The following is a 57,188-nucleotide window of genomic DNA, read 5'->3' as shown; positions in this document are numbered from 1 at the left end:
GCCGACGTCCAGATCGACTTCTCCGGGACGTCGAGGCCGGTGCGCAGCAGCCGGGCCCGCAGATCCCGCGGAGTGCGGATCGAGTTGTTGGTGAGCACCATGAACGGCGTGCCGTTCTCGCGCAGCTCGGTCAGGAACGCGTCGGCGCCGGGAATCAGGTGTTCCTCGTGGACCAGGACGCCGTCCATGTCCATGAGGTAGTTCCAGACCGGCGCGGGTGTGGGTTCGTCGCTCACCGTTCGAGTGTGTCACCGACCGCTCAGGCCAGCAGCCGGTACAAGCCGATCAACCCGACCACGACGATGACGGCACGCAGCGCCGTGGGCGAGAGCCGGCGGCCGTACCGGGAGCCGAGGGCGCCGCCGATCAGCGAGCCCACGGCGATCAGCGCCGCCACCGTCCAGTCGATCCGGTCGAACGCGACCAGCGTGTAGGCGGTCGCGGCCACGACGTTCACCAACAGCGAGAGCAGATTCTTCGCGGCGTTCTGCCGCTGGATGTGGTCGTGCAGCAGCGCGCCGAACAGGCCCATCAGCAGGATGCCCTGCGCGGCTGTGAAGTAGCCGCCGTACACGCCCACTGCGAAGGTGCCGACGATCAGCGCCGTCATCCGGGCGGGGCCGATCTGCTCCTCCGGGCCGCCGGAGCGGCGCAGCACCCACTGCTGCAGCTTCGGCTGGAGCACGACGAGGAGCAACGCCAGCACGAGCAGGACGGGCACGATCGTCTCGAAGGCCGACTCGGGCAGGTTCAGCAGCAGCCACGATCCGAGGACCGCGCCGGAGACCGACGCGGGGATCTGCCACCGTAGCCGGGGCCACTGTCCGCGCAGCTCCCGCCGGTACCCCCACGTGCTCGACACCCCACCCGCGACGAGTCCGACCGCGTTGGACATCGTGGCGGTCACCGGCGGCAGGCCGAAGGCGACGAGGGTCGGGAAGGTGATGAGGGTCCCGGAGCCGACCAGCGCGTTGATCGCGCCGGCGCCCAGCCCGGCCAGGGCGACGAGGAACAGTTCGAGCGGTGTCACCGAGCCGACCTTACGGTAGGCGCCGCCGTGGCCTGTCGTCGCCACCCCGGAGCGTCGGGGGCCACCGAATACGCTGTCTCAACAAGGCTTTCGCGTGGATCGCCGGCGGACGGCACCGGCCGCCGCGGGTGCCGGTGTCCCGCCGTCGTGGCCCGCCGGCGGACGGCACCGGCCGCCGCGGGTGCCGGTGTCCCGCCGTCGTGGCCCGCCGGTGCACCGTCCCAATTCCGGACACTCCCCGTCCGCGGGAGCCGCCCACCCCTCCCGCCGGTTCGGGGGCCGAACGGTCCCGTTCCGGCGACGCGCGCTCGAATCCGCAGGTCGAGGGGCGTCCGAGGGCGGGAGATGAGCCACCTCATAGCGGGTGTCCGAAAGTGGCACACTTCACATCCTCGGGTCCGGACGCATGCTCTTCCTCATTCGAACCGCATCACCGCAACCCGAAACGGGGGACACCCGATGGACAGACTCATCAACATCGACAACGGTGGCACGCTCACCGACATCTGCGCCTGGGACGGCCACGAATTCAGCTTCACCAAGACCCTCACCACACCGTTCGATCTGTCGCAGTGCCTGTTCGACGGATTGACGAAGGTGTCGAAGGAGATCTACGGAGCCGAGGACCTGCCTGCACTGCTGCACTCGACGGCGCACATCCGTTACTCGACCACGCAGGGGACGAACGCGCTCGTCGAGCGCAAGGGCCCCCGCATCGGCATCATCACCGACTCGGCCGCCCTCGTCGACGAGCTGCGCCGCACCCCCGAGCAGCAGGCGCTGTTCGACGACCTCGTCGGGGCCCGGGTGGCCGTCGTCGACGCCGAGGCCGCGGACCTCGAGGGGGAGCTGGTCGCCCGGGTCAACCGTCTCACCACCGACGGTGCCGCCCGCATCGTCGTCGCCGTCGGGGACACCGACGACGGACGCGAGCGGAAGCTGCGCGGCATCCTGCTGCGCAAGTTCCCGCGCCACCTGCTCGGCTCGGTTCCGTTCCTGTACTCGTGGGACTTCACCACCGACCGCACGCCGGCCCGGCGGGTCTGGTCGGCCGTGATCAACACGTTCCTGCACCCGACGATGGAACGGTTCCTCTACAACGCCGAGCACCGGCTGCGCGACCACCGCGTCAAGAACCCGCTGCTGATCTACCGCAACGACGGCGCCTCCTCGCGCGTCGCGAAGTCCGTGGCCCTCAAGACGTACTCGTCCGGCCCGCGCGGCGGCCTCGAAGGCACCCGGGCGCTCGCCGAGATCTACGGCCTCAAGCACGTTCTCATGATCGACGTCGGCGGCACCACGACCGACATCGGCACGGTGGCCGGGCGGGAGATCCTCACCGACCGCCGCGGCTCGATCGCCGGCATCCCGACCTCCTTCCCGATGTCGAACGTCGAGTCGGCCGGCATCGGCGGCAGCTCCATCATCACCGTCACCGACGGGGCGATCACCGTCGGACCGGAAAGCGTCGGTGCGGCACCCGGACCGGCCTGCTTCGGCTTCGGCGGCACGTCCGCCACCATCACCGACGTCAACCTCCTCCTCGGCGTCCTCGACCCCACCACCTACCTCGACGGCGACTTCACCCTCGACGCGGACCGGGCCCGCGCCGTCGTCACCGCCACGGTGGCCGAACCTCTCGGCCTCACCCTCGACGAGGCGCTGCTCGCGATGGAGCAGGCGTACTTCACCGCGATGGGCAACGCCGTCGCGCCCGCGGTGTCGGAGGCCGACGAGACCACCATCGCCGCGTTCGGCGGCGCCGGCCCGATGAGTGCGTGCGGCGCGGCGCGGGTCGCGGGCGTGCGCAGCGTACTCGTCCCCAAGCTCGCGGCGGTGTTCTCCGCCTTCGGGATCGGGTTCTCCGACATCGGGCAGAGCTACGAGGCCGACGTCGCGGACACGGCGGAGGCGACGCTCGCCGCGGCCGTGGCCGACCTGCTGGCCAAGGCAGAACGGGACATGTTCCAGGAGGGGCACGCCCTCACCGACTGCGAACTGTCCTGGACCCTGACCACCGAGGATGCGCACGGGGCCACGGTCGACGAGGCGTCGTACGAACCCGGCGAGTGCGTCGAGCTCCTGCCCGGCGCGTCCACCGCGCTGACCCTGGTGGCCACCCGCCGGATGAACCGGATCGAGCTCCCGCACGGCTCCTTCGCCGAGGCCCGCGATCCCCGGGCGGCCGGGGATCGCACCGTGCTCGGAGCCGGCGGCCGACGGGCGGTGCCGGTGTTCGCGCTGGCCGACCAGGAGCCTGGCGCTACCGCCGAGGGCCCGGCCATCGTCGAAGGCCCCTTCTTCACCGCCCGTGTGCAGGAGGGCTGGAAGTTCGACGTCACCGCCGGCGGCGACCTGCTGCTCACCGACACCCACTGACCGACAGAGCCCGAAGCCTGTTCGACCGCAGGCTCGTTCGAAGGATGCACGACATGCAGATCCCCATGACCGAATACCTGGTCATCGACCTCGACAGCGAACTGTGGGTGTGCCGGGTGTGCCGGCACGAACTCGGCAGCGCCCGCGGCAATTACAAGGAAGGCACCCTGGTCTACGACCGCGACCCGCGCGAGATCCACCAGCCGATCATCGATCCCGACCGCTACGAGTTCACCTTCTCGCCGGACCCGGCCTACTGCCGCATCCTCGAGTACTACTGCCCCGGCTGCGGCACCCAGATCGAGACCGAGTACATCCCGCCGGGACACCCCCCGACCGTCGACATGGAATGGGACGTCGACGCCTTGCGCGCCCAGTGGCTCGAACGCGGTACCGATCCCGGACAGGTCGTCACGTACGGCCCCGGCCAGGACGCCGAGGGCGAGTTCGAAGGCCGGCGCCACAACCACCACTAGTCACCGCGACCCGCAAGGAACCTCGTCACCATGAAACGAATCTCCGTCGACATCGGCGGCACCTTCACCGACTGCTTCTTCGCCTGGGACGACAAGTACGTCGAGGCCAAGGCCCTCACCACCCACCACAACCTGGCGCAGGGATTCAACGAGGCACTCGACCTCGCCTGCCGCCGAGCCGAACTGGACCGGGACGACGTCCTGTCCCAGGTGGATTCGGTCCGCTACGCGACCACGCTCGGCACCAACGCCCTCATCGAACGCAAGGGCCCGCGCGTCGGTGCCATCGTCACCCACGGCTTCGAGGACACCATCCCGCTCTCCCGCGGCCGCGGATACGGCGAGGGACTCGATCCGTCGATGCAGCAGAACCTGCCGGCCGCGGAGCGGCCCGAACCGCTGGTCCACCGGAGCCTGATCCGGTCGGTCCAGGAGCGGGTCAACTCCGCCGGCGAGATCGTCGTCCCGCTCGTCGAGCAGAACGTGCGCACGATGGTGCGCGAACTCGTCGACGCCGGCGCGCAGGCGCTCGTGGTGTCGCTGGTGAACGCCACCGAGAATCCCACCCACGAGCTGCGGATCATGGAGATCATCCAGGAGGAGTACCCGGAGCATCAGCTCGGCGCGATCCCGGTGCTGCTCGGCCACCAGGTCTCCGGGCGCAAGGGCGAGTACGTCCGCGCGACGTCCACCATCGTCGACGGCTTCCTGCACGGCATCATGTTCCACGCCATGAGCCAGCTCGCGAACAACCTGCGCGACTCGGGCTACGACAAGCCGATGCTCATCATCCACAACTCCGGCGGCATGGCCCAGATGAATTCGACCGATGCCCTGCAGACCATCCACTCGGGTCCCGTCGCGGGTGTCAGTGCCGCCGAGCATCTGTCGGAGTCCTCGGGGATCGGCAACATCATCACCACCGACATGGGCGGCACGTCCTTCGACATCGGGCTGGTACCCGCGGGCGGCGTGAAGCACTACGACTTCCAGCCCACGATCGACCGCTGGCTGGTCTCGGTCCCGATGATCCACCTCGAAACCCTCGGCGCCGGTGGTGGTTCCATCGCAAGCTACGATCGGATCCACCACTCGGTCCGGCTCGGGCCCGAGTCCGCCGGCTCGGACCCCGGTCCGGCCTGCTACGACCGCGGCGGGCTGCGCCCCACGGTGACCGACGCCGACCTGCTGCTCGGCTACCTCGATCCGGACAACTACGCCAACGGCTTCATCAAGCTCAACCGCAAGCGGGCGGTGTTCGCCGTCGAGGAACAGCTGTGCGACGAGCTCGACCTCGACGTCATCGACGTCGCCAAGGTCATCAAGCGGTCCGTCGACGAGCAGATGGCGATCGGCATCGCCAAGGAGCTGCGGGTGCGCGGCTACTTGCCGGAGGACTTCACCATGCTCGCGTACGGCGGCAACGGCCCGCTGCACGCGTGCGGGATCGCCGACCAGGCCGGCATCCGCAAGATCCTCGCCCCGCCGTTCTCCTCGGTGTTCTCCGCCTGCGGCGCCGGCAACATGAAGCAGCTGCACATCCACGAGCGCGGCGTCCACGTGGTGCTCTACAACGCCACCACCCGCGGGCTCTACGACAGCTACGACGAATTCAACGACATCGTCGCCGCGCTCGAGGCCCGGGGCGCGGAGGATCTGCGACGCCAGGGTGTCGGCGACGGGGCGATCGAGCACCGCCTCGAGATGGACCTGCGCTACGGCAACCAGCTCGTGACGACGGCAGTGGCCTTCGACATCAACCGGATCCACGGCGTCGGTGACGTGCTCCACCTGATCCGTACGTTCTCCGACATCTACTCCAAGCGCTACGGCGAGGGGTCGGCCGCACCCGAGGCCGGCATCCGCGTCCAGACCATCAGGGTCGCGTCCTACGTCAACGGTGAGACCGTCGAGTTCGATTCCCTGCACCACGACGGGGAGCGGACGCTGCCGACGCCGGTCGGGCACCGCGACGTCCATTTCGTCGCGCATCCCCGGGCGATCACCACCGCGATCTACGACGCCGACGCGCTGAGTCACCACCACGTGATTCCCGGTCCGGCGATCGTCACCACCGAGAACACGACCTACCTCGTCGAGCCGGGCTGGCGCCTCGAACCCTCACCGCAGGGCGCCGTCTGGTTCCTCAAGGACTAGCGCAGAAACACAGGAGACACAGCCATGACCGCACTTCACGACGACCTCACAGCCGCTGCGGAGCAGCGCCTCGCCACCGCTTCGCTGAACGAGCAGGAGCAGCAGTGGGTCGACGACTTCATGGACGAGACGACGCTGTTCCTCGGGCCGGACCGGGAGATCATGCGTTCGCACCACATCACCTCCCGCAGCGAGTTCGAGCAGGAATGCCTCGCCGACGGGGTCGACCCCCTCCAGGTGGACCGCATCCGCAAGCGCCTCGCGGGCGCCCTCGACGAGGGCTTCGAGATGTGCGAGGCGATGGGTGCGGCGCCGGGCGCCAAGTGGGGCGACCTCACCACGGCCATCTACACGGCGGCCGGGGACGTCACCTACCTGTCCTGCCACGGCGTGATCGCCTTCTCCGCGATCCTGCACCACCCCATCCGGTACATCATGAAGTACTGGAAGGACGAGCCGACCGTCGGAATCCACCCCGGCGACGGGTTCATCCACAACGACGCCCGCTTCGGCAATGTCCACAACACCGACCAGTCGATGATCATGCCGATCATCCGGGACGACCGCATCATCGCCTGGGTGGCCGCCACGATCCACGAGGGCGAGAACGGCGCCTGCGAACCGGGCGGCATGCCCTCCGGCTCGGAGACCCCGTTCGACGACGGCCTGCGGATGAGCCCGTTCAAGATCGTCGAGCGCGGCGAGCTGCGCCGCGACCTGCTCACCTTCCTGCAGCACTCGGTCCGCGACCCGAAGCTCCAGCTGGCCGACCTGAAGGTGAAGATCGGTGCGGTCCAGCGCATCCAGGAACGCGTCGACAAGATCATCGACGAGGTCGGCGTGGAGACGTTCGTCGCGGCGCTGCGGATCACCGTCGAGGACGTCGAGGCCGAGGTGCGCCGGCGCATCCGGGAACTGCCCGACGGCACGGTCCGGTTCAACCAGTTCATGGACTCCACCCTCAAGGAGAACATCCTCATCAAGCTCGCCTGCTCCATCACGGTCCGGGGCGACAAGATGACCATCGACCTGCGGGGCAGCGGACCGGAGATCCTGAACCGGGCCATCAACTCGCCGCTGTGCTCGGTCAAGTCGATGATGATGCAGGCCATCCTCGCGTTCTGGTGGCCGGATCTGCCGCGCTGCACCTCCGCGATGAGCCCGATCGAGATCATCTCCGACGAGCACACGTGGTCCGACGCCGGCTACGACGCCCCCATGGGCCAGTCGCTGCAGGCCTCCTTCCGCGGCTTCTCGGCGCTCCAGAATCCCTGGGCCAAGCTGCAATTCTCCAACCCGGAGAAGTTCTCCAACGTCATCGCGCCCTGGTTCAACCAGATCAACACCTTCCTGTGGGGCGGGGTCACCCAGCACGGCGACCAGGTCGGCAACCTGTGCGCCGACCTGAACGGCATGGGCGGCGGCGCCAAGGCGTTCCGGGACGGCGAGGACGCGGTCTCCCCGCTCTTCTGCGCGATGGCCGACACGGCCGAGCAGGAGGTCATGGAGGAGGAGGTGCCCTTCATGCAGTTGGTGAGCAAGCGGATCGTCCGCGACAACCAGGGCTTCGGCAAGTACCGCGGCGGCATGGGCTACGAGATGATCGTGGCGGCCGAGGGCACCCCGCTGTGGGGCTTCATGACGGTGACCTCCGGTGCCAAGTTCTCCTCCATCAGCGGACAGTTCGGCGGGTACGGCTGCAACACCTACCCGCTCGCGACGGTCAAGGGCGTCAACGTCTACGACGAACTGCGCCGCAACCCGGAACGGTTCGACCTGTCCATCGAGAAGGTGATGAACGAACAGCCCTTCGAGGGCGCCGAGTACAGCACCAGCCATATGGGTCTGCAGTTCGACGTCGCCAAGGACGGTGAGCTGTACATGATTTCGCAGGGCACGGGCGGAGGGTACGGAGATCCGCTCGAACGCGCCCCGGAGGACGTGGTCGCGGATCTCGAGATCGACCGGATCTCCGCGAAGGTGGCGCACGACATCTACGGCGTCGTGTACGCGCCGGACACGTTCGTCGTGGACGTCGACGCCACGGAGGCGCTACGCGCGTCGATGCGGCGCGACCGGCTCTCCCGCGGTGTGCCCTACGGCGAGTTCGTCGAGAAGTTCGTGACGCCCGAACCGCCGCAGGATCTGCTGTACTACGGATCCTGGGGCGACACCGAGGAACTGACCGCCACGCACTTCACCGTGCACGGCGCCGAGCGGGTCACCACGACGATCGACGAGATGCCGATCATCATGATGCCCGACCGGCGGGAGCTGAAGATCGCCGAGCTCACGGCCCGGGTGAAGGAACTCGAGTCCAAGCACGGCGAGATCGTCCACCGCAAGTCCTGAAACCGGTCCGGCCGGAGCCGGTTGCGGCCGGCTCCGGCCACCGGATCCACCCAAGCCGGGTGCCCGTACGTGTGCTCCCCTCACCGTGCGGGCACCCACTCCCTGGAGTCAGAAACATGACCATCTCGTTTCCCGCCGTACTCGACGCGCCGGTCTCCGGGCGCCGGGTCCCGCTCGTCGTCGACCATCTCGACTACAGCCGCCGGGTCCTGCTCCGTGGCAACCCGGTGCCCTGGGAGGATCCCACCGCGCTGTCGAACTTCCTCAACCAGGCCCATGGGCTGCTGCGACCGGACGTCACGCTGCTCGATCTCGGCGAGTACTACCGCCTCGCGGCGGACGACCCGCGCCTGCGCGAGGCGATGGCCGCACGGTCCCGGACCGGGTACGCGTTGCGGGCACTGCTGGCGGACGCCGCGACCGCCCGCGCCGTGGCGACGCTCGCCGCCACCGTGGCCGGCACGACCCGGCTGCCGCTGGTGCTGCAGATCCCCTCGCCGCGGGCCTGGCTGGCGGCGACCCACCCCGGAGACGTCGCGGACCTGGACGCGGACCGCGTCGAGGCCGCGGCGATGTACGTCGCCGACTGGCTGCGCGGCTTCGCCGAGGTGCCGGTCTCGGCGGTCCTGCTCGACGAGCGGATCGCGCCCGGCGCCGATGCCGCCGCGCTACCGCCGGTCGATCCGCAGTCGTACGTGCCGGTGACGAACGTGGCCGCGCACTACCGGTGGGAGATCGGACTGCGCGGCGAGGACACCGTCTCGGTCGGCGCGCACGAGGGTGACGTCCTCGGCTCCGGCTACTGGCTCGCCGACGACGCTGCCGTACCGGACGCCCGCGGCGCGTTCCGGCTCGCGCACCTGCCGGCGGATGCGGTCCCGGAGACGGTGCTCGCCCGGCTGGCCCGGCTCGACGGCCACGGTGCCTGAACGTGGACTACCTGCACGCCGGTGCCGCGGGGAGCGGCACCGGCCCGGGGGCGGACGCTACCCTGGAGGCGTGACGTGCATCACGAGAGTGCCGGGGCGAGGCGCCCGATGAAGAGCGCGGACCGACGGCTGCGGGTGGCGGTCGCCCGGGCCGGATTCCTCGACTCCGGCGAACCGGACGATTCGCTGGTCTCCTCCGTCGTGTCCGCGTCGTGGCGGCGCTCCGCCGCGGCGGGCGTGCGACCGTCCGGTGGGGAGGTCCGGTTCGCGGGGGAGGTGGACCGGACCTCTCGGCTGGTCCAGTGCTCGCTGCCGGTCCTGGACCGCCTCGCGGAGGAGACCGTCGACGTCCCGGTGAGCATCGCCCTGACCGACGCCAAGGCACAGGTGCTGATGCGCCTCGACGGGGCCCGCGCCATCGGACGGTTGCTCGACCATGTCTCCCTCGCGCCGGGATTCGACTACTGCGAGGGGCAGATCGGCACCAACGGCGTCGGCACCGTGCTGGAATCCGGGCGCCCGGTGCAGATCGAGGGCGCCGAGCACTTCCACGAACGGTTCCAGCCGTTCGCCTGCTCCGGGGCGCCGATCCGGGACCCGTTCAGCGGACGCGTCGCCGGCGTCATCGACATCAGCTGCCTCACCGAGCATTCCTCGCCGCTGCTCACGACCGTCGTGCGGACCGCGGCGGCGGAGATCGAACAGAATCTGTTCCGGGACCGGAGCGCCCGCCAGCACGCGCTGTTCGACGCGTTCGTGCGGGCCGACGCTCGCGGCGGCACGGCCCTCATGGCGATCGGGAGCGCGATGTCGCTCGCGAATCCGCTCGCCCACACCCTCCTCGCGCCGGAGGACCAACGCCGTGTCGGTGAACACGTCGACTACGTCATCGGGCACCGCGCGCGCATCGACGAACTGGTCGAGCTGGGCACCGGCCTGTCCGTCCGGGTTCGCGCGACCCGGATCCTGGCGGGCGAGGACACCGCCGGATACCTCGTCGAGGTCTCCGAGGCGGCCGCGGCCGCGGCACCGCTTCCGTCCGTTCCGAACCGCGTCCGCGAGCACCGGCTGCACTCCGGGCGGGTCGGTCTGGCCGCTGCCGGCACCGATCGTCTCCGCTCGAGCGGTTCCTCCGCGCTGTGGATGCGCGCCTGCAACGAGATCGAGGAGGCCCTGTCCGCCGGGGCGAATTTGCTCCTCACCGGCGAACCGGGCACGGGGAAGGCGTCTCTCGCGTCGGAGATCTTCCACTCCCTGTACGCCGGGGGCCGGAGCATCCTCGTGGACGGGAGCGAGACCGACCTGTCCGGGCTCACGGTTTCCTCCACCAACCCCACCCTGTACGTGCTGCGCAACATCCAGGCCATGCCCGCCCCGCTCACGACGACCTTGGCCGAGACCCTGGCGGAATCCGTCCCCGAGCACATCTTCGTCGTGGCCACCATGGAGGAGTCCGAGGAGCCGCCGTCCGAGACCCTGGCACCGCTGCTGGCGGCGCTCGACCGGACCGTGCACGTTCCTGCGCTGCGGCACCGCACCGACGACATCGCCGGGGTCGTGGCGCAGGTGCTCCGCAAGATCAGCGGATCGCAGAGCCGAGCGGTCGCTCCCGACGCCATGCGGGTGCTGGCGCGCTATCCGTGGCCGCGCAACATCCACGAGGTCGAGGCGGCCCTGCGGAGCGCCGTCGCACAACGGCCTGCGGGCGCCATCACCGTCGAGGACCTGCCCGAATGGTGCCGGCACGGTCCGCGCAGGCAACTCAACGCGGTCGAGTCCGCCGAACGGGATCTCATCGCCAAGATCCTGCGGGAAACCGGAGGCAACCGTGTGCACGCTGCGCGCGCGCTGGGAATCTCGCGGTCGTCGCTGTACCGGAAGCTGACTCTGTTCGGATTCACCGGCGAGTAGTCACCTACGGGCGATCGTCGCGCCGCGCCGGGTTGCCGCGACGAGGATCCCTGTCCGGATCTGGGACAGTTCGCGACCGCTCCTCCCGCCGAAGATGGAGATAGCACATCTCGTCGACTGCGTGAAGGAGGAACGAGAGTCGTGAACACCACAGACGAGCCGTTCTTCAGCTGGAACACGAGGCGAATGGTCCTGCGCACCAATGGATGTCCGTTCCACGATCAGTCGGGGGTCGACTCGGGCGGTCCCGAGCTCGTATCGGACGTGCCGCTGACGGTCGGAACCCGGAGAGGGCGTCTGCTCACCGTCGTGGACGACGACGAAGAGCACGTGGCGCTGGTGGTGGGCGACGTGCAGCAGCGGCATGATGTGCCGGTTCGCTGGGTGGTCGCGGAGGGCCTGCTGATCGAGGGGAGCCGCAGCCGGCTCGACGCGGAGATCCTGTTGCCCGTGTCGGAGGCCCCCGCGGTTCCGGTACCGAATGTGCGGCGCCTCGCGGACCATCGGAGCCGGTACAGCGGGGCAGTGCATGCCCTCCTCGTGCATTCCGGTGCCGTGTCCGTCACCGTCGAATTCGGCCCGGCGTCGCTCCGGGTTGCGCCGCAGCTGGACCGCTCCGCGTGAACCGTCCGATCGACCCTCGGACGGGCCGATCGCGAACCACGTGCATTTCGGGCGCCGGAGGGCTTTGATGTCGGTATGAACGGCAGGACCGGCCCCGACCCGGTACGCGTGGCGGTCGGTGCCGCCGCGACCGTGGGCGACGGGATTCGTCGCATGCTCCTGTTCGGTGTCGACGCGGCACGTCGTCTACCGGGTGTGGACCCCGCCCTCGTCGCGCTCGAGGCGCGCGGCGCCGAGACCCTGCGCGCCGGGGACGAGATCGCGGACCGGTTGCTGCGCGCTGTGGTGCGCCGGGTGGTGAGCGCCGCGCTGGACGAGGTCGACATCACCGCCGTCGTGCGGGACCACGTCGACCTCGATGCCGTCGCCGAGGGCGTCGACGTCGAGCGGATCGTCGGTCGGGTGGACCTGGACGCGATCGCGGCGCGCGTCGACATCGCACCGATCCTGGACCGCGTGGACATCGACGCGGTCGCGGAACGGGTGGACGTGGGCGCGATCATCGATCGGGTGGACCTGGACGCCGTCGCGGCGACGATCGACGTGGGCGCGATCATCGATCGGGTCGACCTGGACGCCGTCGCCGCGACGATCGACGTGGATGCGATCATCGGGCGAGTCGACCTCATCGGCCTGGCGAACGCGGTGATCGAAGGCGTCGACCTGCCGACCATCATCCGCGAATCGACCGGGTCCATGTCCACCGAGGCGATGCGCGGCGTGCGCAGCCAGGGTATGCACGCCGACGACGCGGTATCCGGGTTCGTCGGCCGGTTGTTCGGGCGCGCCGAGATCCCGGAAGAACCGGCATGAGCAACCGGGAACCATCCCACCGACCCGCCGGAATCGTCACGAGGGGCATCGCCGCAGCCATCGACCTCGGCGTGGTCCTGACCGTGATGGGCGGGATCTATCTCGCCGTGGTACTCGTGCGGTTGCTGTTCTCGCCGCAGGAGTTCTCCTTCCCCGACGCACACGTTCTGCTGTCCGTCGGTGTGTTCGTCGGTGTCGCGTCGCTGTACCTGACGGTGTGCTGGGCCACCACCGGTCGCACGGTCGGCGCGGTGGTGATGGGGCTGCGGATGGTGAGCCGCAACGGCGACCTCGTCGGATGGGTCCGGGCGGGGCTGCGCGCCGGGCTGTGCGTGATGTTCGGGTTCGGGCTGCTGTGGGTGGCGGTGGATCGCCGCCGCCGGTCCCTGCAGGACATCCTGCTGCGCACCAGCGTCGTCTACGACTGGAAACCCGACCTGCATCTGGCCGAGGCCGAGAGGTGACGTCGCGTCCGTCACAGGTGTCTGGGCATACTCGAACCGGCCGGATTCGTAGACGGGTAGGAGTTCGTGGTGTCGCAGGGTCTGAAGTTGGGGTACAAGGCGTCGGCGGAGCAGTTCGGGCCGCGGGAGCTGGTGGAGCTGGCGGTGCTGGCGGAGGAACACGGGATGGATTCGGCGACGGTGTCGGATCATTTCCAGCCGTGGCGGCACAACGGGGGGCATGCGCCGTTCTCGTTGGCGTGGATGACCGCGGTCGGTGAGCGCACCTCGCGGCTGCAGTTGGGGACCTCGGTGCTGACCCCGACGTTCCGGTACAACCCGGCGGTGATCGCGCAGGCGTTCGCGACGATGGGGTGCCTGTATCCGGGACGGGTCATGCTCGGGGTCGGCACCGGGGAGGCGCTCAACGAGATCGCCACCGGGTATGCGGGGGTGTGGCCGGAGTTCAAGGAGCGGTTCGCGCGGTTGCGGGAATCGGTGGCGTTGATGCGCGAGTTGTGGACCGGGGAGCGGGTCGACTTCGACGGGGAGTACTACACCACGAAGGGGGCGTCGATCTACGACGTGCCCGCCGGCGGGATCCCGGTGTACATCGCGGCGGGGGGTCCGGTGGTGGCGCGGTATGCGGGCCGGGCGGGGGACGGGTTCATCTGCACCTCGGGTAAGGGGATGGAGCTCTACACCGGGAAGTTGTTGCCGGCGGTGGCCGAGGGCGCGGGCAAGGCCGGGCGGGACGCCGGGGCGATCGACAAGATGATCGAGATCAAGATCTCCTACGACACCGATCCGGAGCGGGCGCTGGAGAACACCCGGTTCTGGGCGCCGTTGTCGCTGACGGCGGAGCAGAAGCACAGCATCGACGATCCGATGCAGATGGAGGCGGCGGCCGATGCGCTGCCGATCGAACAGGTGGCCAGGCGGTGGATCGTGGCGTCGGATCCGGACGAGGCGGTGGAGAAGGTCGCGGCGTATGTCGACGCGGGGCTGAACCATCTGGTGTTCCACGCGCCGGGGCACGATCAGCGGCGCTTCCTCGACCTGTTCGAGCGCGACCTCGCGCCGCGCCTGCGCGCGCTGGCCTGACGCGGCTGCGCCGCCGGTGCGTCCTTTGGGCTGTTCCAGCCGCCCGAAGGACACACCGGCGACGACGTCGCCTGTAGGTCAGGCGGTCCCGCCGCGCAGCGTCTCGGACGGGCTGGCGCCGAACTTGCGCCGGTACGCGGCGGCGAACCGCCCGGTGTGCATGATGCCCCAGCGGAGGGCGACATCGGATACCGTTGCACTGGAATCGCTTCGGGACAGATCGGTGTGCACCCGCTCGAGCCGGACGTCGGCGAGATACTCCATCGGCGTCATGCCGACGCACTCGCGGAAGCCCTGCTGAATGCGGCGGACGCTGACGCCGACGAGCTCGGCCATCTCCGCGGCGGTCCACGGGCGCGCCGGATCCTGCTGGACCGCGTCCATCACCCGTTTGACGATCCGTGGCCGCACCCCGGTCGGGCCGTCACCGTCGTCCGGTGCGACGGCGAGCACGAGCGCGGTCGTGACGGCGCGGCAAAGTTGTTCGGCCACCTGGCCGCTGCGCAGCAGGACGTTGTCCCGCAGCGACTCGTCGGCGACCGCTCGGACGAGGCGCAGCCAGTCGGCCCCCGCTCCCGCCCGCAGATCCAGCTGCGCGGGCAGCTGCCTACCCGGACGGGGGAGCAGGCGGTCCATCTCGCGCTGCATGTAGTCGCGGTCGACCTTGAACCCGATGATCTCGCACGAACTGCTCCACCGGGTGATGACGGTGGGGGTGTCGGGAGGGCAGACCGTCGCCAGCCCGGGAGCCGACACGACCTCGTCGCGGCCGACGGCGGTGACCAGATGCCCGGTCAGGGGAATATTGATGCCGTACGCGCCGGGATGCTCGGAACGGATCGACACGTCCACGCCGAAGCCGATCCGCGCCAGCCGCGCGGCGCCGAGCTGGGTCGATTCCAGCGACGTGCGGGCGGCGGGCCCGCGGCTGAGGAGCGTCAGCTGGTGCGGGAAGTACGCCTGGGACACCACGTCGTGCACTTCGTCCCAGTCCGTGAAGCCGCGGCTTTCCGGTGCTCGCATTCGCCCTTCCAACCCTCCCAACTGGTGCCGTGCCGGTATGTGGGCAGCTCCCCACGCTAGCACCGTACTGTGACGACGGTCACGTGCCGCCCGGATGATCCGGTGCGTTCCGAGCCCGCTTCGCAATGCGGATCGCACCTTCGCAATGCGGATCGACGGAGTGTGATCCGGGTCATACGTTGGTTCTCGTTCCGGATCGACCTGCGATCGCACATCGTGCAGAAAGGCGGTCTCCTCATGGACCAGCGAGCACTTCGCAACATCTTCGGTCAGTTCGCCAGCGGGGTCACTGTGGTCACGTGCGCCAACGCCGAGGGCGCCCGGCACGGGGCCACGGTCACGGCCTTCACCGCCATCTCGCTGGAGCCGAGGTTGTGCCAGGTGACGCTGACGCGGACGTCGAAGGCGTGCGGCTACCTCGACGACGCGCCGTTCGCCGTGAACATCCTGGCGGCCGACCAGCTCTCCACCGCACTGCATTTCGCCGGCAGACCGCAGGCCGTCGCGCCGACATGGGACGACACCGGAATCGCACCCGCCCTCCTCGGCAACGCGGCCACCCTGATCTGCCGCCCGTGGGCCGAATACGACGGCGGTGACCACGTCATCTTCGTCGGCGAGATCGTCGACGCCTCCGTCGACGCCGAGAAGGACCCGCTCCTGTTCTTCCGCAGCACCTTCCACGACCTCGGGGACCGGTCCGGCTCGACCGCGTGGAACGGGTGCCTCGACGATCCGCACAGCGGATGGTTCGACGCCACCACCACATTCACCCCACTGCCCTCGCAGCTCGCCCGCACTGCCTCCTGACCCCGCTCCCACCTCTTTCGAAGGGAAGACCATGACCACCACCGAAGCAGCCCCCGCTACCGGCACCGTCGACCGGTCGACGGTGAACGTCGCCGCGGACCACCCGGCCAATCAGCAGCAGACCTTCGCCTCGCGGCCGATGACCGGCGACGAGTACATCGCGTCGATCGACGACGGTCGCGAAATCTACCTGCACGGCGAGCGCGTCAAGGACTTCACCAACCATCCGGCGTTCCGCAACTCCATCCGCATGACCGCCCGCCTCTACGACGCGCTGCACACCGGCGAGCACGTCGGCACCCTCACCGCCCCGACCGACACCGGCAACGGCGGGGTGACCATGCCGTTCTTCCGCACCCCGAAGTCCGCCGACGACCTGCGAGCCGACCGCGACGCCATCGCCACCTGGGCGCGGATGACCTACGGCTGGATGGGCCGGTCCCCCGACTACAAGGCCTCCTTCCTCGGCACCCTCGGCGCCAACGACGAGTTCTACTCGCCGTTCCAGGACAACGCCAAGCGCTGGTACCGCGAGTCGCAGGAGAAGGTCCTGTACTGGAACCACGCGATCATCAACCCGCCGGTGGACCGGTCGCTGCCGCCGGACGAGGTGGGCGACGTGTTCATGAAGGTGGAGAAGGAGACCGACGCGGGCCTGATCGTCTCCGGCGCCAAGGTCGTCGCCACCGGCTCGGCGATCACCAACTACAACTTCATCGCCCACTACGGCCTGCCGATCAAGAAGAAGGAATTCGCCCTGATCTGCACGGTGCCGATGGATGCGCCCGGCATCAAGCTGATCTCGCGGGCCTCCTACTCGCAGAACGCCAACGTCGTCGGATCCCCGTTCGACTACCCGCTGTCCTCGCGCATGGACGAGAACGACGCGATCTTCATCTTCGACAAGGTGCTCGTGCCGTGGGAGAACGTGTTCATGTACGGGGACGTGGAGAAGATCAACAACTTCCTCGGCGGCTCGGGCTTCCTCCAGCGCTTCACGCTGCAGGGTTGCACGCGCCTTGCGGTCAAGCTCGACTTCATCGCGGGCCTGCTGATGAAGGCCCTCGACGCGACCGGCGCCGGCGGTTTCCGCGGGGTGCAGACCCGCGTCGGTGAGGTCATCGGCTGGCGCAACCTGTTCTGGTCGCTCACCGACGCGATGGTCAACAACCCGGAGCCGTGGATCGGCGACACCGTCATCCCGAAGCTCGAGTACGGCCTGACCTACCGGATGTTCGCGATGCAGGGCTACCCGCGCATCAAGGAGATCATCGAGCAGGACGTCGCGTCCGGCCTGATCTACCTGCCCTCGTCGGCGGCGGACTTCAAGAATCCCGAGGTGCGCCCCTACCTGGACAAGTACGTCCGCGGCTCCGACGGCATCACCGCCGTGGACCGGGTCAAGGTCATGAAGGCCCTGTGGGACTCGATCGGCTCCGAGTTCGGCGGCCGCCACGAACTGTACGAGCGGAACTACGCCGGCAACCACGAGAACGTCAAGGCCGAGCTGCTGTTCGCCGCAGAAGGCCGTGGGGACGTGTCCGCCATGAAGGGCCTGGCCGAGCAGTTCATGAGCGAGTACGACCTCGACGGCTGGACCGTGCCCGACCTCGTCGGCAACGACGACGTGTCCCATTTCCGCCGTGCCTGACCACTTCCCGGGAGACACCATGACCATCACCGAAAACCCCACCGCTGCCGCATCCGGCAATGCCGCCACCGACAAGTTCAAGGGCGAACGCTTCACCGCCGACACCTCACCGGAGCGTCTGTCCGCCATCGCGACCGACGCCCTCGCGGGATTCGGTGCGCTGATCCGGAAACATGCCGTCACCTACGACGAGTACCGCGTGCTCAAGCAGTGGCTCATCGACGTGGGCGAGGGCGGCGAGTGGCCGCTGCTGCTGGACGTGTTCGTCGAGCACGAGATCGAGGACGTCAACTCCCGGAGGTTCCGCGGCACCAAGGGCAGCATCGAGGGGCCGTACTACGTTCCAGGCGCACCGGAACTACCGGCGCAGTGCACACTCCCGATGCGCGACGAGGATCGCGTCCACCCCCCGCTGGTCCTGCGCGGACAGGTCACCGACCTCGACGGCCGGGGCCTCGGCGGGGCCCGGATCGAGATCTGGCACGCCGACGACGAAGGCTACTACTCCCAGTTCGCCCCGCACCTTCCGCACTGGAATCTGCGCGGCACCGTCGTCGCCGACGCCGAGGGCCGCTACGACATCACCACCATCGAGCCGGCTCCGTATCAGATCCCCACCGACGGGCCCACCGGACAGTTCATCGAGGCAGCCGGATGGCACCCGTGGCGCCCGGCGCACCTGCACCTGCGGGTGACCGCACCCGGCAGGCAGCCGATCATCACCCAGCTGTACTTCGCCGGTGGTGAGTGGCTCGACGACGACGTCGCGACCGCGACGAAACCGGAACTCGTCCTCGAACCACAGGTCGACGACGCCGGCCGCAAGGTGGCCACGTACGACTTCGCGCTCGACCCGCTCGCGGACTGACGCCGCTGCGCCCCCGGTGCGTCTTTTGGGTTGCTCCCACCGCCCAAAGGACGCACCGGCGCAGCGTTAGGGTGTGAGCCATGAGCGCCGCCGCCGAGTCCGTGTCGAGTATCTACATCGCTGCGCCGGAGGGTGACACCGGCAAGTCCACCGTCGCGCTCGGCCTGCTCCAGGCGCTGTGTGCCTCCGCCGCCCGGGTCGGCGTCTTCCGCCCCATCGCCCGCTCCGACGGCGACACCGACTACATCCTCGAACTGCTCCTCGAACGCATCACCGTCGACCTCGACTACGACGAGTGCGTCGGCGCCACCTACGACGACGTGCATGCCGATCCCGAGGCCGCCCTCAGCGAGATCGTCGTCAAGTACCACGCCGTCGCGGACCGGTGCGACGCCGTCGTCATCGTCGGCAGCGACTACACCGAGATCGCCAACCCCAGCGAGCTCGGCTACAACGCGCGCATCGCCGCGAATCTCGACGCGCCCGTTCTGCTCGTGTTGCGCGGCTCCCGGCGCACCCCCGACGAGGTGGCGCAACTGACCAGCGTGTGCACGGCCGAACTCGCCGCCCAGCACGCCCACCTGACCGGAATCGTCGTCAACCGCTGTCCCTCCGACCGGCTCGACGAGATCGCCGCGGCCGTCGGGGACCGGGGTGTGCCGCTGTGGACCCTGCCGGAGGTGCCGATCCTCGTCGCGCCGACCATGGGCGAACTGCTGACCGCGATCGACGGCGAACTCTACAGCGGCGATCCCGAGCTGCTGCACCGCGAGGCGCTGCGCGTCATGGTCGGCGGCATGACCGCCGAACACATCCTCGAACGCATCACCGAGGGGGTCGTGGTGATCGCCCCCGCCGACCGCTCCGACGTGCTCCTCGCCCTCGTGAATGCCAATGCCGCCGAAGGGTTTCCGTCGCTGGCCGGCATCATCATGAACGGTGGGCTCCTGCCGCACCCAGCGATGGCGCAACTCGTCGCCGGACTCAGGCCCAGCCTGCCGATCCTGACGACCACCCTGGGGACGTTCGACACCGCGTCGGCCGCCGACCGGACGCGCGGCCGCATGGCGCTCGGCGCGCACCGCAAGATCGACACCGCCGTCGCGCTGATGGAACAGCACGTGGACACGGATCGGCTGCTGAGCCGCCTCGACGTGCCCCGGCCGTCCGTCACGACCCCGCAGATGTTCGAGTACCAGCTCATCGACTGGGCCCGCCGTCAGCGCCGGCACATCGTGCTGCCCGAAGGCGACGACGACCGGATCCTGCGCGCGGCGGGCCGCGTCCTGCAACGCAAGATCGCCGACCTGACGATCCTCGGCGACGAGACGCAGGTGCGGCGCCGGGCGGCCGAACTCGGGGTGGACCTGAGTGCGGCGACCGTGCTCGATCCCAGGTCGTCCGAACACGCCGAGCCGTTCGCCGAGGAGTACGCCCGGCTGCGTGCCCACAAGGGGATGACGATCGAACGCGCCCGCGAGATCATGAGCGACATTTCGTACTTCGGCACGATGATGGTGCACCTCGGCGTCGCCGACGGCATGGTCTCCGGTGCCGCGCACACCACCGCGCACACCATCCGGCCGTCCTTCGAGATCATCAAGACCGAACCCGGCGTGTCCACGGTGTCGAGCATCTTCCTCATGTGCCTGTCGGACCGGGTGCTCGCCTACGGTGACTGCGCGGTGGTGCCCGATCCCACCAGCGATCAGCTCGCCGACATCGCGATCTCCTCCGCCGCCACCGCCGCCCGCTTCGGCATCGAACCGCGCGTCGCGATGCTGTCCTACTCGACCGGCGAGTCCGGTTCGGGCGTCGACGTCGACAAGGTCCGCGCCGCCACCGCCCTGGTGCGCGAGCGTCGGCCGGACCTGCCGGTGGAGGGACCGATCCAGTACGACGCCGCGATCGAACCGTCGGTGGCCAGCGCCAAGCTTCCCGACTCGGAGGTCGCCGGCCGGGCGACCGTGTTCATCTTCCCGGACCTCAACACCGGCAACAACACCTACAAGGCCGTGCAGCGCAGCGCCGGAGCCGTGGCCGTCGGTCCGGTCCTGCAGGGCCTGCGCAAGCCCGTCAACGACCTGTCGCGTGGGGCGCTGATCCAGGACATCGTGAACACGGTGGCGATCACCGCCATCCAGGCGCAGGAGGCCGGCGAATGAGCTCCCAGACGGACGGCACCGTGCTGGTGCTCAACTCCGGCTCGTCGTCGATCAAGTTCCAGCTCGTCCACCCCGAGACCGGAGACTCGGTGGCGCACGGGCTCATCGAGCGGATCGGTGAGCCCGAGGGCAGGGTCGTGTTCCACCACACCACCGGCACCGAGGAACACGTCGGTCCCATCGAGAACCACCGCGCCGGACTGCGGATCGTCCTCGACTGGGTGGAGGCGCTGGGCCGCCCCCTGCGCGAGGCCGGCATCATCGCCGTCGGCCATCGCCTCGTACACGGCGGCGAGGTGTTCCACGAGCCGACCGTCGTCGACGACGACGTGGTGCGCACCGTGAAGGAACTGGCCGTTCTTGCGCCCCTGCACAATCCGGCGAACGTCATCGGCATGGAGGTCGCGCGGGAGGAACTGCCCGGCATTCCGCACGTCGGGGTGTTCGACACCGCGTTCTTCCACGCACTGCCCGCCGCGGCCGCCACCTACGCGATCGACCGGGACGTCGCCCGGGCGCACGGCATCCGGCGGTACGGCTTCCACGGGACGTCGCACCAGTACGTGTCCGAGCGCGCCGCCCGGTTCCTCGGACGTGAACTGTCGGAACTGAACCAGATCGTGCTGCACCTCGGCAACGGTGCGTCGGCCTCCGCGATCGCCGGCGGCCGGCCCGTCGACACGTCCATGGGGTTGACCCCGCTCGAAGGACTCGTCATGGGAACCCGGTGCGGCGACATCGATCCCGGCGTGCTGCTGCACCTGAACCGCAGCGCCGGGATGGACGTCGATTCCATCGACGATCTGCTCAACCGGCGCTCCGGGCTCAAGGGCCTCTCAGGGGTCAACGACTTCCGCGCCCTGCTGCGGCTCGTCGCCGAGGGCTCCGAGGACGCGAAGCTCGCCTACGACGTCTACGTGCACCGCCTGCGCAAGTACCTCGGCGCGTATCTTGTCGAACTGGGCGGCGTCGATGTCGTCGTGTTCACCGGCGGGGTGGGAGAGAACAACGTCGACGTCCGCCGCGACGCCCTCGCCGGCCTCGAGTGTCTCGGCATCGCCGTCGACGAGACCCGCAACGCCGCCTCCGCACGCGGTGAGCGGCGCATCTCGGCGGACACGTCGCAGGTGGAGATCCTCGTGATCCCGACCAACGAGGAGCTCGCCATCGCGCGGGCGGCCGCGGCGCTGGTGTAGGCGGGAGTTTCTCGCGTCCAGCGGGAGGTTGTCGTCGGTGCCACTCGGCGGATGGCCCAGCCACAGCCCGATCGTCGCGCCAACCTCCCGGTCGAATCTCACAACCGAGCGCCAGCGGCATGCAGCGCCGCCCGGACCCGATCGAGGACGACGTGCGGACGTCCGGCGAGCAGTTGAGCACCCACCCGGACAATCCGCCATCCCGCCGCCTCGAGTACGGCGTACCGGTCGATGTCCCGGGCGCGCTGGGTGGGATCGGTCCAGTGTTGGCCGCCGTCGTACTCCACGAGGACCTGCCAGCGCTTCCAGCCCATGTCGCCGCGCGCCAGCACGCTGCCGTCCGAGCCGTAGACGAGCAGCTGGGTTTCCGGCGGCGGAAGTCCATCGCGGACCAGCAACAAACGGGTGCGGGTTTCGGGTGGCGACTCCGCGCCTGCGTCGACGAGGAGCAGTGAACGGCGCAGATCGCTGATCCCGCGCGCACCAGGATGGCAGCGGGCGACGTCGAGGATTGCCGCGGGCGTGATGCCCGTGGCGTTGCACAGTGCGTCGAGGACCTCGATTCCGCGATCGCCGGGGTGCGCTCGTCCCAGGTCGAAGGCGGTCCGTGCCGGTGATGTCACCACCATCCCGCCCACGAGGCACAGTTCGTCGTCGGGGATGCAGCCCTGCCGGACGACGATTCCGGCCGGGGCCCGGACGTGTCCGAGGCGGAGGATCTCGGCCGGGGCCGTATCGTCGATCCAACGGGTGCCGTGTACCGCGGCCGCCGAGAGGCCCGTGAGGACGCCCTTTCCGCGTGCCCACAGCCAGGCCGCCATCGCTCGGTTCCGGGCAGTGGGTGCGACGCCGCGTCGGACGTACACGTTGCGGTGGAGACGAACGAATCCGTGCCGAAGTTCGTATGCGGTGAGCGCGCCGGCGGCGATCGCTTCTGTGCCCAGGAAAGGTGCGTCGAAGGTGTCCATCCGGTCCACGATGTCGGACGAACCGCACTCCCGGAAGACCCGCTGCCGCGGTTGTGGAGAAGTCGCGAGTTATCCACAATCGGATCGAGCGGGGCCTTTTCGTTACCGGCGGGAGGTTGTTGTCGGTGTTACCCGGTCGATGCCGCAGCGACGGCCCGTTCGTCGCAACAAGCTCCCGTTCGGCGCGGAGACGGGCTACAGGAGGCTGCGGGGGCGGATGGCGTTGGCCAGGTCGACGAGGGTGTAGCGGTGCGTGCGGGCGGGGGCGTTGCGGGCGAGGGCGCGCAGGCCGGACTCGGTGCCGGCGCGAAGTCCTTTCTCGGTGAAGGGGACGTCGAGGATCGGGTCGAGTTCGCGGCGGGCGGAGTGGCCGGCGCGCACCCAGTCGAGTGCCGTCGACAGCACCAGGGTGCGCATCTGCAGGAACCGGCTCTCGTCGGGCGACAACGTCCCCACCCGGCGCGCGGCCTCGCGCAGGTCGGCTTCCTCGAGTTCGTCGATCGGCCTGTCGTGCAACAGGATCAGCACCGTGGTCATGCGGGCGACGGCGTGGTGCCGGGAACTCGCGGGCACCTGGTCGAGCGCCGCGATCGCACCGGCCCGGTCGCCGCGGTGGGTGAGCTGCCGGGCGAGGCCGAACGCCGCGCTGACCACGTTGTGGTCGGTGCGCCACACGGTGCGGTAGTAGTTCTCGCAGAATCGGCGCCAGGCCTCGGGATCGTCGCTCTCCCAGTGCTGCAGAATGAGTTCCGCGGTTGCGGCGAGCGCCAGCTTGGGTGCGGTCTCGCCGGGCATCGCCGCGAGTACCTTCTCGAATCTGCCGAAGGAGGACTCGAATTCGCCGTTGACGAGTTCGGCCAGCCCGGCGTACCAGTCGATGCGCCAGTCCGCGCCGAGGTCGCGTTCGAGCTTGCGCAGGATCTCCGCGGCGCGGGTGCCGTGGCCCAGGTCGAGATGGGCGCGCACCTCCGCGAGGGTGATCTCGCGGGAGAACGAGACGTCCGCGGTGCCGACGACGCGTTCGAGCCCGTTGTCGCGCGCGTGCCGCAGCGAGTCGAGGGTCTGCTGGGGTTCGCTGTGCACCGCGGCGGCGAGCAGCGCGGCGCTCGGGTCGTTGGGGTCGAGCAGCGGCACCGGCAGCGCCGCCGCCACGTCGCGGGCCGAGAGGTTCTCGTCCCGCGCGACGCCGTCGACGATCGAATCCGTGCGTCCGACGGCCTCGTCCGTCCCGAACGTCGTCCGCTGGCGGCTGAAGACCGACGACAGGCCGGGATGCTCCTCGCCGGTCTGCTGCGACAGGATCTCCCGCAGGACCCCCGTCAGCTGGCTCGCCATCTCGTCGGCCGACCGGAACCGCTGCTGCGGATCGGCGTCGGTCGCCCGCAGCAGCAGCCGGTGGTACGACTCGTACTCCGCCAGCAGCGGTGCCTTCTCGGGGGTGGGCAGGCCGTCGGCCAGGCGGCCCTGCTGCCACGGCATGTCGAGGGTGAGCACGGCCAGGGTCCGGCCGACGGTGTAGATGTCGGTGGCGACGGTCGGGCCCGTGCGCACGATCTCCGGGGCCTGGTAGCCGGGCGTGCCGTACAGGTAGCCGTAGTCCTCGACGCCGGTGACGGCCCCGAGGTCGATGAGCTTGAGCTGCTCCTCGGTGACCATGATGTTCTCGGGCTTGAGGTCGTTGTAGACGAGTCCGATCGAGTGCAGGTAGCTCAGCGCCGGCATGATCTCGAGGACGTACGCGATGGCCTGTTCGACGGGCATCCGGGCCGGCTCGGGACAGCTGTCGAGCACCTCGCGCAGCGAATGCCCGCCCACGTATTCCATGACGATGTAGCCCATCGGGGTGCCGTCCGGGCGCGGGTGCTCGATGAAGTTGAAGATCTTCACGATGCTCGGGTGCGTCACCTCGGCGAGGAACTGCTTCTCGGCGACGGCGACGGCCTGCGCCTCGGCGTCGCCCGAGTGCAGCAGGCCCTTGAGCACGACCCACCGGTCGCTGACGTTCCGGTCGACGGCGAGGTAGATCCAGCCCAGCCCGCCGTGCGCGAGGCAGCCCTGCACCTCGTACTGCCCGCCGACGATGGCGCCGGGCGGCAGCATCGGGACGAACTCGAACGGGGTGCCGCACGAGGGACAGCGCCCGGAGGTGGGGCCCGGTCCGTTCGGCGTGCTGCGGCCGACCGGCTTGCCGCACTTCCAGCAGAACCGCTTGCCCTCGGCCACGTGCGGATCCGGGAGCACCACGGAGGCCGGGTCGACGGGTGCGGGGACCGGGATGTCCACGAGCCCGGCGAGGCGCCGCCGCGAGGGCACGCGCGGCCGGGACCGCCGCGACGACCGCTGTGACGGGACGCTGCCCCGGGAGGGGGCGCTGCGCTGGGCGGCGGGTGCGGTTTCCGGCGGGGCGCTGCGCTGCGTCGCGGGTCCCGTCTCCGGCGCGGCGCTGCGCTCGGTGGCGGGCCCGCCGTCCGGCGGGGCACTGCGCTGCGTCGCCGCGCCCGGGTCGTGTTCGGTGTCGGACATGCGGCCTCTCAGTCCACGTACGTCGGGGTCGGCGGCGCCGGGGCGGGTCCGAGGACGAGGAGCCAGCGGTTGTAGAGCTGCGTCCACGTCCCGTCGCGACGGATCCGCTCGAGGGTGCCGTTGACGAACCGCACCAGGTCCTCGCGGCCCTTGGCGATGCCGATGCCGTACGGCTCGCTGCCGATCGACGTCCCGACCAGCTCGAGGTACGGATCCTGCGAGGCGAGGCCGGCGAGGATCGTGTCGTCGGTGCTCACCGCGTCCACCTGACGCTGCTGCAGCACCACGAGGCAGTCCGCCCACGTCGGGACGGTGAGGATCGCCGCGGACGGCTGCAGCCGCCGGAGGCGGTCGAGCGACGTGGTTCCCTGCACGACACACACCCGCCGGCCCGCCAGGTCGGCGACGTCGCGGACGTCGGACCCCTTGACCACCAGGACGCGCTGCTGGGCCCGGAAGTAGACGGTGGAGAAGTCGACCCGTTCGCGGCGGGCACACGTGATCGTCATCGTCTTGGCGACGATGTCGACGGTGGAGTCCTGCAGGGCCTGCTCGCGGTCCGCGGAACTGAGGATCCGGAAGTCGAGCAGGTCCGGGCTGCCGAGCAGGTCCCGCGCGATCTCCCGCGCGACGTCCACGTCGAATCCGGTGATCCGGCCGGTCGCCGGATCCCGGAAGCTCATCAGGTTGCTGCCGGTGTCGAGCCCGACGACGAGCCGGCCGCGCGCCCGGATCGCGTCGAGGGTCGGTCCGGTCGTCGCGCCGTCGGGACGCAGGCCGGCGGTGGGGTCGCCGCAGTCCGGTTCCGGGGGGACGGGCGCCGCACTGGGCGCGACGGTGGCGCGTTCCGGCAGGGGCGGCTCGGTGTAGGACGGGTCCGGGTCGGCGAGGATCTCCGGCGGTGAGGTCGCGCAGCCGCCCGTGAATGCGGCGACGGCGACGACCGTCGCGGCGACGAGACGACGCACGTTCACCGGTACTCCCGCAGGCGCGGCCACAGCCCGACGACGATGCCGAGCAGCGCCAGCCCCGTCAACGCCGTCGTGGCGGGGGCGAGCGCGGACAGGGTCTGCGCGGCGCGGTCCTCGTTGCCGCGCAGTTCGGCGCGGGCGAGGTCGATGCCGCGTTCGAGGGCGCGGTCGAGGGTGGCGAACTGGGCGACGGCCTCGTCGGGACCGGGACCGGTCGCGAGGATCGCGGCGGCCGGGAAGTCCCCGCGGTCGAGCGCGGCCTGCATGCGATTGTGCGACGCCAGCCATGCGGTGCGTGCCTCGGCGGCACGCACGGCGGGATCGGTGACGATCTCCACCTCCTCGCCGGACGCATACCCGGCGAGCAGCTCGCCGAGCCGGGACATGCTCTGGTCGAACGTCGCGTCGTACTCGCCGGTGGCGTCGCGGCGCACGAGCTGCAGGGTCTCCGCGGTGCGTGCCTGCTGCGCGAGGATGCGGCTGTCGGTGAACACCCCGAGCGGCTCGGCCCCGTGCACGATCGCCCGCTCGGTCGCGCTCGACGAGGTCAGTCCGGCCACGAGCAGCCAGCACAGCAGGATTCCCGTCGCCGCGATCGACAGCAGCAGACCGGGATTGAGGGTGCGACGGCTGATCCGGGAGATGATGACGTGCACCGCGGTGAGCGCGACGACCGTCACCAGCAGCAGACCGATCGACGTCCACGGTGGCTGCACCGACGCGCGCTGCGTCGACGAGACCGCCGAGACGCTCTGCGTGTACAGCTCCTGCGCCATCGGCAGCAGCGCCGACTGCATCAGGTTCGACGCCTCGCCGAGATAGGCGGCACCCACCGGGTTGCCGACGCGGTTGTTCGCCCGCGCCGTCTCGACCAGGCCCGTGTACACGGTGAGGCGTTCGGCGATGCCGGACAGCAGCCGGGTGCCCGCACGGTCGCCGGTGGGAATCCCGCCGGCGGCGGCGACGAGCTGGGCGGACGCCTCGCCGACGGCCTGGGCGTAGCGGTCGCGGACCTCCTTCGGCTCGATGCCGCCGGAGATGAAGCCGGTGGCGGCCGCCGCGTCCGCGACCGACAGTGCGCTGTAGAGGTTCTGTGCGGCATCGGCGAGCGGTTCGGTGGTGGCGAGCAACCGATCGTGGGTGGCCTTGCGGCCGGTGACGGTCTGGCCCGCCGCGACCCCGGAGACGAGGAGGAGCACGGCGAGCAGCACACCGAGGGTGACGAGCTTGGCGGGTGTGGAGCGCAGCAGGTCGCGCACCTCGTCGGAGGGTCCGGCGTGGGCGGTCGTGGCGGCCGGCACGTCGTTACGCTGGAGGCGACTCCCCACCGCACCGAGCGTGGGGGTCACGCGCACGTCCACGAGAGCACCCCTTCCGATGTGGCACTGTGTGTGGCGAGCATATAAGCAGTAACGGGATGTTGTTGCCGTCCGAGGACGGTGGACGCCCGGCTCGCGGTCGGCGGCCGGGCGGCAGGGAGGCGGACGCGATGCGAGGTGACGGGGACGGCTGGGCCGTGGGACCCGACGGTGATCGCCGGTGGGGCAGATTCGGCGCGGCCGGATTGCTGCTGCGCGCGCCGCTGCCCGACGGCACGCCGGCCGTGTTGCTGCAGCACCGCGCGGCGTGGAGCCATCAGGGCGGCACGTGGGCGCTACCCGGCGGCGCCCGCGACAGCGACGAGAGTCCCGTCGCCGCGGCCGTGCGGGAAGCGAACGAGGAGACCGGGATCGACCCTGCGGCGCTGAGCGTGCGCACCGAGCGGGTCACCTCCGGGGTGGCCGGGGGGTGGACGTACACGACGGTCGTCGCGGACACCCCGAGCCCGATGGAGACGACCCTCAACGGGGAGAGCACCGAACTGCGCTGGGTGCCGGAGGCCGACGTCGAGACCATGCCGCTGCACACCGGGTTCGCGGCGGCCTGGCCGGACCTGCGGACTCGTGCGGTGCGGATGCTGCTCGACACCGCCAACGTCCTCGGGTCGCGGCCGACGGGCTGGTGGCGTGACCGCCCGGGCGCCACCGCACGACTGCTCGCGGAGCTGGCGGAGGCGTTGCCCCGCACCGTCGAGCTGCCCGACGGGTGTTTCGGCTGGGTGAGCCGCATCGAGGCGGTCCTTGAGGGGCAGGCCCGCGCGGCGGTGATCCACGACGACCGGACCCCGGTGCACACCGCCGTCGGCAGCGGGGACGACGAGCTGGCCTCCCTGGCGACGGGCACGTCGGCCGTGCTGGACCAAGTGCTCACCGTGGTGGTGACGGCCGACCGGGGACTGCGCGCCCGGCTGCCCGGGGACGTGCCGACCCTGTCGCCGTCGACGGTCCTGGGCTGGCTCTAGCGGACTGCCGGCCGGCGGGCCGGCTCCAGCGGACGGTCAGCCGGGCAGCGCGGCTTTCAGCGCCGCCGCCGCGGCCCGCGGATTCGGTGCCGCGGTGATGGCCCGGACCACCGCGATGCGGGTGGCGCCGGCGGCGAGCACCTCGGGCAGCCGCTCGGCGTCGATGCCGCCGATCGCGAACCACGGCCGCTGCGGCTGCGACCGGGCCACCTCCCGCAGTACCTCGAGTCCCGCCGGGGTGCGCCCCGGCTTGGTGGGGGTGGACCACACCGGCCCGTGGGCGAAGTAGTCGACGCCCTCCTCGATGTCGGACAGGCTCGCCTGCGCGCGGCTGCCGGTGGACCGGCCGATCACGATCTCCTCGCCGAGGATCTGCCGGGCGTACCGCACCGGCAGGTCGCCCTGACCCAGGTGCAGGATGTCGGCGCCCGCGGCGAGCGCGATGTCGGCACGGTCGTTGACGGCCAGCAGCGCACCGTGCCGGCGGCACGCCGCCGCCAGCACCTCGAGTGCCGCGAGTTCCTCGCGGGCCTCGAGCGGGCCGAACTTCTTCTCGCCCGCCGAACCCTTGTCGCGGAGCTGGACGATGTCGACTCCGCCCGCGAGGGCCTCCTCCGCGAATCGGGCCAGGTCTCCGGTGTCGCGACGGGCGTCGGTGCACAGGTAGAGCCGGGCCTGCGCGAGGCGTTCCCGGGGGGCGGGATGGTTGCCGCGGTAGGTAGTCACGGCGAAGACGGTAGTCTCTGCACTGAACGAATCGACACGGGAGTCCCGGGGATCGCGGGGCTGAGAGGGGGCCTGCCGGCCCCGACCGTCAGCACCTGAACCGGATCATGCCGGCGCAGGGAGTGAGGTGGACGAACTGTGGGAACCGTATCCGTCGTCGGCGGAGGCGTGATCGGGCTGTCGATCGCGTGGCGCGCGGCCCGTGCCGGCTGGACCGTGACCGTGCACGACCCGTCCCCGGGGGCGGGGGCGTCGTGGGTGGCCGGCGGGATGCTGGCACCGTTGTCGGAGGGCTGGCCGGGGGAGGAACACGTCCTCGAACTGGGCGCGGCGTCGCTGGCCCGCTGGCCGGAGTTCGGCGCCGAGCTGTTGCGGGAGACCGGACTGGACCTGTTCACCGCCGACGCGTCGCTGACCGTCGCGCTGGACGCGGCCGACGCGGCCGATCTGCGCACGATCGCCGAGTGGGTCTCGGCTCAGGGGCACGAGATGCGCGTGCTCGGTCGCGCTGAGGTGCGCGAGCTCGAGCCGTCGCTGGGGCCGCGCATCCGCCTGGGCCTGCTGGCCCCGGACGAGCTGGCCGTGGACAACCGGATCCTCGTCGATGCGCTGCGGCGGGCCGTCGCCGAGGCCGGTGTGGCCTTCGTCGATGTGCCGGTGCGCGACGTCGCGGACCTGGACGCCGACCGGGTGGTGCTCGCGGCGGGCGCGGCGTCGGCCCGCCTGTGGCCGGGCTTGCCGGTGCGGCCGGTCAAGGGGGAGATCCTGCGGTTGCGGACCCGCCCGGGTGCGGCGCCCGCCCCGCACCGGACGGTCCGCGGCAGTGTGCACGGCCGGCCGGCATACCTGGTGCCGCGCGCGGACGGCCTCGTCGTGGGCGCGACCCAGTACGAGGCCGACGACACGCAGGTCACCGTCGCGGGGGTGCGGGACCTGATCGCCGACGCCGAGGCGCTGTTCCCGGCGATCGGCGAGTACGAACTGCACGAGGCGAGCGCCGGGCTGCGGCCCATGAGCCCGGACAATCTGCCGCTCATCGGCCGGCTGTCCGAACGGGTGATCGCCGCGACCGGGCACGGCCGCAACGGGGTGCTGCTGACCCCGGTCACCGCGGACGCGGTGGTCGCGGAGCTCGCGGACGAACCCCTCGCTGTCTCGAAACATGCTGATCCACAACGATTCTCGAAGGGGAAAAGGTCATGAACGGTGCGCCGACGGTGGGTGTCACGGTCAACGGGGAGGAGCGCTGGTTCGCGCAGGCGCCGACGATGGCCGAACTGCTCAGCGAACTCGGTCTGCCCGACAAGGGCGTCGCCGTCGCCGTGGACGGTGCCGTGTTCCCCCGGGGGCGCTGGTCCGAACGCGTCGAAAAGGGCTGGCAGATCGAGGTTCTCACGGCGGTGCAGGGTGGCTGAGCACAACACCGGCCGCGACCCCGGCCACGACCTGCCGCCGCTGACGATCGCCGGGCGGACCTTCTCGTCGCGGCTCATCACCGGCACCGGTGGGGCCGCGAACCTCGCGGTGCTCGAGGAGGCGCTCGTCGCCTCCGGCACCGAGCTGACCACCGTGGCGATGCGCCGCGTGGACGCGGCGTCCGGGACCGGCGTGCTCGATCTGCTGCGCCGCCTCGGCATCGCGCCGCTGCCCAACACCGCCGGCTGCCGCGGCGCCGCCGAGGCGGTGCTCACCGCCCGACTCGGGCGCGAGGCCCTCGGGACGGACTGGGTCAAGCTCGAGGTCATCGCCGACGAACGCACTCTGCTGCCCGACGCGATCGAACTCGTCTCCGCCGCCGAGCAGCTCGTCGACGACGGGTTCGTCGTGCTGCCCTACACCACGGACGATCCGGTGCTGGCGCGACGGCTCGAGGACGTCGGCTGCGCCGCCGTGATGCCGCTCGGCTCGCCGATCGGGACCGGACTGGGCATCGCCAACCCGCACCACATCGAGATGATCGTCGAGGCCGCCGGGGTGCCGGTGATCCTCGACGCCGGCATCGGCACCGCCTCGGACGCCGCGCTCGCGATGGAACTCGGGTGCGACGCGGTGCTGCTGGCGACCGCGGTGACGCGGGCGAAGGACCCGGCGCTCATGGCGTCGGCGATGCGGCACGCCGTCGAGGCGGGCTTCCGGGCCCGGCACGCGGGCCGCATCCCGAAGCGGTTCTGGGCGCAGGCCTCCTCGCCGCTCGACCCGTAGGGCGACCCGAGGGGACGGTGACCGGGTGGTCGCTCGACGTGCGTGTGGTGCCGCACGGGCCACGGCACCACACGCGCCGTCAGGCGGCGGAGAGCAGCCGTGCGAGGGTTGCCCTTCCCTCGGGTTCGAGGGGCAGCAGCGGCGCTCGGGGATCCCCGACGTCCGAGCCGAGGATGCCGAGGCCCGCCTTGATCGTGGTGGGGAGGCCGCCGGCGACGATGAACTCGAGCAGGGGCCGCAGTTCGGCGTACAGGGCCTGAGCGCGGGCGAGGTCGCCGTCCTCGACGGCCGTGTACAGCGCGAGACACGGCTCGGGCCGCAGGCACGGCGCGGCGGTGCACCAGCCGGACGCCCCGGCCCTCAGCGCCTCGAGCACGAGCGGGTTGCTGCCGTTGTAGAACGGCAGGCGGCCCTCGCTGAGCTCGGCGATGCGCTGCATCCGGGACAGATCGCCGGTGGACTCCTTGACCATGGTGAGGTTGTCGATGGTGTCGAACATCGACACCAGCAGTTCCGGGCTCATGTCGATGCCGCTGGTGGCGGGGTTGTTGTACGCCATGACGGGAAGGTCGATCGCGGCACCGACGGCGGCGTAGTGGCAGGCGATCTCGCGATCGGTGAGCTTCCAGTACGACACGGGGAGCACCATGACGGCCGAGGCGCCCGCCGTCTGCGCGCGACGGGCCCGGCGGACGGTGTTCGCCGTCGTCAGGTCGGACACTCCGACGACGACGGGGACGCGGCCGGCGACGGCGGCGATCGTGGTGTCGAGAACGGTGTCGAACTCCTTCTCGGTGAGATAGGCGCTCTCGCCGGTACTGCCGAGTGGGGCGACGGCGTGCACACCGTCCCCGACGAGGCGGTCGACGAGCGAGGTGAGCGCGCCGGTGTCGACCGTCGCATCGGCGCCGGAGGTGAACGGGGTGATCGGGTAGGCGATGATGCCTTCCAGTGTGGTCAAGGCAGAGAATCCTTTTCGTCTCGTGAAAGCGGGGGCGAGCAACCTCGCCGGGGGCCGGTGGGCGCTCAGCCGGCGATCGCGTCCGGGTGCCGGGCCAGGGCGCGACGCGCGTAGTAGGCGAAGTTGGCCTGGCTGCGTTTCGGGGTGAGGGTCCAGTCGTGCGCCTCCCGCGCGAGCCGGTCCGGAAGTTCGGCGATCGTGCCGGCCGCCATGGCGGCGAGTTGCAGCTCGGCGCCGCGTTCGATCAGCACGGCGAGCGAGCACGCCTCCTCGATGCCGGCCCCGGCGACGACGTGGCCGTGGTGGGCCAGGAGGATCGCCTTCTTCGAGCCGAGCGCGGCCGTGATGATCTCGCCTTCCTCGTTGCCGACCGGCACGCCGGGCCAGGCGGGGAGGAAGGCACAGTCGTCGTAGAGCGGCGCGATGTCCATCTGGGACACCACGAGCGGGACTTCGAGCATGGACAGTGCGGCGACATGGAACGGATGGGTGTGGACGATGCACTGCACGTCGGGGCGCGCGCGGTAGATCCAGCTGTGGAACCGGTTGGCGGGATTGGCCATCCCGGAGCCGTCGAGAACCTGGAGATCCTCGTCGACCAACAGCAGGTTGTCCTCGGTGATCTCGTCGAACCCGAGGCCCAGCTGCTGGGTGTAGTAGGTCCCCGGTTCTTCGGCGCGGGCGGTGATCTGGCCCGCCAGGCCGGAGTCGTGCCCGGCGTCGAACAGGATTCGGCAGGTCAGGGCGAGCTTCTGGCGCGTCGTCCAGCCGGACTCCGCAAGGTGGGTCCGCATGCGGGCCTGGGCCTGGTGCATCAACTCCGCTTTCGTAGCGGTGAACGTCCCGGACATCGATCGGCCTCCTCGATCTCGACTGTGGTGGACACGAGGCAGACTATAGGACACCTTGTGTCATGTACAGCAACTTTCGTCGGTAGAGGCCTCGACAGGACACTTTGTAGACTCGCCGTGTGAGGGGTGACGATGGAAGGACGGGGCCGTGACCGCGCTGGTGCGAGCGCTACGCAAGGAGCGGGGGCTCACGCTCGAGGCCCTCGCGGCGCAGACCGGGTTGACCAAGAGCTACCTGTCCAAGATCGAGCGCGAGCGCAGCACACCGTCGATCGCGGTGGCGATGAGGATCGCCCGCGCCCTCGACGTCGACGTCGGGCAGCTGTTCGCGGACGACGCGTCGCGTTCGCGGATGACGATCGAGCGCGCCCCCGCCCGGGCCGGGGCGGACCGCTACCACCCCGTCGCCGCGGGAATGCTGGGGAAAGCGATGTCCCCGTTCGTCGTCCGGCCCGGACGCGACTTCGCCGACGACCCGCACCCCGAGCACAGCGGCCAGGAGTTCGTGTTCGTCGTCTCCGGATCGATCGAACTCGACCACGGGGGGACGATCGTCACCCTGGACTCCGGCGACTGCGCCTATTTCGACGCCTCCCTCGATCATCGGCTCCGCAGCACCGGCCCGGTGGACGCCGAGGTCCTCGTCGTCGCATGCAACGACAGCCACTGATCGAGACGCCTGCAGGACCGTAGGGCGACCCCGCGCGGCGCGATCCGCCCGAATCGGGCAGGCTGTGGGTCATGATCGAAGTGACCGGACTGACGAAGACCTTCGGTTCCACCGTCGCCGTCGACGACGTGACGTTCACGGTCCGGCCGGGGATCGTCACCGGATTCCTCGGCCCCAACGGCGCCGGGAAATCCACGACGATGCGGATGATCCTCGGCCTCGACCGGCCCACCGCCGGGACCGCGCTGATCGACGGTGTCCCCTACCGGCAGCTGAAGCGGCCGCTGCGGACCGTCGGTGCGCTGCTCGACGCGCGCTGGGTACACCCGAACCGGTCGGCGCGGGCACACCTGCGCTGGCTCGCCGCGTCCAACGGCCTGCCGAACTCGCGGGTCGAGGAGGTGCTCGCGCTCGTCGGCCTGACCGAGGTGGCCGACAAGCGCGCGGGCGGTTTCTCGCTCGGCATGTCGCAGCGGCTCGGACTGGCCGGTGCCCTGCTCGGCGACCCGAAGGTGCTGCTGTTCGACGAGCCCGTCAACGGCCTCGACCCCGAGGGCATCGTGTGGATCCGGCGGTTCATGCAGGCCCTCGCGACGGAGGGCCGCACCGTCCTCGTGTCGAGCCACCTGCTGTCGGAGATGGCGCAGACCGCCGACCACCTGCTGGTGATCGGCCGGGGCCGGCTCATCGCGGACACGTCCGTCGCGGAGTTCGTCGAGCGGGCGTCGGAGGCGACGGTGCGGGTGCGCAGCCCACAGCTCGACACGCTGCGGACGGCACTGACCGGGCAGGGCCACACCGTCCGGGACGACGAGGGCGCGCTGATCGTCAGCGGCGTCACCACCGCGCAGGTGGGTGAGGTCGCAGCTGCGCACTCGGTGGTGCTGCACGAGTTGGCGGGCCAGAACGCGTCGCTCGAGGAGGCGTTCATGAAACTGACCGGAGACGACGTGCAGTACCAGGGAGCCGTGGCCGGGGGCCCGGCTGTGCAGCCGATGAAGGGGGAGCTGCGATGAGCGTGGCCGTGGACAACGCCGGCACGACGAGCGTGGTCGTGGACACCGTCAAGGCGGAACGGATCAAACTGACCTCCACCCAGTCGCCGTGGTGGTGCACCGTCGTGATCGTCGCGCTGGGCCTCGGCCTCGCGGCGATCCTCGGCGCCGCGTCCAAGGCGAGCATGTCCGTCGACGAGGAGGTCGGCCGGTTCTACCCGACCGTCGACGTCGCGGTCAGCGGCGTCGCCGGCTTCGGCGTGCTCGTGCTGATGATCCTCGCGGCGCTGTCGGTGACCAGCGAGTACCGGTTCGGGGTCATCCGTACCACGTTCCAGGCCATGCCGAACCGCAGCGCCGTCCTCGTCGTCAAGGCGCTGCTGATCGGGGTGTTCGGCGCGGTGCTGACCGGCGTGCTGGCCCTCGCCTCGTTCTATCTCGCCAAGGCCCTCGCCGGCCCGGAGGCCGGGCGGGACCTGGTGCTCGAGGGCGACGATGCGTGGCGGTCGATCTACGGCGTCGCGATCTACGCGCTGCTGTGCGCGGTGCTCGCCGTCGCGGTGGGGGCGCTGTTGCGCCAGTCCGCCGGCACCATCGCGCTGCTGCTGCTGTGGCCGCTGCTGATCGAGTCGCTGTTCGCGCTGTTCGGTTCGTTCGGCCGGCAGGTGCAGCCCTTCCTGCCGTTCGCCAATGCCAACCACTTCCTCGGCAGCGAGCAGGGCATCGACTTCCATTGGGGGCCGTGGGGGTCGCTGGTGTACTTCGCGGTGTTCGTCGCCGTGGTGTTCGCGGCCGCGCTGGTCGTGGTGAACCGGCGCGACGCGTGAGTATTCTCGGCGGATGAACCGGGGAGCGCGGGTACGGGCCGGGGGCGCCGTCGCGGCGATCGTGCTGCTGGTGGCGGCATGTTCGGAGGAGCCGCCGGCGCCGCCGCCGGTGGACCCGGCCGCGCTGGCGGGGGCCGTGGGAATCGACGCGGTGGTCGGCCACCTCACGGAACTCGAACGCATCGCCACCGAGCACGACGGCAACCGCGCCGTGGGCACCGCCGGCTACGACGCGAGCGTCGACTACGTCGCCGGCCGGTTGCGCGACGCGGGATTCGACGTGCAGACCCCGGAGTTCGACGTCCGCAGTTTCGACGTCGAGACCGAGACCCTGACCGTCGCCGGCGCGCCGGTGCCGGTCCGGGCCCTCGAGTTCTCGCCGTCCACCGGCCCGGACGGACTCACCGCCCGGCTCGTGCCGGTGCCCGCCGACGACACGCCCGGGTGCGAGGCCTCCGACTACGACGGGCTCGACGTCTCCGGCGCCGTCGTGCTCGTCACGCGCGGGGTGTGCCCGTTCTTCGTCAAGCAGCAGGTCGCGGCCGAACGCGGTGCGGCGGCGCTCCTCGTCGCCAACAACGAGGACGGTGCGCTCGCCGGCGCCACCCTCGGCGAGGAGGGCAACGACCTCGTGCCCGCCGCGGGGATCAGCGGCGCCGACGGCCGCGCGCTCGCCGCCGCACCCACCACGGTGACCCTCGTCCTCGACACCCGCGTGGACAGCGTGCGCTCGCGCAACGTGCTCGCGCAGACCGCCACGGGCTCGACCGACGACGTGGTCGTCGTCGGCGCCCACCTCGACAGCGTCCCGGAGGGACCGGGCATCAACGACAACGGCACCGGCGTCGCCGCGGTGCTCGAGACGGCCCTGCAGCTCGGCAGCGACCCGGGTGTCACCAACGCGGTGCGGTTCGCGTTCTGGGGCGCCGAGGAGGTCGGGCTGGTCGGCTCCACCGACTATGTGGCCTCCCTGGACGACGCCGCCCGCGAGGACATCGCCCTGTACCTGAACTTCGACATGCTCGGGTCGCCGAATCCGGGCTACCTCGTCTACGACGGTGACGACTCCGACGCGGTGGGCGCCGGACCGGGACCGGAAGGCTCGGCCGGCATCGAGCGCACCTTCCTGGGCTACCTGACGTCGCGGGGCGTCGCCGCGGACGGCACCGACTTCGACGGACGCTCCGACTACGGGCCGTTCGTCGACGCGGGCATCCCCTCCGGGGGCGTGTTCTCCGGTGCCGACGACCGCAAGACACCGGAGCAGACGGGCAAGTGGGGCGGCACCGGCAACGCGCCGTTCGACCCGAACTACCACAGCCCGCAGGACACGCTCGCCAACATCGACCGGGCCGCGCTCGCCGTCGCCGCCTCGGCCGTCGGGTACGGGGTGGGCACGTATGCGCGGACCGTCACGGGACCGGACGGGGTTCCCGTCGGGCCGCAGCGCGCCGAGGTCCGCTCCGATGGATGAGACGCCGGCCCCGGGCTTCGGTCGTCGCCTCGCGGACCGGTTCTCGGCCGTGGACCGGCGACCCGAGCTGGTCCGGCTGGCCCGGCGGCTGCGGCGCGCGCTCCCCGGCGATCCCGGGTTCGGCGATCCGCTGTCCACCGCCGGGACCAGCGGGCCGCAGGCCGTCGCCCGGCTGGCCGGACGGTGGCGCGACGTCGACGAACCGAGCGCGGTGCACGAACTCGGATTCGGCGTGCTGCAGGCCTGGCAGGCGCTGCTCGAACGCGCCGGCGCCGGCCGCGGCGACCGGGAGGTCACCGTGGTCTTCACCGACCTCGTGGGGTTCTCGACGTGGTCCCTCGCCGCGGGCGACGTCGCCACCCTCGACCTGCTGCGGCGCGTCGCCCGGGCGCTGGAGCCGGCGTTCACGGACCGCGGCGGCACCGTCGTCAAGCGGCTCGGCGACGGTCTGATGGTGGTGTTCGACCGGCCGGAACGGGCGCTGGACGCGATCTTCGCGGCCCGTGCCGCCCTGACGGCGGTGACCGCGGACGGCTACCGGCCGCGGATCCGGGTCGGCGCGCACACCGGTCGTCCCCGGCGGATCGGCAGCGACTGGCTGGGCGTCGACGTCACCGTCGCGGCCCGCATGATGGAGCTCGCCGGGAACGGGCACGTGGTGGTGTCCTCCGCGACGCTCGACGCACTGCCGGCCGGTGCCGTCGACACGCTCGGCCTCGAGGTGCGCCCGCACCGGCGCGGGCTGTTCGCGTCGGCCCCCAAGGGTGTACCGCCCGAACTCGGGATCTGGCGGATCAGGACTGCAGTCGCCACAGGGGGTTGACCGGGCCGTGCCCGGCGCCGAGGTCGTACGACCACTCCAGGCACCGGGTGACCCACTCCTTGCCGAACTCCACGGCCTCGGGCACCGACCACCCGTGGGCGAGGGCCGACGCGATCGCCGCGGCGAGCGTGTCGCCGCCGCCGTGATCGTTGCCGGTGTCGATGCGGGGGCTGGTGAACTCGAGGAACCGGTCCCCGTCGAACAGCAGGTCGGTGCTGACGTCGGAGGTGCGCAGGTGCCCGCCCTTGACGATCGCCCACTGCGCGCCGAGGCCGTGCAGCGCCTCGGCGGCGCGTCGCGCGGAGGCGTCGTCGACCACCTCGATGCCGGTGATCAGCCGCACCTCGTCGAGGTTCGGCGTGACCACCGTGGCCTGCGGTATCAGGGTGTGCCGCACCGCGTCGAGAGCCTCCGCGTGCAGCAGGGGATCGCCGTGCATCGACGCGCACACCGGGTCGACCACGAGCGGCACCGGCCGATCGCGGCCGATGCCGACCTCCGCGCACACCGCGGCGACCGCCTCGATGATCCCGGTGGAGGCGAGCATGCCGGTCTTGGCGCCCGAGACCCCGATGTCCTCCACCACGCACCGCACCTGCGCGGCCACCGTCTCGGGCGGGATCTCGTGAAAGCCGCTGACGCCCACGGAGTTCTGCACGGTCACGGCCGCGACGGCGACGCAGGCGTGCACGCCGCACATCGCCATGGTGCGCGAGTCGGCCTGGATGCCGGCCCCGCCACCCGAGTCGGTTCCGGCGATGGTGAGGGCACGGACCGGGGTTCGGCCCTTCGGGGCCAGGGGCAGCAGCTTCACGGCTGCGACCCTACCGATTCGATCGGGACGTAGACCTGGCCACCCGCGCCGGCGAATTCGGCGGCCTTGCCGGCCAGCCCGGCCCGCACGTCCGCGGAGATCCGCATCGAGCAGAACTTCGGGCCGCACATCGAGCAGAAGTGGGCCTTCTTGGCCGGCTCCGCCGGCAGCGTCTCGTCGTGGAACGCGCGGGCGGTGTCCGGGTCGAGGGACAACGCGAACTGGTCGTGCCACCGGAACTCGAACCGGGCGCGGGAGAGCGCGTCGTCGCGTTCCCGGGCGCGCGGGTGGCCCTTGGCGAGGTCCGCCGCGTGGGCGGCGATCCTGTACGCGATCACCCCGGTCTTGACGTCGTCCCGATCGGGCAGGCCCAGGTGCTCCTTCGGCGTGACGTAGCAGAGCATCGCGGTGCCGGCCCGGGCGATCATCGCGGCGCCGATCGCCGAGGTGATGTGGTCGTAGGCGGGAGCGATGTCGGTGGTGAGCGGCCCGAGGGTGTAGAAGGGGGCCTCCTCGCACAGCTCCTCCTCGAGCCGCACGTTCTCCTCGATCAGGTGCATCGGCACGTGTCCGGGACCCTCGATCAGCACCTGGACGCCGTGCGACTTCGCGACGCGGGTGAGTTCCCCGAGCGTGCGCAGCTCGGCGAACTGGGCGGCGTCGTTGGCGTCGGCGACGGAGCCGGGACGCAGGCCGTCGCCGAGGGAGATCGTCACGTCGTAGCGCTGCAGGATCTCGCACAGCTCGGCGAAGTGTGTGTACAGGAACGACTCCCGATGGTGCGCCAGGCACCATGCGGCCATGATGGCGCCGCCGCGCGAGACGATGCCGGTCACCCGGTGCGCGGTGAGCGGGATGTGCCGCAGCAGCACCCCGGCGTGGACGGTCATGTAGTCGACGCCCTGCTCGCACTGTTCGATCACGGTGTCGCGGTACATCTCCCAGGTCAGCGCAGCCGGATCCCCACCGGCCTGCTCGACGGCCTGGTAGATCGGCACCGTGCCGACGGGCACCGGCGAGTTGCGCAGGATCCACTCGCGGGTCTCGTGGATGCGCGGGCCGGTGGACAGGTCCATGACGGTGTCGGCCCCCCACCGGGTCGCCCACACCATCTTGTCGACCTCCTCGGCGATCGAGGAGGTCACCGCGCTGTTGCCGATGTTCGCGTTGACCTTCACCCCGAACGCCTTGCCGATGACCATCGGCTCGAGCTCGGGGTGGCGGTGGTTCGCCGGGATCACGGCCCGGCCGGCGGCGACCTCGGCGCGGACCGTCTCGGCGGGTACGCCCTCGCGGGCGGCGCAATAGCGCATCTCCGGGGTGACGACGCCCGCGCGGGCGGCGGCGAGCTGCGTGCCCGGGTGCCGCGGCCACCCGGCCCGCAGTGCCGGCAGGCCCGCGGCCAGGTCGACCACGACGTCGGACTCGGTGTACGGCCCGGACGTGTCGTACAGGTCGTGGTGCTCGCCGGTGGTCAGGTGGACCCGGCGGACCGGGACCGACATCCCCGGTTCCCCGGGCACGGCGACGTAGTGCTTGGTGCTGCCCTCGATGGGGCCGGTGGTGACGGCGCCCGCGCCGGACGCGGACGAGCCGGATACAGCTGTGCTCACGAGATGATCTCCCTACGCCGGAATTACCCGGTCAGGTTCTACGGTCGACGGCCCCGAGCCGTCCTCTCAGCCCGCTGGTGCGAGCTCCCGTGTGGTTGCGATGTGCGGTGCCACCATAGCGCAGCACCGTGCCGGGGGCAGGACGGCACCGCGCGGGGGGTGGCAGGGCAGCACCGTGCCGGGGGCAGGCCAGATATTTGCCGCCTACGTCTCGGCGGATACACCCTGCATGCTCTATAGTGGCGTAGGTCACAGTTCGGTTACGGCACCACGGAGGGGATCATGCTCGTCAACTCGCCGCGTACCGAGGTGACCGACAACAAGGATCAGAACCGCTTCGAGCTACGCCTCAACGGGGATCTTGTCGGGATCCTCGGGTATTTCGACACGGATCGTCCCTCGGGCGTGCCCGGGCGCAACCATCCCGTCGTCGATTTCCTGCACACCGTCATCGTCGAGGACTTCGGGCACCGTGGGCTCGCGGGGGTGCTCGTGGGCCACTCCCTGGATCTCGCGCGTCAGCGTGGCTGGCGGGTCCGGCCCGTGTGCACCTACGTGCAACGGTTCCTCACCGCCCACCCCGAGTACCGGGACGTCGTCCTGCCGCTCGAGCCGACCGCCGGCCGTCGCTGACGCGCGGATTCCGCCCCGCCGCGGCCGGGTCGCCTCAGTCGGCGAGGTCGACGACGACGGGCGCGTGGTCGCTCGCGCCCTTGCCCTTGCGCTCGTTGCGGTCGATCTCCGCGCCGGAGACCCGCGCCGCGAGCGCGGGGGAGCCGAGGACGAAGTCGATGCGCATGCCCTGGCGCTTCGGGAAGCGCAGCTGGGTGTAGTCCCAGTAGGTGTACACACCCGGGCCCGGGGCGTGCGGGCGCACCACGTCGGTGAAGCCGCCGTCGAGGAAGGCGCGGAACGCCTCCCGCTCCGGCTCCGACGTGTGCGTCCGGCCCTCGAAGAACGCCGGATCCCACACGTCCTCGTCGGTGGGAGCGATGTTCCAGTCACCGACGAGCGCGATCTGCTTCTGCGGGTCGGCGGCGAGCCAGGCCTGTGCGTCGGCCCGCAGCTTCGCCAGCCACTCGAGCTTGTAGACGTAGTGGGGATCGGCCAGCTCGCGGCCGTTGGGCACGTACAGGCTCCACACCCGCACGCCGCCGCACGTCGCGCCGATCGCCCGGGCCTCCTGAGCCGGGTCGGCGTCCGGGTCCTTGGTGAACCCGGGCTGGTCCTCGAACCCGACCTGCACGTCGTCGAGACCGATGCGGGAGGCGATGGCGACGCCGTTCCACTGGGAGAGCCCCATGTGCGCCACCCGGTAGCCGAGTTCTTCGAACCGCTCGTACGGGAACTGCTCGTCCTTGCACTTGGTCTCCTGCATGGCGAGCACATCGGTGCCCGTCCGCTGCAGCCAGTCGAGGATCCGGTCGGTACGGGCACGGACGGAGTTCACGTTCCAGGTAGCAAGACGCACGTCCCCACTCTAGGCGAGCGGACCGACAGGTTCCGTGGCGTACCGGTAGCGGTGATGCTCGACGAATCCGAGCGCCCGGTACAGGCCCCGGGCGGCGGTGTTCCCCGCCGCGACCTGCAGGTATGCGTGGGTGGCGCCGTGGTCGCGACCCCACTGCAGCAGGGCCCCGCACACGAGCGTGCCGAGGCCGTTCCGGCGGTGCGCGGCGGCCACCTCGACCGCGGTCAGGCCCACCCAGCGGCGGCCGTCGGGGGCGTCGGTGACCGCGGCCCGGGCGATCGCCAGGGTCTCCGTGTCGCCGCCGATGCGGCCGAAGCCCAGGACGCCGCCCAGGACGGACTCGACGACCGCCCGGCCATCGGCAGGCATCGGCGCGCCGCGGTAGCGGTACAGCGACAGCCACCCGGGGTCCGGGCCGGCGCTCACGGTCACGGGGGTGGCGACGCCGGGCAGCGGCACGTTGTCGAGGTCGGCGGCCAGCACCTGCACCTCGTCGCTCGGTGCCCACCCGTGCGGGAGCCGGGCGAGCCGGTCCGGCAGCAGGAGCCGCAGCGGCAGGCCGCGGACCGCGAACCACTCGCGCATCCGGGCGTGCACGTCCGGATCGAGGGGGTCGGCGACCGTGCCCGGGTCGCCGAGCGGGGTGGCGGAATTCGCGCGGCCGGTGAAGCCGGCGCCGGCCCGCAGGAGCCAGCCGTCGATCCAGCCCTGTTCCAGCCCGGGCCAGGCGGCGGCCGCGGCGTTCTCGAGGGCCCGGATCTCCCCGGTGCGGATCGGCCGGGCACCGAGGGCCTTGAGCGCGACCACGGACTCGGGCACGACCTGCACGAGGCGGCCGCCGGCGGTGCGGACCACCACGGCCGGTTCGAGGGAGACCAGCTCGCCGATCACGTCGGTCATCGGGTGGCTGTAGCCGGCGGGCAGCCGGTAGCGCAGCACCACCCGGGTGCCGACGGGTACGGGCTGCTCGGTCGTCACCGGCGCGTCAGTCCTCGTCGTCGTGGCCGAACGGGTCCTCGACCGTCCCGGGCACCCAGCTGAGGCCGGGCACGCCCCACCCCGCCCGCTTGATCGTCTTCTTGGCGGCGCGGGCGTTGCGTCCGATGAGCTTGTCGACGTACAGGTAGCCGTCGAGGTGGCCGACCTCGTGCTGCAGCATCCGGGCGAAGAAGCCGTGGCCCTCGATCTCGATCGGGTTGCCCTCGGCGTCGGTGCCGGTGACCTTCGCCCACTCGGCGCGCCCGGTGGGGAACTGCTCGCCGGGGACCGACAGGCACCCCTCGACGTCGTCGTCGGGGTCGGGCATCGTCTCCGGGATCTCCGACGTCTCGAGCACCGGGTTGATCACCTCGCCGCGGCGGCGGACCACGTTGCCGGCCTCGTCCAGGTCGGGGCAGTCGTAGACGAACAGCCGCAGGTCGACACCGACCTGGTTGGCGGCGAGACCGACGCCGTTCGCCGCATCCATCGTCTCGTACATGTCGGCGATCAGCTGGGCCAGTTCGGCCGGCGACTGGGTGACCGGTTTCGTCGGGTGATGCAGGACGGGGTCACCGACGATCCGGATCGGAAGTATTGCCATGGTGCAAGAGGATAGTGGGCAGGACTCGCCTGTCCGTTGAGCCGGTACCTGTCGTACCACCGTGGTTGAATTGCCCTCGGAAACACCCGGGTCCGATCGGACCTCGGCGTGATTCGAGGCAGTCGAGGAGTGAGATGGACGGCGCAGCAGCGCAAATCGGTAACGAATCCGAGCAGGTTTCCGACCGGAGCAACCACGCCGAGAACAACCACCCCGAGAACAACCACCCCGCGGCCGGCCCGGACGAGGCCGGCACGGACGGTCTCTCTCGCCGGGAGCGCGACATCCTCGCCTTCGAGCGGCAGTGGTGGAAGTACGCCGGTGCCAAGGAAGAGGCGATCAAGGAACTCTTCGGTCTGTCCGCGACCCGCTACTACCAGGTCCTCAACGCGCTGGTGGACCGGCCGGAGGCGCTGGCGGCCGACCCCATGCTCGTCAAGCGGTTGCGCCGGCTGCGGGCCAGCCGGCAGAAGGCCCGCGCCGCGCGCCGGCTCGGCTTCGAGATCACCAAGTAGTACGAGTACGACGGTGATCCGGCGGGCGCGGCAACTAAGGTCGAGAGCGTGAGCACAACCTCGGAATCGTCGGGTCCGCCGCTGCGAGCGCTCGCGATGGTGCTGATCTCTCTCGCCATCCTGTTCGCCGGCCTCGGTCTCGCCTCGCTCGGAAGCTCCGATTCCGAGAGCCCGGCTCCCGAGCCGACGACCGAGCCCGCGGCCGCGCCGGCGACCACGTCCGCGACGTCGGCGCCGCTCGCCGCGACGTCGGCGAGGACGACCGCCCCCGGTGCGGCTCCGTCGGCCACGACGACGGTCTCCGCCACCACGTCGGCGGGGGCCGCCGCCCCCGTGCGGGTGCTCAACAACAGCAACGTCTCGGGCCTGGCCGCCCAGACGGCCGGCCTGCTCGAGGACGAGGGATTCACCGTTGCGGAGACGGGCAACTACAGCGACGGCGTGATCGAAACCACGTCCGTGTACTACGGCACGGGCCCGGGGGAGCGGCAGACCGCGGAGGCGGTGGCCGAGGCGCTGGGGGTGACGGCCCAGCCGCGCTTCGCCGGGATCCGGGACTCGTCGCCGGGCGTCATCGTCATCGTCACCTCGCCGTGAGGGCTTCCGCCCCCCGGCTATGATCAGGTGACTTTTCGCCACTTCGAAGGAGCGGTTTGATGGCCTCGAGTTCCACCCGTCGCATGTCCTGGCGTGCCCTGGCCCCGATCGTCGCGATCGCTGCGGTGGGCCTGAGCGCGTGCTCGAACAGCGAGGAGCCGAGCGACACCCCCGGCACCACCCCGCCGGTGTGGACGGGTTCCGCGGCGCCGGAGGGCGCCGACGAGGCCCACGGCGGCAGCGCTGTCCCGGGGGAGGCCACGACGGGCGCGGCGGGCGGCACCGGCGGCGCGGAGCACTCCGCCGAGCTGCGGACCCCGGCCGGTGCGGCCGCCGGCACGGTCACCTTCACCGAGGTCGACGGAGGCGTCGAGGCGACCGTCGAGCTCGAGGGCATGCCGGTCGGCTACCGCGGCGTCCACGTCCACGAGGTCGGCAAGTGCGAGACCAACTCCACCGCCCCGACCGGCGGCGAGCCCGGCAACTTCCTGTCCGCGGGCGGGCACCTGCAGGCCGGCGGCAACACCAGTATCCCCGAGAGCGGTGACCTCGGTGCGGTCGTGGTGCGCGAGGGCGGCTCCGGATCGCTGACCGTCACCACCGAGGCGTTCACCCTCGACGACCTGCAGGGCGGGGACGGCACGTCCGTCGTCGTCCACCAGGAAACCGCCGGCGGCGAGCGTCTCGCCTGCGGCGTCGTCTCCTGACGGCCACCTCCCGAAACTCTACTTGCAGGGCCCCGGCGACCGGCGACGGTCGCCGGGGCCCTGTGGTTGGATCGATTCGTGCCTGTACCGTTTCCCGGTTCACCCCGCCCGACTCTCGGCGTCGAGTGGGAGATCGCGCTGGTGGACAAGAAGACGCGTGACCTGTCGAACACCGCCGCAGTCGTCTTCGACGCGGTCGAGCAGCGCGCCGGGCAGACCCCGCGGCTCACCAAGGAGTTCCTCCGCAACACCGTCGAACTCGTCACCGACGTGCACGACACCGTCGCCGAGGCCGTCGACGACCTGGCCGAATCCCTCGACCTGCTGCGCACCGCCGCCGATCCCGCGGGGGTGGATCTGATCTGCGCCGGCACACATCCGTTCGGGCAATGGACCGACCAGGTCGTCACCCGGTCCCCGGACTACGACGAGATGATCGAGCGCACCCGCTGGTGGGGCCGGCAGATGCTCATCTGGGGCGTGCACGTCCACGTCGGTGTCTCGTCCGCGGAGAAGGTCATCCCGATCCTCAACGCGTTGCTGGTGAAGTACCCGCACATGCTGGCGCTGTCGGCCTCCTCACCGATCTGGGCGGGCGTGGACACCGGCTACGCGAGCAACCGTGCCCTGATGTTCCAGCAGCTGCCGACGGCCGGACTGCCGTACCACTTCGAGAGCTGGGCCCAGTACGAGAGCTTCATCGAGGACCAGCTCAAGTCCGGGGTCATCACGAAGCCGGGCGGCATGCACTGGGACATCCGCCCGTCGCCGCGGTGGGGCACCATCGAGGTCCGGGTCTTCGACGGCATCACCAACAAGGCCGAGCTGGCCGCCCTCGTCGCCCTCGTGCACTCGCTCGTCGTGTACTACGACGAGCGGCTCGAGCGGGGCGAGCGGCTGCCCACCCTGCAGCCGTGGCACGTCAAGGAGAACAAGTGGCGCGCCGCCCGCTACGGCCTCGAGGCCGAGGTGATCCTCGACCCGGTGTGCCACGAGCGCCTCGTCACCGACGACCTGAACGACCTGCTCGAGCAGCTCACTCCCACGGCGGCGCGACTCGGCTGTGCGGACGAACTCGCCCAGGTGGCGCAGATCCCCGTGCGGGGAGCCTCCTACCAGCGGCAGCGCCGGATCGCGGAGCAGACCGGCGGCGACCTCGTCGCGGTGGTGGACTCGCTGGTGGAGGAACTGCGCGCCTGAACGATCGGCCGCGTTCCCGCACAGTTCACACGCTGTTTACCATGTACCGGTGTCGATCCGAGGGGTGGAGCGCCCGAAGGCGCAGCCGGCGCATGTGCCGCAACTGTTCGTTCCCCTCGCTCTGACCGGCGCGATCCTCGGTGTCCTCGTGGCCGAGGCGGTCGCGCGGTACAGCGGGTTCCCCGGGCCGCTCCCCGGACTCGTCGGCGACGTCGTCGCGATCCCGAAGTCGGCGTCCGTGCCGTGGGCCGGTCTCGCGCTGGCGATGGTGGGCCTGACCGCGCGCCTGCGGTACGTAGCCGTCGGTGCCGCGGTGCTGCTCGACGGGGCGTTCGCGGCCGAGCGGTACCTCACCGGCGGGCCCCTGACAGTGGGGAACGGGCCGACGATCGTGCTCGTGCTGCTGGCCGGATACGCCGCGGTCGCGTTGCAGGGCGGCCCGCGCCGCGGTGCGCTGCGCGGCATCGCGCTCGGGGTGCTGCTGGTGCTCTCGGTCAAGATCGGCGACACGTGGCTCGAACTGACCGCACGGACCCGGCCGGACGTGCTCGACGAGTACGTCCAGCTCGCCGACCACGCCCTGGGCAATCCGTCGTGGCTGGCGGGCCGGGCTCTCGAATGGCTCGGGCCCGGCGTGTACGCGGTGCTGCACTGGGTGTACATCGAGCTGCCCGTCGCGGCGATCGTCGTCGCCGTGTACCAGCTCCGCAACGTCAGCGGCGGCCGCCCCTGGCCCGCACACCACCTGGTGCGCACCTTCCTGCTCATCGGCCTGGTGGGGCCGCTGGTCTACATGCTGTTCCCGGTGGTGGGCCCGATCTTCGCCTTCGGCGACCACGGCGCGGGCTGGCAGGTGGGGACCTTCTGGCCGGCTGCGGTGCCGTGGAATCCCGACCCGCAGCCGATCCCGTTCGACGCGGTCACCCCGCGCAACTGCATGCCGAGCCTGCACACCGCGTGGGCGCTGGCGCTGTTCCTGCACACCCGCGGCGGCCCCGGTTGGCTGCGGCTGCTCGGCACCGGGTGGCTCGGCTGCACCCTCGCCGCCACGCTGGGCTTCGGCTACCACTACGGCGTGGACCTCGTCTCCGGCGCGGTGCTGTGCCTGACGCTCGAGGCCGCGCTGCGCGACCCGGACCGCGGCTGGGGCTGGTTCCGCGTCCGCCTCGTCGCGGGCGGCACGGCGGTGCTGGCGGCGCAGCTGGCGGCCTACCGGTACGTGCCGGGTCTCATGGCGGAGCACGCCCCGCTCGCCGGGCCCCTCCTGCTCGGTTCGCTGGTGGTGGTGGCGGTGGCCTTCCACGTCACGTTCCATGCGGCCGACGGCGATCGCCGGCCGGATGCGGTCAGCTCCCGTCCGGCGACTGCTCGTCGCCGCTGAGCAGACCGTCGCGGCCGAGCTGCTCCCGGTAGGCGAGCCGGCCCACCCGGTGGGCGATGACGGGAGCGGTCAGCACCATGAACATGCCCGCCAGCGCCAGCATCCAGATGTCGACGTTGCCCCGCAGGATGAGCATCGCGCCGCCGAGCACGAACAGCAGGCCGACCACCTGCGGTTTCGTTGCCGGATGCATGCGCGAGAGGGTGTCGCGGAAGCGCACGATGCCGACCGCTGCGGTGAGGGAGATGACCGAGCCGATCAGGATGAGGACGTGGCCGACGAGTTCCAGCACGGTGGTCACTGGTCGTCACGCACCCGGAATCGTGCCACCGACACCGAGCCGATGAATCCGACGAGGGCCAGAGCGACGACGGCCGGCACGATCGTCGTATCCCGGCTGTGCACCGCCCACGCGGCGAGCCCGCACATCGCGATGGCCAGCAGTGCGTCGAGGGCGATCAGCCGGTCCAGCGAGGTGGGGCCGGCCAGCACCCGGTAGGTGATGAGCGCGGCCGCGACCACCAGCAGAGCGCCCGAGAGCGCCAGTATCACCGTCATCACGCCTCCTCCCGGACGACCCAGGGGCTGGGCTGCCATTCGTTGTTGCGTTCGAACGTCGAGATCAGCAGGCGTTCGATGCGCCGCGCGGAGCGGTAGAAGTCCGCGACCTTCCGGTCGGTGCCCACGTCCAGGACGTGGACGTGGACGATCCGGCGGGCCTGGTCGATCTCGAGGACCATCGTGCCGGGGATGTTGTTCATGATGTCCGCCCACAGGGTGAGCACCAGGTCGGACTTGATGGTGAGCCGGCACCGCAGCACACCGGTCACCGGCGGCGGCGCCGGCCGGATCGCGAGCCACCCGACCGAGACCGTGGACTTCATCGTATCCACGAAGATCACGGCGGCCAGGCGCACGGCGGACAGCACGTGCAGGCGGCCCTCGACGGGCACCCGCGGCAGCGGCAGCATCACTGTGACGATCACCGCGACGGCGATCCCGCCGAGCAGGTTCGCGGCGCTGAAGGTGCCCCACAACAGCACCCACACCAGCGTCATCCAGCCCAGGACGAACAGGCGGAGCAGATTCGACCGGCTCGTCACGGCTGACCTCCCAGCACGGCTTCGATGTAGACGGACCGATCCCGCAGGTTCTCGGCGGCACGGTCGCTGATGTCGACGAGCGGGCCGGCGAACACGGTCAGGGCCAGGCCGACGACGACGAGACCGATCGTCGGAACCAGCATTGCCGGGGGCATGCGCCCGACGTCGGCCCGGTCCGAGAAGGCGACCTCCATCCCGGATTCGTCGATCAGCGCGGACGGGGCGGCGTCGGCGAGGCCGCCCTCGGGGGCGTCGGCGCGGGCCCGCCAGAAGGCCTTGGTCCACACCCGGGCGACGACGTACAGGGTGAGGAGGCTCGTGACGGTGCCGCCCGCAACCAGCACCCACGCCAGGACGGATCCGTCGGCGGCGCCGGCCTGCAGCAGGGCCACCTTCCCGATGAACCCGGAGAACGGGGGGATGCCCCCGAGGTTCAGCGCCGGGACGAGGAACGCGATCGCGAGGACCGGGCTGGCGAGGGCGAGTCCGCCGAGCCGCCGCAGCGACGCCGAGCCGGCCTGCCGCTCGATCAGGCCGACCACGAGGAACAGCGTCGTCTGGACCAGGATGTGATGGGCGACGTAGTACACGGCGCCGGACAACCCCGCCTGCGTCGAGAGGGCGATCCCGAACACCATGTAGCCGATGTGGCTGACGAGGGTGAACGACAGCAGGCGCTTGATGTCGTTCTGGGCGATGGCGCCGAGGATGCCGATCACCATCGTCAGCAGGCCGGCCACCAGGAGCACGTTGTCGAGCTCGCCGCCCGGGAACAGCAGCGTGTGCGCCCGGATGATGGCATAGACGCCGACCTTCGTGAGCAGGCCGGCGAACACGGCGGTGACCGGCGCCGGGGCGGTGGGGTACGAGTCCGGCAGCCACGTCGACAGCGGGAACACCGCCGCCTTGATGCCGAACGCGACGAGGAGCACGCCGAAGATCGCGGCGCGGGTGCCCTCCGGCACGTCGTCCATCCGCACCGCCATCTGCGCCAGGTTCAGGGTGCCGGTGGCGGCGTACGCGAACCCCATGCCGGCCAGGAAGATCAGCGACGAGACCATCGAGACCATCACGTAGGAGACGCCGGCGCGGACCCGGTCCGCGCTCGCCCCCAGGGTGAGCAGCACGAACGACGCCGCGAGCAGCACCTCGAACCCGACGAAGAGGTTGAACAGGTCGCCGGCGAGGAATGCGTTGCACACGCCCGCGGTCAGTGCCAGGTACGTCGGCAGGAAGATCGACACGGGCTGCTGGTCGTTGCCGTCGTGGATGCCCTGTCCGACCGCGTACAGCATGACGGCGAGCAGCACGATCGCCGACACCACCAGCATCAGCGCCGCGAGCCGGTCGACCACCAGGGAGATCCCGATGGGGGAGTCCCATCCGCCGACCTGCACGACCGCGATGCCGTCCCGGTCGGCGAGGTACAGAAGCAGGCCCGACACCACCAGCACGGCGACGAGCGCAACGAGGGTCACGGCCCGCTGAGCGCGGGGCCGGCGCCCGAGGATCAGCGTCGCGGCCGCCGCCAGCATCGGGATGAGGACGGGCAGCGGGGTCAGCGCCGTCGCGGACAGGATCATCGGGTCCTTCCTCCCCGGGACGGTGCGTCGTCCCCGCGGGCCGTCTCACCGTCGCTGTAGGCCGAATCCGTCTCGTCGTCGAAGTCGCCGTCGTGCAGGTCCTCGTAGGATTCGAGGTCCTCCAGGTTGACGAGTTCCTCCAGGGGGATCGGGTTGCCGGCCGCGTCGAACGCGTCGCCGCTGCGGCTCGGCAGGCCGGTGAGCGGATCGTCCGAACGGTCGCGGTCGGGGGCCTCGGCGGGCGAGCGCCGCTGCGACACCTTGGTGTCCTCGGGGTCGTTCTCGACCTCGTCGCGGGCACTGAGCGTGAACGACCGGTACGTGAGCGCCAGCACGAAGCCGGCCACGCCCATGGTGATGACGATCGCCGTGAGGATCATCGCCTGTGCCAGCGGGTCGGCCATGTTCTCGTGCAGGTCGTTGCGGGCACCGACCACGGGCGGGCCGCCGGCCGGCCCGGCGAGGGTGAGGATCAGCAGGTTGATGCCGTTGCCGATCAGCAGCAACCCCAGCAGCATCTTGATGATGCTGCGCTCGAGCAGCAGGTACACCCCGGAGGCGACCAGCACCCCGACCAGAGCGAGCATGGTCAGATTCGCGCTCATCGCTTCTCACCCACGATCTCCGCATCGAGACGCGCGCCGAGACTGCGGAGCACGTCGAGTACCAGGCCGACGACGATCAGATACACCCCCAGGTCGAAGAACAGTGCGGTGACGAGCTTGATGTCGCCGAGCAGCGGCAGAGTCATCTCGACGGTCGCCGACGACAGCGGCGGCGCACCGAGGAACAGGGAGACCAGGGCGGTGCCCGCCGAGAACGTCAGACCCAGGCCGAGGATCTTGCCCGCGTCGATGGGCACCGCCTCGCCGAGCTCGTAACGGCCCCCGGCCAGATACCGCAGCACCAGCGCAAGTCCCGCGATCAGGCCGCCGGCGAAGCCGCCGCCGGGCGCGTTGTGCCCGGCGAAGAAGAAGTAGACCGACAGCACCATCATCGTCGGGAACACCAGGCGGGTCGTGACCTCGAGGACCAGCGAGCGGTGCCGCGGGTCGATGAGGTCCCCGCCGCGCAGCCACGTCGTCTCGGTGCTCGACGACATCGCGTCGAGCTGCGCCGCGGGGGCGTCCGAGACGCGCGGCGCCGAACCGAAGCGGCGGGTGCGGAACACCAGGCTCGCCACGCCCGTCGCCGCGACGAGCAGCACGGAGATCTCCCCGAGGGTGTCCCATGCCCGGATGTCGACGAGCAGCACGTTGACCACGTTCTTGCCGTTGCCGAGTTCGTAGGCCGCCTCCGGCAGCAGCAGCGCGATCGGGTCGGCGGTGCGGGCGTTCGTGGCGAACACCCCGATCGTCGTGACCGCGACGCCGACGGCGATGCCGAGCAGGGCACGCGGCAGCTTCCGGCCCACCACGTGTTCGGGACGGGACTCGGCGGGGAGCTTGCGCAGCACCAGCACGAAGATGACGAGGGTCAGCGTTTCGACGAGGAACTGCGTGAGCGCGAGGTCCGGGGCGCCCTGCAGGGCGAACAGGAATCCGCACCCGTAGCCGGTCAGGCCCACGAGCAGCACGCCGGCGAGGCGGTTGCGCATCACCGTCGCGGCCAGGGCGCCGCACATGATGATGGCCGCCGCCGCGAACTGGACGGACGAGTCCCACCACCGCACCGCCATGTCCCGCTCGGGGCCGAACACCAGCAGCAGCGTGGTGGGCAGCACCACCAGGGTGACCAGGATGATGCCCTGGGTCAGCGGCAGCGAGCCCCGCTGGGTGGAACCGGTCAGCCGTATCGACACGGTGTCCATGAAGCGCAGCGTCGCGTCGTACATGCGGTCGGCGTTGCCGAACAGCTGACGCTCGAACTTCACGCGGGAGATCGCGCGGTGGGCGAAGTACAGCGCGGTGCCACCGGCCACGACGACGGCGGTCAGCACGAGGGGGAGGCCGACGCCGTGCCACAGCGCGAGGTGGTAGGGCTTGTCCAGGGTGCTGGGCAGCGTGTCCGCGTAGGGGGACAGCAGCGTGTCGAGCCACGGCGCCGCGAGTCCGGCGGCCAACCCGCCGAAGGCCAGGACGGTCGGGGAGAACAGCAGCAGCGGGCCGGCGGCGTGGAAGTTCTGCACGGCCGGACTCGGGCGCTTGAGCTGCTTGCGTCCGAAGGCGCCCCACACGAACCGGATGCTGTACGCCAGGGTGAGGATCGACCCGGCGACGATCGCGGTGAGTACCGCGATCCGGGCCCACGGGCTCAGCAGGGTCGTCACCTGCACGGCCTCAAGGGCGGCCTCCTTGCCGACGAACCCGATGAACACGGGCAGGCCGCCCATGCTCATCGCGGCGACGGCCGCGACGGCCGCGAGGAACGGCGCCCGCTTCCCGAGGTGCGCGAGCTTGCGGATGTCGCGGGTGCCGGCGCCGTGGTCGACGATGCCGACCACCATGAACAGGCAGGCCTTGAACATCGCATGGGCCACGACCATGGCCATGCCGGCCAGCGCCGCCTCCCGGCTGCCGATCCCCACCAGGGCGATGAGGAAACCGAGCTGGCTGACGGTGCCGAACGCCAGGATCAGCTTCAGGTCGAAGGCCCGGAACGCGCGCCAGCCGGCGAGCAGCATCGACGCCAGGCCGAGGGTGACGACGATGGGCCGCCACGGCGTCGCATCGGCGAACGCCGGAGCCAGTCGCGCCACCAGATAGATGCCCGCCTTCACCATCGCGGCGGCGTGCAGGTACGCGGAGACGGGGGTCGGGGCTGCCATCGCGCCGGGCAGCCAGAAGTGCAGCGGCACCACCGCGGACTTCGACAGGGCGCCGACCAGCACCAGGGCGACGCCCACCCCGGCCAGCCAGCCGCTCGGGGCGGCCGCGATCACGTCGGAGAGGTTGTAGCTGCCCGCCAGCTGACCGAGCACGATGATGCCGACGAGCATCGCGAGACCACCGGCGGTGGTGACGAGCAGGGCCTGGGTGGCGGCGCGGCGGCTCGACGCCCGCTCCGCGTAGTGGCCGACCAGCAGGAACGACAGCACGGTGGTCAGTTCCCAGAACGTGTAGAGGACCAGCATGTTGTCGCTGGTCACCAGGCCGAACATGGCGCCGGCGAAGGCGACCATCTCAGCGGCGAAGATCCCCAGGCGGGGCTCGTCGTCGGTGAAGTACCGGGCGCAGTAGAGCAGGATGAGCGCGCCGATGCCCAGCACCAGCGCCGACATGATCGCCGCGAGGGAGTCGAAGCGCATGTCGATGTTCATCGACAGGCCCGGCGCCCACGCGATGTGCAGCGTGCGTTCCGTGCCCCAGTTGCCGATCACCCAGCCGAGGCTCGCCAGTGGCACCAGCGCCAGCGGTAGGAACGCATTTCTCCCCATGACTCTGACCAGAGGCGGCGCAACGAGAGCGGCGACCGCGTGGGCGATGAGTATGGCGAGCAAAGGCACTCCGTCGGGGTCGGGCCTGGCGGCGGGGTGTAACAGGCTTGCAAGTGTTGTGCAGCACCCACAGGGGGCGATGCCCGAGCCGCGCGGACCCGGGAAATCCCGATGCACGTGCTGCTCTGCAAATGGACAAATCGGATTCGGTGTCAGCTTACCGGCAGCATTCGCACGGTTGCGAATCGGCCGCCGACGCTCCGATGTCCGATTCCCATCGTAGAGTGCCCCCATGCCCGAGACCGGACCGATCCGTACCGCCGCGCTCGCGTACGTCCGCGACGGACGCCTGCTGCAGACCCGTTCCGCCGGCAAGACCGCCTTCTACATGGCGGGCGGCAAGATCGATCCCGGCGAGACCCCCGAGCAGGCCCTGCACCGGGAGATCCGCGAGGAACTCGGCGTCGGCCTCGTCGACGGCACCGTCGCCGAGGTCGGGATCTTCGAGGCCGAGGCCTTCGGCCATCCGGTCGGCACTCGCCTGCACATGACCTGCTTCACAGCCGAGCTGGCCGGGGAACCGCGCCCGGCGGCGGAGATCGCCGAACTCGGCTGGTTCACCGTCGCCGAGTACGCCGCCCTGCCCGAGGTCGCGCCGGGTTCGATGCTGGTGTTCGAGCACCTGCACGCCCTCGGTCTCGTCCGGGCCGAGTGAGACCGGCCACGTCAGCTCCGGCAGCGCCACGCGCATACCGCGCCCGTCGCCGCCAGCGCACCGGTGAGCAGCCGCGGGTCGGCGGGTAGCGCCCAGACCGCGGCCACCGTGGCGGCCGCGACCGGCAGCACCAGGCCCATCGCGGCGATCGGTGCCGCACCCGGCAGCGCCGCCCCCAGCGCCAGGCCGGTGCCCGCGGCGACCAGCGCCACGCGCACCAGCAACTGCGGGCCGTCCGCCGCGGTGTCGGGCCACAGCGCCGCGGTCAGCGTGACGACCAGGGCCACCCCCAGGCCTAGCTCGACCCGCGGGACCCGCCACGCGAGCGCGGCTCCCGCCGCGACCGCCAGCACCCCGGCCGCGGGCACCCACGCGGACACCTCCCTCCCGGCCAGGTCGTCGACCAGCGGGTACGCCGCGGCCGTCGCCCCGATCGCGGCGACGGGGAACCGGCCGTCTGCGAAGGGCAGGAAACGGCCGACGGCCTCCGCACCGAGCACCGTCGCGGCGAGCACGGCCGCGGCGGCCAGCCACATCCACGCCGCAGCCGAGGTGGCCTGCTCGCCCACCCAGCCGGCGAGCACGTGCATGCCGACGGTCAGCGCCGCCGTCGCCCCGACCGCGACGATCGGCAGCCGCGCCTCCGGCCGCTGCACCCGGGCTCCGGCCCCCGCGACGAATGCGGCGAGCACCACGGCCCCGGCTGCGACGGCGAGCGGCCACTGCAGCGGCGACGGCAGCGCCGACGACTGCAGGGACGTCCGCATCGGGCCGGCGAGCAGGAACACCGCCCACGCCCCGACGACCACCGCCCACTGCCCGATCGGTTCGCCCCACGCCGCGGCGACCGCCGCCCCGAGCAGGATCCCGGCGGCTCCCGCACTGATCAGGGACAGCACGGTGAGGGTGTCGGGGTCGGCGGCAGGTACCGCGAACCGCACCGTCCCCAGCACCACCGTGCAGCCGGCCGCCAGCAACCACGCCGTGCGGCGCGACCCCGAGCGTTGCAGGCCCGCGACCGCCAGCACCGCCGCCACCGCGAACACGATCGGCCCGGTGGCGCTGCCCGTCGCGGCGGGGAGCGCCACCCCGTCCACCGCTACGGCGAAGCCGGCGAGGGCGCCCGCGCACAACGCCGCGAGACCCGCGACCGGCTCGTCCAACCGCACCGTCGCCGCCGGCATCGTCAGCGCCCCTCGGCGTAGGCCCGCAGGTGTTCGACCTGCGCGGCCTCCAGCGACGGGCGCACCGCCTTCCGCGCCGCCGCGACGTCGTCGGCGGTGACGGCCGCGGCGTCGACGCTGCGGCGCATCGCCGCGAGCGCGGCCTCCCGCAGGAGCGCCGAGCAGTCCGCCGCCGAGTAGCCGTCGAGGTCCGCGGCGAGGGCGCCGAGGTCCACGTCGTCGGCCAGCGGCACCGACTTGCCCGCGGTGCGCAGGATCGCGGCGCGCGCCTCGGCGTCCGGCGGCGGCACGAACACCAGCCGCTCGAGCCGGCCGGGGCGCAGCAGGGCCGGATCGATCAGGTCGGGCCGGTTGGTGGCGCCGAGCACCACGACGTCGCGCAGCGGTTCGACCCCGTCGAGTTCTGTGAGCAGGGCGGCCACCACCCGGTCGGTGACGCCGGAGTCGGAGCTCTGCCCGCGGCGCGGGGCGAGCGCGTCGATCTCGTCGAGGAACACCAGCGCCGGTGCGGAGTTGCGGGCCCGCTGGAACAGCTCCCGCACAGCCTTCTCCGAGGCGCCCACCCATTTGTCCATCAGCTCGGCGCCCTTGACGGCGTGCACGCTCAGCTGTCCCGAGCTGGCCAGCGCGCGCACCAGGAAGGTCTTGCCGCAACCCGGTGGCCCGTAGAGCAGTACACCGCGCGGCGGCTCGACGCCGAGGCGGGCGAACGAGTCGGGGTGGTGCAACGGCCACAGCACCGCCTCCGTGAGCGACTGTTTGGTGTCGACCATGTCGCCGACGTCGTCGAGGGTGACGCTGCCGATGGCCAGCTCCTCGGTGCCCGATCGCGATAGCGGGCGGATCACCTCGAGCGCACCGAGCAGGTCATCCTGGGTGAGCCTCGGCTCGGTGTCGTCGCGGCTCGCCCGCGCCGCCGCCCGCAGCGCCGCCTCCCGGCACAGGGCGGCCAGGTCGGCGACGACGAAGCCGGGCGCGCGGGCGGCGACGGCGTCGAGCGAGAGGGTGTCGGTGGGCACCCGGCGCAGCAGCACGTCGAGCAGGGCGCGACGGGTGGCGCCGTCGGGCAGGGGCAGGGCCAGTT

The 57,188-nt window shown here is 71.1% G+C and carries 54 protein-coding genes and 1 riboswitch (2 of these 55 only partly in view); of the genes, 31 read left to right on the top strand and 23 right to left on the bottom strand.

The genetic code is table 11. The features are described 5' to 3' along the window. Nucleotides 1-194, bottom strand: the start of a protein-coding gene (locus ISO16_RS09995; protein ID WP_044476465.1) for an HAD-IIA family hydrolase. 565 nt of this gene lie to the left of the window's left edge; only the first 194 of its 759 coding nucleotides appear in the window; the start codon lies at nt 192-194; the stop codon falls past the left edge of the window. 65 nt (nt 195-259) lie between these two features. Further along, nucleotides 260-1,030: a sulfite exporter TauE/SafE family protein gene (locus ISO16_RS09990; protein WP_072635966.1), complete on the bottom strand. Its 771-nt coding sequence runs from the start codon at nt 1,028-1,030 to the stop codon at nt 260-262. Nucleotides 1,031-1,489: 459 nt separating this feature from the next. On the opposite strand from ISO16_RS09990, the gene ISO16_RS09985 reads away from it, so the two are divergent. The 10 genes from ISO16_RS09985 to fgd all read left to right on the top strand — a co-directional run bounded on the left by ISO16_RS09985 (nt 1,490) and on the right by fgd (nt 14,218). Next, nucleotides 1,490-3,409, top strand: a complete 1,920-nt coding sequence (locus ISO16_RS09985) for a hydantoinase/oxoprolinase family protein (protein WP_072635862.1) — start codon at nt 1,490-1,492, stop codon at nt 3,407-3,409. Between the two features lie 53 nt (nt 3,410-3,462). Next, nucleotides 3,463-3,885, top strand: coding sequence for an acetone carboxylase subunit gamma (locus ISO16_RS09980; RefSeq protein WP_006945515.1), 423 nt, complete (start codon nt 3,463-3,465; stop codon nt 3,883-3,885). A 30-nt stretch (nt 3,886-3,915) separates the two neighbouring features. After that, nucleotides 3,916-6,042, top strand: coding sequence for a hydantoinase/oxoprolinase family protein (locus tag ISO16_RS09975; protein ID WP_006945516.1), 2,127 nt, complete (start codon nt 3,916-3,918; stop codon nt 6,040-6,042). A gap of 24 nt (nt 6,043-6,066) precedes the next feature. Next, complete coding sequence (locus tag ISO16_RS09970) at nt 6,067-8,394, top strand: hydantoinase B/oxoprolinase family protein (protein ID WP_072635861.1); 2,328 nt, start codon at nt 6,067-6,069, stop codon at nt 8,392-8,394. Nucleotides 8,395-8,510: 116 nt separating this feature from the next. Beyond that, on the top strand, nt 8,511-9,323 hold the full coding sequence (locus ISO16_RS09965; protein WP_006945518.1) for a hypothetical protein: 813 nt from the start codon (nt 8,511-8,513) through the stop codon (nt 9,321-9,323). Nucleotides 9,324-9,431: 108 nt separating this feature from the next. Continuing rightward, nucleotides 9,432-11,234 carry a sigma-54-dependent Fis family transcriptional regulator gene (locus tag ISO16_RS09960; protein ID WP_230304508.1) on the top strand — a complete coding sequence of 601 codons (1,803 nt, stop codon included), beginning with the start codon at nt 9,432-9,434 and terminating at the stop codon, nt 11,232-11,234. Between the two features lie 141 nt (nt 11,235-11,375). Next, nucleotides 11,376-11,858 (top strand): hypothetical protein, encoded by a 483-nt coding sequence (locus ISO16_RS09955; protein ID WP_006945522.1) that lies wholly within the window; start codon nt 11,376-11,378, stop codon nt 11,856-11,858. A gap of 75 nt (nt 11,859-11,933) precedes the next feature. Continuing rightward, a complete protein-coding gene (locus ISO16_RS09950) occupies nt 11,934-12,671 on the top strand; it encodes a hypothetical protein (RefSeq protein WP_029545357.1) in 738 nt (245 codons plus the stop codon). After that, nucleotides 12,668-13,135, top strand: a complete 468-nt coding sequence (locus ISO16_RS09945) for an RDD family protein (protein ID WP_043802316.1) — start codon at nt 12,668-12,670, stop codon at nt 13,133-13,135. The genes ISO16_RS09950 and ISO16_RS09945 overlap by 4 nt, the downstream gene beginning before the upstream one ends. A 69-nt stretch (nt 13,136-13,204) precedes the next feature. After that, nucleotides 13,205-14,218 (top strand): glucose-6-phosphate dehydrogenase (coenzyme-F420), encoded by a 1,014-nt coding sequence (gene fgd, locus ISO16_RS09940; protein WP_050036413.1) that lies wholly within the window; start codon nt 13,205-13,207, stop codon nt 14,216-14,218. 78 nt (nt 14,219-14,296) lie between these two features. Here fgd and ISO16_RS09935 read toward each other — a convergent pair whose 3' ends face one another. After that, nucleotides 14,297-15,241: an AraC family transcriptional regulator gene (locus ISO16_RS09935; protein WP_072635858.1), complete on the bottom strand. Its 945-nt coding sequence runs from the start codon at nt 15,239-15,241 to the stop codon at nt 14,297-14,299. A 237-nt stretch (nt 15,242-15,478) separates the two neighbouring features. Between ISO16_RS09935 and ISO16_RS09930 the strand changes: the two genes are divergently transcribed. The 5 genes from ISO16_RS09930 to ISO16_RS09910 all read left to right on the top strand — a co-directional run bounded on the left by ISO16_RS09930 (nt 15,479) and on the right by ISO16_RS09910 (nt 21,931). Beyond that, complete coding sequence (locus ISO16_RS09930; protein WP_072635859.1) at nt 15,479-16,051, top strand: flavin reductase family protein; 573 nt, start codon at nt 15,479-15,481, stop codon at nt 16,049-16,051. 31 nt (nt 16,052-16,082) lie between these two features. Next, a complete protein-coding gene (locus tag ISO16_RS09925; protein WP_195886199.1) occupies nt 16,083-17,702 on the top strand; it encodes a 4-hydroxyphenylacetate 3-hydroxylase family protein in 1,620 nt (539 codons plus the stop codon). Nucleotides 17,703-17,721: 19 nt separating this feature from the next. Continuing rightward, the gene (gene catA, locus ISO16_RS09920; RefSeq protein ID WP_072635857.1) at nt 17,722-18,570 is read left to right on the top strand and encodes a catechol 1,2-dioxygenase; all 849 of its coding nucleotides are present in this window, start codon (nt 17,722-17,724) and stop codon (nt 18,568-18,570) included. 80 nt (nt 18,571-18,650) lie between these two features. After that, complete coding sequence (pta, locus tag ISO16_RS09915; protein WP_006938193.1) at nt 18,651-20,735, top strand: phosphate acetyltransferase; 2,085 nt, start codon at nt 18,651-18,653, stop codon at nt 20,733-20,735. Next, nucleotides 20,732-21,931 carry an acetate kinase gene (locus ISO16_RS09910; protein WP_072635854.1) on the top strand — a complete coding sequence of 400 codons (1,200 nt, stop codon included), beginning with the start codon at nt 20,732-20,734 and terminating at the stop codon, nt 21,929-21,931. Before pta ends, ISO16_RS09910 begins: the two co-directional genes overlap by 4 nt. A 98-nt stretch (nt 21,932-22,029) precedes the next feature. Here the strand turns inward: ISO16_RS09910 and ISO16_RS09905 are convergent, their stop codons facing one another. From ISO16_RS09905 to ISO16_RS09890, 4 genes are all read right to left on the bottom strand, one after another. Then, the gene (locus ISO16_RS09905) at nt 22,030-22,899 is read right to left on the bottom strand and encodes an endonuclease domain-containing protein (protein ID WP_072635853.1); all 870 of its coding nucleotides are present in this window, start codon (nt 22,897-22,899) and stop codon (nt 22,030-22,032) included. Between the two features lie 195 nt (nt 22,900-23,094). Beyond that, nucleotides 23,095-25,422 (bottom strand): serine/threonine-protein kinase, encoded by a 2,328-nt coding sequence (locus ISO16_RS09900; protein WP_072635852.1) that lies wholly within the window; start codon nt 25,420-25,422, stop codon nt 23,095-23,097. Nucleotides 25,423-25,430: 8 nt separating this feature from the next. Continuing rightward, nucleotides 25,431-26,396, bottom strand: coding sequence for a glutamate ABC transporter substrate-binding protein (locus tag ISO16_RS09895; protein WP_029545345.1), 966 nt, complete (start codon nt 26,394-26,396; stop codon nt 25,431-25,433). Beyond that, a complete protein-coding gene (locus ISO16_RS09890; protein ID WP_072635851.1) occupies nt 26,393-27,754 on the bottom strand; it encodes a hypothetical protein in 1,362 nt (453 codons plus the stop codon). The genes ISO16_RS09895 and ISO16_RS09890 overlap by 4 nt, the downstream gene beginning before the upstream one ends. Nucleotides 27,755-27,882: 128 nt before the next feature. Between ISO16_RS09890 and ISO16_RS09885 the strand changes: the two genes are divergently transcribed. Then, nucleotides 27,883-28,734: an NUDIX hydrolase gene (locus ISO16_RS09885; RefSeq protein WP_006938212.1), complete on the top strand. Its 852-nt coding sequence runs from the start codon at nt 27,883-27,885 to the stop codon at nt 28,732-28,734. A 36-nt stretch (nt 28,735-28,770) separates the two neighbouring features. Here ISO16_RS09885 and thiE read toward each other — a convergent pair whose 3' ends face one another. After that, nucleotides 28,771-29,460 (bottom strand): thiamine phosphate synthase, encoded by a 690-nt coding sequence (gene thiE / locus ISO16_RS09880; protein WP_006938213.1) that lies wholly within the window; start codon nt 29,458-29,460, stop codon nt 28,771-28,773. 26 nt (nt 29,461-29,486) lie between these two features. Then, nucleotides 29,487-29,599: riboswitch (TPP riboswitch) on the top strand. Here thiE and thiO point away from each other — a divergent pair. The 3 genes from thiO to ISO16_RS09865 all read left to right on the top strand — a co-directional run bounded on the left by thiO (nt 29,599) and on the right by ISO16_RS09865 (nt 31,662). Further along, the gene (thiO, locus tag ISO16_RS09875; RefSeq protein WP_006938214.1) at nt 29,599-30,663 is read left to right on the top strand and encodes a glycine oxidase ThiO; all 1,065 of its coding nucleotides are present in this window, start codon (nt 29,599-29,601) and stop codon (nt 30,661-30,663) included. It overlaps the preceding riboswitch by 1 nt. Next, nucleotides 30,660-30,875: a sulfur carrier protein ThiS gene (gene thiS / locus ISO16_RS09870; RefSeq protein ID WP_029545344.1), complete on the top strand. Its 216-nt coding sequence runs from the start codon at nt 30,660-30,662 to the stop codon at nt 30,873-30,875. Before thiO ends, thiS begins: the two co-directional genes overlap by 4 nt. After that, entirely contained in the window at nt 30,868-31,662 is a 795-nt protein-coding gene (locus ISO16_RS09865; protein ID WP_072635850.1) for a thiazole synthase, read from the top strand. Before thiS ends, ISO16_RS09865 begins: the two co-directional genes overlap by 8 nt. A gap of 79 nt (nt 31,663-31,741) precedes the next feature. Here ISO16_RS09865 and ISO16_RS09860 read toward each other — a convergent pair whose 3' ends face one another. Both ISO16_RS09860 and ISO16_RS09855 read right to left on the bottom strand, forming a co-directional pair. Continuing rightward, on the bottom strand, nt 31,742-32,623 hold the full coding sequence (locus tag ISO16_RS09860; RefSeq protein ID WP_072635849.1) for a dihydrodipicolinate synthase family protein: 882 nt from the start codon (nt 32,621-32,623) through the stop codon (nt 31,742-31,744). Nucleotides 32,624-32,688: 65 nt separating this feature from the next. Then, nucleotides 32,689-33,474: an aldolase gene (locus ISO16_RS09855; RefSeq protein WP_006938218.1), complete on the bottom strand. Its 786-nt coding sequence runs from the start codon at nt 33,472-33,474 to the stop codon at nt 32,689-32,691. Between the two features lie 148 nt (nt 33,475-33,622). Here ISO16_RS09855 and ISO16_RS09850 point away from each other — a divergent pair, with 148 nt between their 5' ends. The 5 genes from ISO16_RS09850 to ISO16_RS09830 all read left to right on the top strand — a co-directional run bounded on the left by ISO16_RS09850 (nt 33,623) and on the right by ISO16_RS09830 (nt 38,263). Next, nucleotides 33,623-34,144, top strand: coding sequence for a helix-turn-helix domain-containing protein (locus ISO16_RS09850; RefSeq protein ID WP_050035672.1), 522 nt, complete (start codon nt 33,623-33,625; stop codon nt 34,142-34,144). 71 nt (nt 34,145-34,215) lie between these two features. After that, nucleotides 34,216-35,160 carry an ABC transporter ATP-binding protein gene (locus ISO16_RS09845; protein WP_006938220.1) on the top strand — a complete coding sequence of 315 codons (945 nt, stop codon included), beginning with the start codon at nt 34,216-34,218 and terminating at the stop codon, nt 35,158-35,160. Beyond that, nucleotides 35,157-35,966 carry an ABC transporter permease gene (locus ISO16_RS09840; protein WP_050035671.1) on the top strand — a complete coding sequence of 270 codons (810 nt, stop codon included), beginning with the start codon at nt 35,157-35,159 and terminating at the stop codon, nt 35,964-35,966. The genes ISO16_RS09845 and ISO16_RS09840 overlap by 4 nt, the downstream gene beginning before the upstream one ends. Before the next feature lie 13 nt (nt 35,967-35,979). Beyond that, complete coding sequence (locus tag ISO16_RS09835; protein WP_195886198.1) at nt 35,980-37,440, top strand: M28 family peptidase; 1,461 nt, start codon at nt 35,980-35,982, stop codon at nt 37,438-37,440. Further along, the gene (locus ISO16_RS09830; RefSeq protein WP_072635848.1) at nt 37,433-38,263 is read left to right on the top strand and encodes an adenylate/guanylate cyclase domain-containing protein; all 831 of its coding nucleotides are present in this window, start codon (nt 37,433-37,435) and stop codon (nt 38,261-38,263) included. Before ISO16_RS09835 ends, ISO16_RS09830 begins: the two co-directional genes overlap by 8 nt. Here the strand turns inward: ISO16_RS09830 and thiD are convergent. After that, nucleotides 38,235-39,077, bottom strand: coding sequence for a bifunctional hydroxymethylpyrimidine kinase/phosphomethylpyrimidine kinase (gene thiD, locus ISO16_RS09825; RefSeq protein ID WP_006938226.1), 843 nt, complete (start codon nt 39,075-39,077; stop codon nt 38,235-38,237). The genes ISO16_RS09830 and thiD overlap by 29 nt on opposite strands. Continuing rightward, nucleotides 39,074-40,690 (bottom strand): phosphomethylpyrimidine synthase ThiC, encoded by a 1,617-nt coding sequence (gene thiC, locus ISO16_RS09820; protein WP_006938227.1) that lies wholly within the window; start codon nt 40,688-40,690, stop codon nt 39,074-39,076. The genes thiD and thiC overlap by 4 nt, the downstream gene beginning before the upstream one ends. Before the next feature lie 282 nt (nt 40,691-40,972). Between thiC and ISO16_RS09815 the strand changes: the two genes are divergently transcribed. After that, on the top strand, nt 40,973-41,323 hold the full coding sequence (locus tag ISO16_RS09815; RefSeq protein ID WP_029545338.1) for a GNAT family N-acetyltransferase: 351 nt from the start codon (nt 40,973-40,975) through the stop codon (nt 41,321-41,323). Nucleotides 41,324-41,357: 34 nt separating this feature from the next. Here ISO16_RS09815 and ISO16_RS09810 read toward each other — a convergent pair whose 3' ends face one another. The 3 genes from ISO16_RS09810 to ISO16_RS09800 are packed head-to-tail and all read right to left on the bottom strand — an operon-like array spanning nt 41,358 to nt 43,743. Then, complete coding sequence (locus tag ISO16_RS09810; RefSeq protein WP_072635847.1) at nt 41,358-42,161, bottom strand: exodeoxyribonuclease III; 804 nt, start codon at nt 42,159-42,161, stop codon at nt 41,358-41,360. Nucleotides 42,162-42,170: 9 nt separating this feature from the next. Beyond that, complete coding sequence (locus ISO16_RS09805) at nt 42,171-43,139, bottom strand: N-acetylglutamate synthase, CG3035 family (RefSeq protein WP_072635846.1); 969 nt, start codon at nt 43,137-43,139, stop codon at nt 42,171-42,173. A 7-nt stretch (nt 43,140-43,146) separates the two neighbouring features. Further along, complete coding sequence (locus ISO16_RS09800; RefSeq protein WP_050035669.1) at nt 43,147-43,743, bottom strand: peptide deformylase; 597 nt, start codon at nt 43,741-43,743, stop codon at nt 43,147-43,149. 134 nt (nt 43,744-43,877) lie between these two features. Between ISO16_RS09800 and ISO16_RS09795 the strand changes: the two genes are divergently transcribed. From ISO16_RS09795 to ISO16_RS09775, 5 genes are all read left to right on the top strand, one after another. Next, entirely contained in the window at nt 43,878-44,258 is a 381-nt protein-coding gene (locus ISO16_RS09795) for a DUF3263 domain-containing protein (protein ID WP_072635845.1), read from the top strand. Nucleotides 44,259-44,306: 48 nt separating this feature from the next. Beyond that, on the top strand, nt 44,307-44,855 hold the full coding sequence (locus tag ISO16_RS09790; RefSeq protein WP_072635844.1) for a LytR C-terminal domain-containing protein: 549 nt from the start codon (nt 44,307-44,309) through the stop codon (nt 44,853-44,855). 59 nt (nt 44,856-44,914) lie between these two features. After that, nucleotides 44,915-45,562 (top strand): superoxide dismutase family protein, encoded by a 648-nt coding sequence (locus tag ISO16_RS09785; RefSeq protein ID WP_029545328.1) that lies wholly within the window; start codon nt 44,915-44,917, stop codon nt 45,560-45,562. A 78-nt stretch (nt 45,563-45,640) separates the two neighbouring features. Beyond that, nucleotides 45,641-46,762: a glutamate--cysteine ligase gene (locus ISO16_RS09780; protein ID WP_072635843.1), complete on the top strand. Its 1,122-nt coding sequence runs from the start codon at nt 45,641-45,643 to the stop codon at nt 46,760-46,762. A gap of 64 nt (nt 46,763-46,826) precedes the next feature. Beyond that, a complete protein-coding gene (locus tag ISO16_RS09775; RefSeq protein ID WP_072635842.1) occupies nt 46,827-48,143 on the top strand; it encodes a phosphatase PAP2 family protein in 1,317 nt (438 codons plus the stop codon). Here the strand turns inward: ISO16_RS09775 and mnhG are convergent. Genes mnhG through ISO16_RS09745 form a run of 6 tightly spaced genes read right to left on the bottom strand, consistent with a single transcriptional unit; the run spans nt 48,109 to nt 54,268 of the window. Beyond that, a complete protein-coding gene (gene mnhG / locus ISO16_RS09770) occupies nt 48,109-48,444 on the bottom strand; it encodes a monovalent cation/H(+) antiporter subunit G (protein ID WP_006932437.1) in 336 nt (111 codons plus the stop codon). The two genes, ISO16_RS09775 and mnhG, sit on opposite strands and share 35 nt — an antisense overlap. Next, entirely contained in the window at nt 48,441-48,701 is a 261-nt protein-coding gene (locus tag ISO16_RS09765) for a monovalent cation/H+ antiporter complex subunit F (protein ID WP_006932436.1), read from the bottom strand. The genes mnhG and ISO16_RS09765 overlap by 4 nt, the downstream gene beginning before the upstream one ends. Continuing rightward, nucleotides 48,701-49,201 (bottom strand): Na+/H+ antiporter subunit E, encoded by a 501-nt coding sequence (locus tag ISO16_RS09760; protein WP_044475672.1) that lies wholly within the window; start codon nt 49,199-49,201, stop codon nt 48,701-48,703. Before ISO16_RS09760 ends, ISO16_RS09765 begins: the two co-directional genes overlap by 1 nt. A 41-nt stretch (nt 49,202-49,242) precedes the next feature. Further along, nucleotides 49,243-50,829 (bottom strand): Na+/H+ antiporter subunit D, encoded by a 1,587-nt coding sequence (locus tag ISO16_RS09755; RefSeq protein ID WP_006932434.1) that lies wholly within the window; start codon nt 50,827-50,829, stop codon nt 49,243-49,245. Continuing rightward, on the bottom strand, nt 50,826-51,434 hold the full coding sequence (locus tag ISO16_RS09750; RefSeq protein ID WP_006932433.1) for a Na(+)/H(+) antiporter subunit C: 609 nt from the start codon (nt 51,432-51,434) through the stop codon (nt 50,826-50,828). The genes ISO16_RS09755 and ISO16_RS09750 overlap by 4 nt, the downstream gene beginning before the upstream one ends. Further along, nucleotides 51,431-54,268, bottom strand: coding sequence for a Na+/H+ antiporter subunit A (locus ISO16_RS09745; protein WP_072635841.1), 2,838 nt, complete (start codon nt 54,266-54,268; stop codon nt 51,431-51,433). Before ISO16_RS09745 ends, ISO16_RS09750 begins: the two co-directional genes overlap by 4 nt. Before the next feature lie 229 nt (nt 54,269-54,497). On the opposite strand from ISO16_RS09745, the gene ISO16_RS09740 reads away from it, so the two are divergent. Next, nucleotides 54,498-54,920, top strand: a complete 423-nt coding sequence (locus tag ISO16_RS09740) for an NUDIX hydrolase (RefSeq protein WP_006932425.1) — start codon at nt 54,498-54,500, stop codon at nt 54,918-54,920. An 11-nt stretch (nt 54,921-54,931) separates the two neighbouring features. Here the strand turns inward: ISO16_RS09740 and ISO16_RS09735 are convergent, their stop codons facing one another. Continuing rightward, a complete protein-coding gene (locus ISO16_RS09735) occupies nt 54,932-56,104 on the bottom strand; it encodes a hypothetical protein (protein ID WP_072635840.1) in 1,173 nt (390 codons plus the stop codon). Between the two features lie 2 nt (nt 56,105-56,106). Next, nucleotides 56,107-57,188: the end of an AAA family ATPase gene (locus ISO16_RS09730; RefSeq protein ID WP_072635839.1), read on the bottom strand. 1,099 nt of this gene lie beyond the right edge of the window; the window shows 1,082 of its 2,181 coding nt (coding positions 1,100-2,181); its start codon lies beyond the right edge, outside the window; it ends in the stop codon at nt 56,107-56,109.

This window comes from Rhodococcus sp. M8 (assembly GCF_015654185.1).
GTDB classification, from domain to species: domain Bacteria; phylum Actinomycetota; class Actinomycetes; order Mycobacteriales; family Mycobacteriaceae; genus Rhodococcus; species Rhodococcus aetherivorans.
Note: the sequence above shows the minus strand (reverse complement) of the source record. Positions and strands in the feature narration are given on the sequence as shown.

Bases quoted from the DNA above. Each gene is read 5' to 3' on its own strand.
- ISO16_RS09980 (WP_006945515.1), top strand. From the start codon at position 3,463: ATGCAGATCCCCATGACCGAATACCTGGTCATCGACCTCGACAGCGAA.
- ISO16_RS09740 (WP_006932425.1), top strand. From the start codon at position 54,498: ATGCCCGAGACCGGACCGATCCGTACCGCCGCGCTCGCGTACGTCCGC.
- ISO16_RS09840 (WP_050035671.1), top strand. From the start codon at position 35,157: ATGAGCGTGGCCGTGGACAACGCCGGCACGACGAGCGTGGTCGTGGAC.
- ISO16_RS09885 (WP_006938212.1), top strand. From the start codon at position 27,883: ATGCGAGGTGACGGGGACGGCTGGGCCGTGGGACCCGACGGTGATCGC.
- ISO16_RS09900 (WP_072635852.1), bottom strand. From the start codon at position 25,422: ATGTCCGACACCGAACACGACCCGGGCGCGGCGACGCAGCGCAGTGCC.
- ISO16_RS09905 (WP_072635853.1), bottom strand. From the start codon at position 22,899: ATGGACACCTTCGACGCACCTTTCCTGGGCACAGAAGCGATCGCCGCC.
- ISO16_RS09965 (WP_006945518.1), top strand. From the start codon at position 8,511: ATGACCATCTCGTTTCCCGCCGTACTCGACGCGCCGGTCTCCGGGCGC.
- ISO16_RS09855 (WP_006938218.1), bottom strand. From the start codon at position 33,474: ATGTCCGGGACGTTCACCGCTACGAAAGCGGAGTTGATGCACCAGGCC.
- ISO16_RS09985 (WP_072635862.1), top strand. From the start codon at position 1,490: ATGGACAGACTCATCAACATCGACAACGGTGGCACGCTCACCGACATC.
- ISO16_RS09750 (WP_006932433.1), bottom strand. From the start codon at position 51,434: ATGAGCGCGAATCTGACCATGCTCGCTCTGGTCGGGGTGCTGGTCGCC.
- pta (WP_006938193.1), top strand. From the start codon at position 18,651: ATGAGCGCCGCCGCCGAGTCCGTGTCGAGTATCTACATCGCTGCGCCG.
- ISO16_RS09930 (WP_072635859.1), top strand. From the start codon at position 15,479: ATGGACCAGCGAGCACTTCGCAACATCTTCGGTCAGTTCGCCAGCGGG.
- ISO16_RS09950 (WP_029545357.1), top strand. From the start codon at position 11,934: ATGAACGGCAGGACCGGCCCCGACCCGGTACGCGTGGCGGTCGGTGCC.
- thiS (WP_029545344.1), top strand. From the start codon at position 30,660: ATGAACGGTGCGCCGACGGTGGGTGTCACGGTCAACGGGGAGGAGCGC.
- ISO16_RS09785 (WP_029545328.1), top strand. From the start codon at position 44,915: ATGGCCTCGAGTTCCACCCGTCGCATGTCCTGGCGTGCCCTGGCCCCG.
- ISO16_RS09815 (WP_029545338.1), top strand. From the start codon at position 40,973: ATGCTCGTCAACTCGCCGCGTACCGAGGTGACCGACAACAAGGATCAG.
- ISO16_RS09960 (WP_230304508.1), top strand. From the start codon at position 9,432: ATGAAGAGCGCGGACCGACGGCTGCGGGTGGCGGTCGCCCGGGCCGGA.
- ISO16_RS09765 (WP_006932436.1), bottom strand. From the start codon at position 48,701: ATGACGGTGATACTGGCGCTCTCGGGCGCTCTGCTGGTGGTCGCGGCC.
- catA (WP_072635857.1), top strand. From the start codon at position 17,722: ATGACCATCACCGAAAACCCCACCGCTGCCGCATCCGGCAATGCCGCC.
- ISO16_RS09830 (WP_072635848.1), top strand. From the start codon at position 37,433: ATGGATGAGACGCCGGCCCCGGGCTTCGGTCGTCGCCTCGCGGACCGG.
- ISO16_RS09755 (WP_006932434.1), bottom strand. From the start codon at position 50,829: ATGATCCTGTCCGCGACGGCGCTGACCCCGCTGCCCGTCCTCATCCCG.
- ISO16_RS09845 (WP_006938220.1), top strand. From the start codon at position 34,216: ATGATCGAAGTGACCGGACTGACGAAGACCTTCGGTTCCACCGTCGCC.
- ISO16_RS09975 (WP_006945516.1), top strand. From the start codon at position 3,916: ATGAAACGAATCTCCGTCGACATCGGCGGCACCTTCACCGACTGCTTC.
- ISO16_RS09970 (WP_072635861.1), top strand. From the start codon at position 6,067: ATGACCGCACTTCACGACGACCTCACAGCCGCTGCGGAGCAGCGCCTC.
- ISO16_RS09760 (WP_044475672.1), bottom strand. From the start codon at position 49,201: ATGACGCTGGTGTGGGTGCTGTTGTGGGGCACCTTCAGCGCCGCGAAC.
- ISO16_RS09935 (WP_072635858.1), bottom strand. From the start codon at position 15,241: ATGCGAGCACCGGAAAGCCGCGGCTTCACGGACTGGGACGAAGTGCAC.
- ISO16_RS09735 (WP_072635840.1), bottom strand. From the start codon at position 56,104: ATGCCGGCGGCGACGGTGCGGTTGGACGAGCCGGTCGCGGGTCTCGCG.
- ISO16_RS09910 (WP_072635854.1), top strand. From the start codon at position 20,732: ATGAGCTCCCAGACGGACGGCACCGTGCTGGTGCTCAACTCCGGCTCG.
- ISO16_RS09925 (WP_195886199.1), top strand. From the start codon at position 16,083: ATGACCACCACCGAAGCAGCCCCCGCTACCGGCACCGTCGACCGGTCG.
- ISO16_RS09945 (WP_043802316.1), top strand. From the start codon at position 12,668: ATGAGCAACCGGGAACCATCCCACCGACCCGCCGGAATCGTCACGAGG.
- ISO16_RS09835 (WP_195886198.1), top strand. From the start codon at position 35,980: ATGAACCGGGGAGCGCGGGTACGGGCCGGGGGCGCCGTCGCGGCGATC.
- ISO16_RS09800 (WP_050035669.1), bottom strand. From the start codon at position 43,743: ATGGCAATACTTCCGATCCGGATCGTCGGTGACCCCGTCCTGCATCAC.
- ISO16_RS09795 (WP_072635845.1), top strand. From the start codon at position 43,878: ATGGACGGCGCAGCAGCGCAAATCGGTAACGAATCCGAGCAGGTTTCC.